Source organism: Streptomyces sp. NPDC048277 (assembly GCF_040652235.1).
GTDB lineage: Bacteria > Actinomycetota > Actinomycetes > Streptomycetales > Streptomycetaceae > Streptomyces.
Map to the genome: position 1 here is coordinate 288358 of NZ_JBEZLQ010000013.1, position 51720 is coordinate 340077.

46 protein-coding genes (1 of these 46 only partly in view) are annotated in these 51720 nt (G+C 70.4%); 11 read left to right on the forward strand and 35 right to left on the reverse strand.

Annotated features, from left to right (window positions below; genetic code table 11):
* The 7 genes from gatA to AB0D85_RS28005 all read right to left on the reverse strand — a co-directional run.
* Window positions 1–1137, reverse strand: partial view of an Asp-tRNA(Asn)/Glu-tRNA(Gln) amidotransferase subunit GatA gene (gatA, locus tag AB0D85_RS27975; RefSeq protein WP_362325727.1) — the 5' portion only. The gene continues 357 nt to the left of window position 1, outside the view; only the first 1137 of its 1494 coding nucleotides appear in the window; it begins with the start codon at window positions 1135–1137; its stop codon lies off the left edge, out of view.
* Between the two features lie 6 nt (window positions 1138–1143).
* A complete protein-coding gene (gene gatC / locus AB0D85_RS27980) occupies window positions 1144–1440 on the reverse strand; it encodes an Asp-tRNA(Asn)/Glu-tRNA(Gln) amidotransferase subunit GatC (protein WP_067164579.1) in 297 nt (98 codons plus the stop codon).
* Between the two features lie 182 nt (window positions 1441–1622).
* Window positions 1623–3854: a bifunctional diguanylate cyclase/phosphodiesterase gene (locus AB0D85_RS27985; protein ID WP_362325731.1), complete on the reverse strand. Its 2232-nt coding sequence runs from the start codon at window positions 3852–3854 to the stop codon at window positions 1623–1625.
* Between the two features lie 213 nt (window positions 3855–4067).
* On the reverse strand, window positions 4068–6263 hold the full coding sequence (gene ligA, locus AB0D85_RS27990; protein WP_362325734.1) for an NAD-dependent DNA ligase LigA: 2196 nt from the start codon (window positions 6261–6263) through the stop codon (window positions 4068–4070).
* Between the two features lie 13 nt (window positions 6264–6276).
* On the reverse strand, window positions 6277–7278 hold the full coding sequence (locus AB0D85_RS27995) for a methionine synthase (protein ID WP_362325737.1): 1002 nt from the start codon (window positions 7276–7278) through the stop codon (window positions 6277–6279).
* A gap of 94 nt (window positions 7279–7372) precedes the next feature.
* Window positions 7373–8074, reverse strand: a complete 702-nt coding sequence (locus AB0D85_RS28000) for an SDR family oxidoreductase (RefSeq protein WP_362325740.1) — start codon at window positions 8072–8074, stop codon at window positions 7373–7375.
* 7 nt (window positions 8075–8081) lie between these two features.
* Window positions 8082–8621, reverse strand: coding sequence for a TIGR00730 family Rossman fold protein (locus AB0D85_RS28005; RefSeq protein ID WP_362325743.1), 540 nt, complete (start codon window positions 8619–8621; stop codon window positions 8082–8084).
* Between the two features lie 128 nt (window positions 8622–8749).
* On the opposite strand from AB0D85_RS28005, the gene AB0D85_RS28010 reads away from it, so the two are divergent.
* Window positions 8750–9073, forward strand: coding sequence for a DUF427 domain-containing protein (locus AB0D85_RS28010; protein WP_362325746.1), 324 nt, complete (start codon window positions 8750–8752; stop codon window positions 9071–9073).
* A gap of 34 nt (window positions 9074–9107) precedes the next feature.
* On the opposite strand, the gene AB0D85_RS28015 is transcribed toward AB0D85_RS28010, so the two are convergent.
* The 3 genes from AB0D85_RS28015 to AB0D85_RS28025 form a co-directional block, all read right to left on the reverse strand.
* Entirely contained in the window at window positions 9108–9854 is a 747-nt protein-coding gene (locus AB0D85_RS28015; RefSeq protein WP_362325749.1) for a SprT family zinc-dependent metalloprotease, read from the reverse strand.
* Window positions 9855–9929: 75 nt separating this feature from the next.
* Window positions 9930–13505, reverse strand: coding sequence for a type I restriction endonuclease (locus AB0D85_RS28020; RefSeq protein WP_362325752.1), 3576 nt, complete (start codon window positions 13503–13505; stop codon window positions 9930–9932).
* 145 nt (window positions 13506–13650) lie between these two features.
* Window positions 13651–14244, reverse strand: coding sequence for an ATP-binding protein (locus AB0D85_RS28025; RefSeq protein WP_362325755.1), 594 nt, complete (start codon window positions 14242–14244; stop codon window positions 13651–13653).
* Between the two features lie 343 nt (window positions 14245–14587).
* Between AB0D85_RS28025 and AB0D85_RS28030 the strand changes: the two genes are divergently transcribed.
* Window positions 14588–15439, forward strand: coding sequence for a helix-turn-helix transcriptional regulator (locus AB0D85_RS28030; protein WP_362325758.1), 852 nt, complete (start codon window positions 14588–14590; stop codon window positions 15437–15439).
* 12 nt (window positions 15440–15451) lie between these two features.
* Window positions 15452–15652 carry a DUF397 domain-containing protein gene (locus AB0D85_RS28035; protein WP_362325761.1) on the forward strand — a complete coding sequence of 67 codons (201 nt, stop codon included), beginning with the start codon at window positions 15452–15454 and terminating at the stop codon, window positions 15650–15652.
* 28 nt (window positions 15653–15680) lie between these two features.
* Here the strand turns inward: AB0D85_RS28035 and AB0D85_RS28040 are convergent, their stop codons facing one another.
* The 5 genes from AB0D85_RS28040 to mnmA form a co-directional block, all read right to left on the reverse strand.
* On the reverse strand, window positions 15681–16895 hold the full coding sequence (locus AB0D85_RS28040; protein WP_362325764.1) for a hypothetical protein: 1215 nt from the start codon (window positions 16893–16895) through the stop codon (window positions 15681–15683).
* Window positions 16885–19527: a class I SAM-dependent DNA methyltransferase gene (locus tag AB0D85_RS28045; RefSeq protein WP_362325767.1), complete on the reverse strand. Its 2643-nt coding sequence runs from the start codon at window positions 19525–19527 to the stop codon at window positions 16885–16887. The genes AB0D85_RS28040 and AB0D85_RS28045 overlap by 11 nt, the downstream gene beginning before the upstream one ends.
* Window positions 19528–19630: 103 nt before the next feature.
* Window positions 19631–20395, reverse strand: a complete 765-nt coding sequence (locus AB0D85_RS28050) for an RloB family protein (RefSeq protein WP_362325770.1) — start codon at window positions 20393–20395, stop codon at window positions 19631–19633.
* Between the two features lie 71 nt (window positions 20396–20466).
* Window positions 20467–21747, reverse strand: coding sequence for an AAA family ATPase (locus AB0D85_RS28055; protein ID WP_362325773.1), 1281 nt, complete (start codon window positions 21745–21747; stop codon window positions 20467–20469).
* A gap of 171 nt (window positions 21748–21918) precedes the next feature.
* A complete protein-coding gene (mnmA, locus tag AB0D85_RS28060; RefSeq protein ID WP_362325776.1) occupies window positions 21919–23055 on the reverse strand; it encodes a tRNA 2-thiouridine(34) synthase MnmA in 1137 nt (378 codons plus the stop codon).
* Between the two features lie 60 nt (window positions 23056–23115).
* Between mnmA and AB0D85_RS28065 the strand changes: the two genes are divergently transcribed.
* Together AB0D85_RS28065 and AB0D85_RS28070 are read left to right on the forward strand one after the other, a co-directional pair.
* Window positions 23116–23778: an N-acetylmuramoyl-L-alanine amidase gene (locus AB0D85_RS28065; RefSeq protein ID WP_362325779.1), complete on the forward strand. Its 663-nt coding sequence runs from the start codon at window positions 23116–23118 to the stop codon at window positions 23776–23778.
* Between the two features lie 233 nt (window positions 23779–24011).
* Window positions 24012–25628: a multicopper oxidase domain-containing protein gene (locus AB0D85_RS28070; RefSeq protein ID WP_362325782.1), complete on the forward strand. Its 1617-nt coding sequence runs from the start codon at window positions 24012–24014 to the stop codon at window positions 25626–25628.
* A 74-nt stretch (window positions 25629–25702) separates the two neighbouring features.
* Here the strand turns inward: AB0D85_RS28070 and AB0D85_RS28075 are convergent, their stop codons facing one another.
* Both AB0D85_RS28075 and AB0D85_RS28080 read right to left on the reverse strand, forming a co-directional pair.
* Window positions 25703–26833 carry a VCBS repeat-containing protein gene (locus AB0D85_RS28075; protein ID WP_362325785.1) on the reverse strand — a complete coding sequence of 377 codons (1131 nt, stop codon included), beginning with the start codon at window positions 26831–26833 and terminating at the stop codon, window positions 25703–25705.
* 53 nt (window positions 26834–26886) lie between these two features.
* Window positions 26887–27921 (reverse strand): formylglycine-generating enzyme family protein, encoded by a 1035-nt coding sequence (locus tag AB0D85_RS28080; protein WP_362325788.1) that lies wholly within the window; start codon window positions 27919–27921, stop codon window positions 26887–26889.
* Between the two features lie 323 nt (window positions 27922–28244).
* Here AB0D85_RS28080 and AB0D85_RS28085 point away from each other — a divergent pair, with 323 nt between their 5' ends.
* Window positions 28245–29033 (forward strand): SDR family oxidoreductase, encoded by a 789-nt coding sequence (locus tag AB0D85_RS28085; RefSeq protein WP_362325791.1) that lies wholly within the window; start codon window positions 28245–28247, stop codon window positions 29031–29033.
* A 30-nt stretch (window positions 29034–29063) separates the two neighbouring features.
* On the opposite strand, the gene AB0D85_RS28090 is transcribed toward AB0D85_RS28085, so the two are convergent.
* A complete protein-coding gene (locus AB0D85_RS28090) occupies window positions 29064–29804 on the reverse strand; it encodes a GntR family transcriptional regulator (RefSeq protein WP_362325794.1) in 741 nt (246 codons plus the stop codon).
* A 185-nt stretch (window positions 29805–29989) separates the two neighbouring features.
* On the opposite strand from AB0D85_RS28090, the gene AB0D85_RS28095 reads away from it, so the two are divergent.
* The gene (locus AB0D85_RS28095; RefSeq protein ID WP_362325797.1) at window positions 29990–30763 is read left to right on the forward strand and encodes an alpha/beta hydrolase; all 774 of its coding nucleotides are present in this window, start codon (window positions 29990–29992) and stop codon (window positions 30761–30763) included.
* Here AB0D85_RS28095 and AB0D85_RS28100 read toward each other — a convergent pair.
* From AB0D85_RS28100 to AB0D85_RS28120, 5 genes are read right to left on the reverse strand one after another with little or no spacing between them, the layout of a single operon-like run.
* Window positions 30760–31257 (reverse strand): carboxymuconolactone decarboxylase family protein, encoded by a 498-nt coding sequence (locus AB0D85_RS28100; RefSeq protein WP_362325800.1) that lies wholly within the window; start codon window positions 31255–31257, stop codon window positions 30760–30762. The two genes, AB0D85_RS28095 and AB0D85_RS28100, sit on opposite strands and share 4 nt — an antisense overlap.
* Window positions 31258–31271: 14 nt before the next feature.
* A complete protein-coding gene (locus AB0D85_RS28105) occupies window positions 31272–32747 on the reverse strand; it encodes a carboxylesterase family protein (RefSeq protein WP_362325803.1) in 1476 nt (491 codons plus the stop codon).
* Window positions 32744–33964 (reverse strand): amidohydrolase family protein, encoded by a 1221-nt coding sequence (locus AB0D85_RS28110; protein WP_362325806.1) that lies wholly within the window; start codon window positions 33962–33964, stop codon window positions 32744–32746. The genes AB0D85_RS28105 and AB0D85_RS28110 overlap by 4 nt, the downstream gene beginning before the upstream one ends.
* Window positions 33961–34782: a fumarylacetoacetate hydrolase family protein gene (locus AB0D85_RS28115; protein WP_362325809.1), complete on the reverse strand. Its 822-nt coding sequence runs from the start codon at window positions 34780–34782 to the stop codon at window positions 33961–33963. The genes AB0D85_RS28110 and AB0D85_RS28115 overlap by 4 nt, the downstream gene beginning before the upstream one ends.
* A gap of 7 nt (window positions 34783–34789) precedes the next feature.
* Complete coding sequence (locus AB0D85_RS28120; RefSeq protein ID WP_362325812.1) at window positions 34790–35674, reverse strand: fumarylacetoacetate hydrolase family protein; 885 nt, start codon at window positions 35672–35674, stop codon at window positions 34790–34792.
* A gap of 107 nt (window positions 35675–35781) precedes the next feature.
* Here AB0D85_RS28120 and AB0D85_RS28125 point away from each other — a divergent pair, with 107 nt between their 5' ends.
* Both AB0D85_RS28125 and AB0D85_RS28130 read left to right on the forward strand, forming a co-directional pair.
* On the forward strand, window positions 35782–36534 hold the full coding sequence (locus AB0D85_RS28125; protein WP_362325815.1) for an SDR family NAD(P)-dependent oxidoreductase: 753 nt from the start codon (window positions 35782–35784) through the stop codon (window positions 36532–36534).
* Window positions 36535–36594: 60 nt separating this feature from the next.
* Window positions 36595–37377, forward strand: a complete 783-nt coding sequence (locus tag AB0D85_RS28130) for an SDR family oxidoreductase (RefSeq protein ID WP_362325818.1) — start codon at window positions 36595–36597, stop codon at window positions 37375–37377.
* A gap of 192 nt (window positions 37378–37569) precedes the next feature.
* Here the strand turns inward: AB0D85_RS28130 and AB0D85_RS28135 are convergent, their stop codons facing one another.
* The 8 genes from AB0D85_RS28135 to AB0D85_RS28170 all read right to left on the reverse strand — a co-directional run bounded on the left by AB0D85_RS28135 (window position 37570) and on the right by AB0D85_RS28170 (window position 46494).
* On the reverse strand, window positions 37570–39603 hold the full coding sequence (locus tag AB0D85_RS28135; RefSeq protein WP_362325821.1) for a hypothetical protein: 2034 nt from the start codon (window positions 39601–39603) through the stop codon (window positions 37570–37572).
* A 133-nt stretch (window positions 39604–39736) separates the two neighbouring features.
* A complete protein-coding gene (locus AB0D85_RS28140; protein ID WP_362325824.1) occupies window positions 39737–40543 on the reverse strand; it encodes an ABC transporter ATP-binding protein in 807 nt (268 codons plus the stop codon).
* Window positions 40540–41376 (reverse strand): ABC transporter permease, encoded by an 837-nt coding sequence (locus AB0D85_RS28145; RefSeq protein ID WP_362325827.1) that lies wholly within the window; start codon window positions 41374–41376, stop codon window positions 40540–40542. The genes AB0D85_RS28140 and AB0D85_RS28145 overlap by 4 nt, the downstream gene beginning before the upstream one ends.
* Window positions 41373–42140: an ABC transporter permease subunit gene (locus AB0D85_RS28150; protein ID WP_362325830.1), complete on the reverse strand. Its 768-nt coding sequence runs from the start codon at window positions 42138–42140 to the stop codon at window positions 41373–41375. The genes AB0D85_RS28145 and AB0D85_RS28150 overlap by 4 nt, the downstream gene beginning before the upstream one ends.
* A complete protein-coding gene (locus tag AB0D85_RS28155; protein ID WP_362325833.1) occupies window positions 42137–43144 on the reverse strand; it encodes an ABC transporter substrate-binding protein in 1008 nt (335 codons plus the stop codon). The genes AB0D85_RS28150 and AB0D85_RS28155 overlap by 4 nt, the downstream gene beginning before the upstream one ends.
* 26 nt (window positions 43145–43170) lie before the next feature.
* Entirely contained in the window at window positions 43171–44541 is a 1371-nt protein-coding gene (locus AB0D85_RS28160; protein WP_362325836.1) for an FAD-binding oxidoreductase, read from the reverse strand.
* 182 nt (window positions 44542–44723) lie between these two features.
* On the reverse strand, window positions 44724–45665 hold the full coding sequence (locus tag AB0D85_RS28165) for an amidohydrolase family protein (RefSeq protein ID WP_362325839.1): 942 nt from the start codon (window positions 45663–45665) through the stop codon (window positions 44724–44726).
* Entirely contained in the window at window positions 45658–46494 is an 837-nt protein-coding gene (locus AB0D85_RS28170) for an SDR family NAD(P)-dependent oxidoreductase (RefSeq protein WP_362325842.1), read from the reverse strand. The genes AB0D85_RS28165 and AB0D85_RS28170 overlap by 8 nt, the downstream gene beginning before the upstream one ends.
* A 174-nt stretch (window positions 46495–46668) precedes the next feature.
* Between AB0D85_RS28170 and AB0D85_RS28175 the strand changes: the two genes are divergently transcribed.
* Window positions 46669–47994, forward strand: coding sequence for a hypothetical protein (locus AB0D85_RS28175; RefSeq protein ID WP_362325845.1), 1326 nt, complete (start codon window positions 46669–46671; stop codon window positions 47992–47994).
* A gap of 74 nt (window positions 47995–48068) precedes the next feature.
* Here AB0D85_RS28175 and AB0D85_RS28180 read toward each other — a convergent pair whose 3' ends face one another.
* The 4 genes from AB0D85_RS28180 to AB0D85_RS28195 all read right to left on the reverse strand — a co-directional run bounded on the left by AB0D85_RS28180 (window position 48069) and on the right by AB0D85_RS28195 (window position 50848).
* On the reverse strand, window positions 48069–48926 hold the full coding sequence (locus tag AB0D85_RS28180) for an intradiol ring-cleavage dioxygenase (protein ID WP_362325848.1): 858 nt from the start codon (window positions 48924–48926) through the stop codon (window positions 48069–48071).
* A 141-nt stretch (window positions 48927–49067) separates the two neighbouring features.
* Window positions 49068–50231: a cysteine desulfurase family protein gene (locus AB0D85_RS28185; protein ID WP_362325851.1), complete on the reverse strand. Its 1164-nt coding sequence runs from the start codon at window positions 50229–50231 to the stop codon at window positions 49068–49070.
* A gap of 141 nt (window positions 50232–50372) precedes the next feature.
* Entirely contained in the window at window positions 50373–50645 is a 273-nt protein-coding gene (locus AB0D85_RS28190) for a DUF4190 domain-containing protein (RefSeq protein WP_362325891.1), read from the reverse strand.
* 35 nt (window positions 50646–50680) lie between these two features.
* On the reverse strand, window positions 50681–50848 hold the full coding sequence (locus tag AB0D85_RS28195; protein ID WP_362325854.1) for a hypothetical protein: 168 nt from the start codon (window positions 50846–50848) through the stop codon (window positions 50681–50683).
* 122 nt (window positions 50849–50970) lie between these two features.
* Between AB0D85_RS28195 and AB0D85_RS28200 the strand changes: the two genes are divergently transcribed.
* The gene (locus AB0D85_RS28200) at window positions 50971–51600 is read left to right on the forward strand and encodes a TetR family transcriptional regulator (RefSeq protein WP_362325857.1); all 630 of its coding nucleotides are present in this window, start codon (window positions 50971–50973) and stop codon (window positions 51598–51600) included.
* Window positions 51601–51720 lie beyond the last annotated feature (120 nt).

A 51720-nucleotide genomic window follows, 5' to 3' on the forward strand; every position in this document is an offset into this window, starting at 1 on the left:
GTAGTACGCGTCGTAGTAGCCCGAGCTCAGCGCGTAGGTGCCGAGCATGATGCGGCGCTTCACCTCGGGACCGAAGCCCGCCGCACGGGTGAGGGAGGTGACCTCCTCGGCCGAGTGGCTGCCGTCGTCGCCGGTCCGCAGGCCGTAGCGCAGGCCGTCGAAGCGGGCGAGGTTGGAGGAGCACTCGCTCGGCGCGATCAGGTAGTACGCCGACAGGGCCAGGTCGAAGGACGGGCAGTCCAGCTCGACGATCTCGGCGCCCAGGTCCTTCAGCAGCGCGACGGACTCGTCGAAGCGCTGGATGACACCGGCCTGGTAGCCCTCGCCGCGGAACTGCTTGACCACGCCGACGCGCATGCCCTCGACGCTGCCGTTGCGGGCGGCCTCGACGACCGGCGGGACGGGCGCGTCGATGGAGGTGGAGTCCAGCGGGTCGTGCCCGGCGATGACCTCGTGCAGCAGCGCCGCGTCCAGCACCGTACGGGCGCAGGGCCCGCCCTGGTCCAGGGAGCTGGAGAACGCGACCATGCCGTACCGGGACACTGCCCCGTACGTCGGCTTCACGCCGACCGTGCCGGTGACGGCGGCCGGCTGGCGGATGGAGCCGCCGGTGTCGGTGCCGATGGCGAGCGGCGCCTGGAAGGAGGCGAGCGCGGCGGAGGAGCCGCCACCGGAACCGCCGGGGATCTTGGTGAGGTCCCAGGGGTTGCCGGTCGGCCCGTACGCGCTGTTCTCGGTGCTGGACCCCATGGCGAACTCGTCCATGTTGGTCTTGCCGAGGATGACGACGTCGGCGGCCTTGAGGCGCTTGGTGAGGGTGGCGTCGTACGGCGGGATCCAGCCCTCGAGGATCTTCGAACCGACGGTGGTCGGCACGCCCTCGGTGGTGAAGATGTCCTTGAGCGCGAGCGGGACGCCGGCCAGCGGGCCGAGCTTCTCCCCCCGCTCCCGCTTCTCGTCGACGGCACGGGCCTGCGCCAGGGCGCCCTCGCGGTCGACGTGCAGGAAGGCGTGCACCTTCTCGTCGACGGCCTCGATCCGGGCGAGGTGGGCCTCGGCGACCTGCACGGCGGTGAGCTCACCGGAGGCGATCTTCGCCGCGGTCTCGGCGGCCGTGAGCTTGATGATGTCCGTCATGGCTGTCTAGTCCTCCCCCAGGATCTGCGGCACCTTGAAACGCTGCTGCTCCTGGGCCGGGGCGCCGGAGAGCGCCTGCGCGGGGGTGAGCGAGGGACGGACCTCGTCCGCGCGCATGACGTTCGTCAGCGGCAGCGGGTGCGAGGTCGGCGGTACGTCTTGGTCGGCGACCTCGCTGACGCGGGCGACCGCGCCGATGATGTCGTCGAGCTGGCCCGCGAAGTGTTCGAGTTCTTCGGGCTTCAGCTCCAGACGCGCCAGCCGGGCGAGGTGGGCGACCTCCTCGCGCGTGATGCCAGGCATGCAGCGTTCCTCTGGGGTGAGTGTGTGTGGTTTGGGGCCAATCCTATGGGGCGGGGGCGGGTAGCCGTTAAACGGTTTCGGCGACGGGTGTCCCACGCCTCGCTCCGCGGGGAGTGGCCGAGCAATCACAACGCACCCGCGGCCGCCGACGCGCCCGGGCCGGCACCCCCCACAACGGTCGGCTACTCGGCCGCCGGCAGAGCCGCCCGCGGGCGCTGCCACCCCCGGGACCCCCGCGCCAGCAACCACGCCGTCGTCTCCTCCGGCGGCATCGCGGCCGCGACCAGCCACCCCTGCACCGCGTCACACCCCAGGTCCCGCAACCGCTCCCACGTCTCGTCGTCCTCCACGCCCTCCGCGACGACCAACAGCCCCAGCGAATGCGCCAGATCGACCGTGCAGCGCACGATCTCCGCGTCCTCGTTGTCCACGGCCAGCCGCGCCACGAACGACCGGTCGATCTTCAGCTCGCTCACCGGCAGCCGCCGCAGGTGAACCAGCGACGAATACCCCGTGCCGAAGTCGTCCAGCGACATCTTCACGCCGTGCCCGTGCAGCCCCGCGAGGGTGTCGGCGGCCCGCTGCGGGTCCTCCAGCAGCACATGCTCGGTTATCTCCAGCTGCAGCGCCCCCGCCGGCACCCCGTGCCGGGCCAGCCGCGCCGCCACCAGGCCCGCGAACCCCGGCGTGTGGACGTCCCGCGGCGACACGTTCACCGCCACCGGCACCCGCAGCCCCTGCGCCCGCCACTCGGCGACCTGGGCGAGCGCGGTCTCCAGCACGTACTCCGTCAGGTGGGGCATCAGCCCGGAGGACTCGGCGATCGCTATGAACTCGTCCGGCGGCACCTTCCCGCGCTCGGGATGCACCCACCGCACCAGCGCCTCGAGACCGGCGACCTGCCCGTCGAAGCGCACCTTCGGCTGGTAGTGCAGCTGCACCTCGTGCGCGTCCAGGGCCCGGCGCAGATCCCCCAGCAGTCCCAGCCGGTCCGGGGTGTTGGAGTCCCGCTTGGACTCGTACACCTCGACGCCCGTACGGTCCCGCTTCGCCTGGTACATCGCCACGTCCGCCCGCCGCAGCAGCCCCTCCGCGTCGAGCGCGTGGTCGGGGAAGACGGCGACACCGGCGCTGGCCTCCAGGACGAGCGTGAGTCCGTCAAGGTCGAGCGGGGAGGAGAGGGCCGTGACCAGATTGCGGGCGACCCGGGTCGCGGACGTCGTGGAGTCGGCGACCGGCAGTAAGACCGCGAACTCGTCGCCGCCGAGCCGGGCGGCCTCCGCACCGCGGGGCAGCGCGGCCCGCAGCCGGTCGGCTATCTGGAGCAGCAGCCGGTCACCGGCGAGATGACCGAGCGTGTCATTGACCGAACGGAACCGGTCGAGGTCGATCAGCATCAGGGCGGAGCGCGCGCCGATGCGTTCGGCGTCGTCGAGGGCGGTCCAGATCCGCTCCAGGAGCCACTGCCGGTTGGGCAGTCCGGTCAGCGGGTCGCGCAGCTGCTCCTCCGCCCGGGCCCGGGCTATCCACAGGGTGGAGTCGAGGGCGACCAGCGGGATGGAGAACAGCGGGAGCAGCAGCGGCTGGGCCACGGCGACCACACAGATCAGCGGGGCGATGCCGAGCAGGGCGATGGCGACCAGGCCCTGTCGCATCAGGGCGGTGCGGGCGACGGTGGGCACACCGCTGCCGGACGGTACGTGCAGGTACCAGAGCAGGGCGCGGGTGACGGCGAGGTAGGCCACCGCGACGAGTACGACCTCGGGGGCGGTGGTGACGCTCCAGCCACCGGGGTTCCAGGGCGACTCGACGGTCGGTACGCGGCCGAACGCGCCGAGCACCAGCGCTCCGGCGCCGATGCCGAGGATGTCCACCGCGCCGTGCAGGACGCCCTGCCGCCAGCGGTGGCGCCTGGCTATGCCGACCAGGACGACGACGGTGAGGCTGACCATGCCGGCGGGCACCCAGCCGTAGAGCAGGAGGACGGCGAGGGTGAGGGCGGCGCCGGAGCCGGTGCCGCCCCACCAGCGGGCGCGGCCGAGCAGCACCAGGTGGCCGACGATGATGCCGGTGAGCACGGCCAGCGACCAGCCGACCGTGCCGGACGGGAACAGGGCGTGGTCGTCGGTGAAGGCACGGTAGAAACCGGCGCCGAGGACGAACGCGGCGGTCGCGACGACCCCGGCGGGCAACGCGGGCCACGACAGGTGCCGTTCGTGATCGGTGCCGGTCAGACCGGGCGGCGGTTCGACGGCGGCCAGCGGCAGCGGGTCGCGCGCGTCCTCCGCGACGCTCGCCATCGGCAGGCCCGGACGCCGATCACCCCGCACCGTCCACCGGCTCTCCCGCCACGCGCCCGCCCGGCGGCGCAGCGGCGGCCGCGCGCCCGGGGCGGCGCTCTCGGTCGGTTCCATTCCCGTCCCTCTCACAGCCGGCGGTGCCCACGCCATGCGGTCCGTGCCCTTCGAGAGCACGGGAATGCCCCGACCGCAGCTGGGCACGGCAGGTGCATATCTCAACAGTAGGCCGCAGAAGGCTTTTACGGGCAGCGGTCGTGGACGGTTGCCCGATTGCGCCCCGGCCACCCGTATGCATCTGGTATGCGCCGAACGGGTGGCCTTCAACCCCTACTCCTCGGTCGGAAGGGCGACTTCCGCCGCTGCGTCCGGTCCTTGCTCCAAAAGAACGACAAATCCGTCCTCGTTCAGAACCGGAACCTTCAACTGCATCGCCTTGTCGTACTTCGATCCGGGGTTGTCACCCACGACCACGAACGAGGTCTTCTTCGACACCGAGCCGGTCACCTTGGCCCCTCGGCTCTGCAGCGCGTCCTTGGCGCCGTCCCGGGTGAACTGCTCCAGGGTTCCGGTCACGACGACGGTGAGCCCCTCCAGCGGACGCGGCCCCTCGTCCTCGCCGGTGGACTCGTCCTCCAGCGGGACTCCAGCGGACTTCCACTTTCGGATGATCTCGCGGTGCCAGTCCTCGGCGAACCACTCCTTGAGCGCCGCCGCGATGATCCCGCCGACGCCGTCGATGTTCGACAGCTCCTCCTCGGTGGCCTGCTCGATACGGTCGATGGAGCGGAACTCACGGGCCAGCGCCTGGGCGGCGACCGGTCCGACGTGCCGGATGGACAGGCCGTTGAGGAAGCGGGCGAGCGGGCGGGTCTTCGCCTCCTCGATGGTCCCCAGCAGCGCGAGGGTGTTCTTCTTGGGCTCGCCCTTCTGGTTGGCGAAGACCGTGACGACCTTCTCCTCGCCGGTCTTGGGGTCGCGCTTGGGCAGCCCGCTGTCCGGGTCCAGGACGTACGCCTTGATGGGCAGCAGCTTCTCCACCGTGAGGTCGAAGAGGTCGCCCTCGTCGACCAGCGGCGGGTCGGCGGGCTCCAGCGGCCGGGTGAGGGCGGCCGCGGCCACCGCGCCGAAGTGCTCGATGTCCAGGCACTCCCGGCCCGCGAGATACGACACCCGCTCTCTCAACTGGGCCGGGCAGGTACGTGCGTTGGGGCAGCGGAGGTCGATGTCGCCCTCCTTCATGGCCCGCAGCGCGGTCCCGCACTCGGGGCACTCGGCCGGCATCACGAACTCCCGCTCGGTGCCGTCCCTCAGGTCGACGACCGGGCCGAGGATCTCCGGGATGACGTCACCGGCCTTGCGCAGCACCACGGTGTCGCCGATCAGCACGCCCTTGGCCTTGACGACCTCCTGGTTGTGCAGGGTGGCGAACTCCACCTCGCTGCCCGCCACGGTGACCGGCTCGACCTGGGCGTACGGCGTGACCCGGCCGGTGCGGCCGACGCCCACCTTGATGTCGATCAGCTTGGTGTTGACCTCTTCCGGCGCGTACTTGTACGCGATCGCCCAGCGCGGCGCCCGCGCGGTGGAGCCGAGCCGCCCCTGGAGACGGATCTCGTCGAGCTTCACGACGACACCGTCGATCTCGTGCTCGACGGAGTGCCGGTTCTCGCCGTAGTACGCGATGAACTCCCGTACGCCGTCGAGGTCGTCGACCACCCGGTTGTGCGGGGAGGTGGGCAGCCCCCAGGTCTTCAGCAGTTCGTACGCCTCGGAGAGCCGGTTCAGCCCCTCGAAGCCCTCCAGGGCGCCGATGCCGTGGACGACCATGTGCAGCGGGCGGGAGGCGGTGACCCGCGGGTCCTTCTGGCGCAGCGAACCGGCCGCCGCGTTGCGCGGGTTGGCGAACGGCTTGTCGCCGGCCGCGACCAGCCGCTCGTTGAGCTCGGCGAACTTCTCCATCGGGAAGTAGACCTCGCCGCGGATCTCCACGAGGTCGGGGACGTGCTCGCCGTTCAGCCGGTCCGGGATCTCCGCGATCGTACGGACGTTGGGGGTGATCTCCTCGCCGGTACGGCCGTCGCCGCGGGTGGCCGCGCGGGTGAGACGGCCGTGCTCGTAGGTGAGGTTGACGGCGAGGCCGTCGACCTTCAGCTCGCACAGGTAGTGGTAGTCGGAGGTGCCGACGTCCTTGTGGACGCGCTCGCCCCAGGCCGCCAGTTCCAGGTCGTCGAAGGCGTTGTCGAGCGAGAGCATGCGCTCGCGGTGCTCGACCGAGGTGAACTCCGTCTGGTACGCCCCCGCGACCTTCTGGGTCGGCGAGTCGGGCGTGCGCAGCTCGGAGTACAGCTCCTCCAGCGCCTCCAGGGCGCGCAGGAGCTTGTCGAAGTCCGCGTCGCTGACGACCGGAGCGTCCTTCACGTAGTACCGGAAGCGGTGCTCCTCGATCTGCTCAGCGAGCTGCGCGTGCTTCTCCCGTGCCTCGGCGGGCACCGTCGTCCCCGCCTGCTGCTTGTCGCCGGCCACCGTGTTCCTCCCGTTACTCTGGGTTGTCCGCGAGTGATCTCGCCGCCCGGACGCAGTGGGCGAGCGCCTGGCGGGCGTACGCGGGGGAAGCGCCCGCGAGCCCGCACGACGGGGTGACCGTGACGGCCTCCGCGAGAAGCCCCGGAGACAGCCCCAGCCTGCGCCACAGCGTCCTGACACCCATGACGCTACCGGCAGGGTCTGACAACGCCGTGTCCGTGCCCGGCACGACACCGGCGAACAGCCGGGTGCCGCCCTCCACGGCCTCGCCGATCGCGTCGTCGTCACGTTCGGTGAGGAGCGAGAAGTCGAAGGAGACGGCGGCGGCGCCGGTCCGGCGCAGGAGGGCGAAGGGGACGTCCGGGGCGCAGGAGTGGACGACGACTCCGCCGTCGGTGTGGACGCCGATCACGTCGCGCAGGGTCGCCTCGACGATCTGGCGGTCCACGGCGCGGTGGGTGCGGTAGCCGCTGGCGGTCTTCACCTGGCCGCGCAGTACGGCGGTGAGGGACGGCTCGTCGAGCTGGAGCACGATGCCGGCACCGGGGACACGGCGTCGCACCTCGGCCAGGTGGAGCCGCAGGCCCTCGCCGAGGGAGGCGGCCAGGTCACGGCAGGCGCCGGGGTCGGAGAGGGCCGACTCGCCGTTCCTCAGCTCCAGCGCGGCGGCGAGGGTCCAGGGGCCGACCGCCTGGACCTTCACCTGTCCCTCGTGGCCCTGGGTGAACTCCTCGAACGCGTCCAGGTCCTCCCCCAGCCAGGACCGGGCCCGCCGGGTGTCCCGGCCCGGCCGGTCGCCGATCCGCCAGCCGCTGGGCTCCACGCGCGCGTACAGCTCGACGAGCAGGCCCGCGGTGCGGCCGATCATGTCGGCACCGGGGCCGCGGGCGGGCAGTTCGGGAAGGAACGGGAAGTCCTCGAAGCTGCCGGTCGCGGTCTTGGCGGCCTCGCGGGCGTCGGTGCCGGGGAGCGAGCCGATGGCTGTCGCGGGGCCGAAGTGGGGAGTGTCGTTCACGTCAGGAGCCTAGGTGAGGTGAGTTGCGGGAGGGGTGGGTCGGTGCGTTGCCGGGTGCGGGTGATTCGTGGTTGACCGCGCCCCTGACGGGGCGCTATTGCCGACCCGGTCGGACAGTCACGTCGTTGATCTCCGCGTCTCTCGGGAGGTCCAGGGCCGTGAGGATCGTGGTCGCCACCGATTCCGGGGCGATCCAGCGGGACGGATCGTAGTCCTTGCCCTCCTGCTGGTGGACCTTTGCCTGCATGGGGCTGGCGGTGCGGCCCGGGTAGACCGAGGTGACCCGGACGCCGGCCGCGTGTTCCTCCTGGCGGAGGGAGTCGGCCAGGGCCTTCAGGCCGTGCTTGGACGCCGCGTACGCCGACCAGGACGCGTGGGCGTTGAGGCCCGCGCCCGAGTTCACGAACACCACGTGGCCGCGGGCCGCGCGGAGTTGGGGCAGGAAGTGGCGGGTCAGCTCGGCCGGCGCGATCAGGTTCACGTTGAGCTGGTGCCGCCAGGACTTCGGGGTCAGCTCGCCGACCTCGCCCAGGTCGACCACGCCCGCGATGTGCAGCAGCGAGTCGACCCGGTCCGGGAGCGACTGGTGCGAGAAGGCCCAGGAGAGCTTGTCCGGGTCCGCCAGGTCGCCCACCAGGGTGCGGGCGCCGGGGAACTCCGCCGCCAGTTCCTTCGCGCGGCCCGCGTCGCGCGCGTGCAGGACGATGTCCTCCCCGCGCGCGTGCAGCCGACGGGCCACGGCGGCGCCGATGCCGGAACCGGCGCCGGTGATCACATGAGTTGCCATGAGGGCCATGCTCGCATCAGCCTGCGGGCCGGTTCGCCTCCAGGTACGCGAGCGCGTCGGCGGGTTCGGCGGCGAAGCGCATCAGCTCCGCCAGGGGCCGGGGCAGGAAGCCCTCCGCCTCCATGCGGCGGAACTGTTCCTCCAGGCCGTCGTAGAAGCCGGCGGTGTTCAGCAGGACGACGGGCTTGTCCGTGCGGCCGTGCTTCTTCAGCTCCAGGATCTCGGTGGCCTCGTCGAGCGTGCCGGTGCCGCCGACCATGATCACCACGGCGTCGGCCTTCTCCAGGAGGAGCCGTTTGCGTTCCGCGAGGTCGGCCGCGATGACCATCTCGTCGGCGCCGGGGCGGGCCTTGTTCGCGAGGAAGTCGACGGAGACGCCGATCAGACGGCCGCCGGCTTCCTGGACGCCGTCCGCGACGACCTTCATGAGGCCGACGTTGGAGCCGCCCCAGACGAGGGTGTGGCCGGCCTGGCCGAGCAGTTTCGCGAAGTCCCGGGCCGGGCGGGTGTAGCGGTCGTCGAGATCTGCCGCGGAGAGGAAGACACAGATTCGCATGGGGTCAGGGTAGGACCCGTGGTTCGGCGGGTGCGGGTCGGTGGGGGCTGAGCGCGCAGTTCCCCGCGCCCCTGAGCAAAGGAACTGGGCGTAGGGAACAAGTGGGCGCCCGTCTGTGTCACCTCTACATGACCTCAGGACACACGATCACCATCGACAAGAGTGACCAGCACGTCCGTGTCACGCACGGAGACGTGCTCCTCGCCGAGAGCGACCGGGCCCTCGTGCTGCACGAGACCGGTTGTCCGCCGCGCTACTACATCCCCGCCGACGACGTGCGCCTCGATCTGCTCACGCCCTCCGAGACGCACACCGTCTGTCCCTTCAAGGGCACCGCCTCGTACTGGTCCCTGCCGGACGCGCCGGACCTGGTCTGGGCGTACCCCGAGCCCAAGGCCGACGTCGCCCGGATCAAGGACCACCTCTGCTTCTACGAGGTGGAAGTGGGGTGAGCTATCGGTCCGGTGCCGTGCCTGACGGCCGGGCTCATCTCACCCGGCCCCGCCACAGCTCCGGCTCCTCCTCGGCGAAGCGTCGTTCGCGCTCGTCGGCGTCCGGTAGCGCCCGTCGAAGGCACCCGCGGAACTCGGCCCCGTGACCGGACACCCGCAGGTGGCACAGTTCGTGCACGAGGACGAGGTCCACCAACGAGGCCGGCAGTTGCAGAACGGCCCAGTGGACGGTGATCGTCCCGTCGGGACCGCAAGCACCCCACCGAAGGCCCAGATCACGAATCTCCAGTCCCCTTGGGGAGACTCCGACGACTCCGGCGAGCGACGGCATGCGGGCGGACAGCCAGTGTCTGCCGCGTTCGGTGTACCAGTCGGCGATGCGCCGCCCGCCCTCGCTCCGGTCGGTGGGGCGGGGCAGTTCGAGCCACCCCCGGTGCAGCCGTACCTGACGTGGTTCCTCGTCCGCCGGAACGACGCGCAGCCGATGGCGACGCCCAAGGTAGGCGAAGCCTGTTCCGTCCACCAGTTCCTTGACCGGCGTGGCGGGACGGTTGCGGCGGCGCCGGACCTCGTCCGCGAGCCGGGGCAGCCGAGACCGTACGGCGTCGGCCACCTCCCGGGGGTCGGCGCCCGGCGGTACGGCGAAGCTCACTCGTCCGTCCGGCGCGACATCGATGCCCAAGGTCCGGCGACGGGGCCGGACCTCGAACTCCCACTCCCACTCTTCGGGCAGCGGCAGGGAGGCGATCGCCTGCTGGACTGGGTGGACCGTGCCGTTCACCCGCCCTTCCTACCACCCGCGCGCGTGGGTTCGAACGCCGGTGGGCACGGCACCAGCGGATTCTGGCCCGTTCGATCAGTCCGGCCGGCTCCGATATCGCAGAAAGTCCGCGTGCCGGTTGAGTGCGAGCTCCACCAGATCACCGGCGAGCGGGCTGACCTGTGCCCAGTCCATGTGCAGCTCGGTCTCCAGGTAGACGCGCAGTTCCCTGCGGACCCTGATCTGGGTGTCGGGCAGCGTGACGAAGTCCTGGGAGCCGATGAGTCCGGCGATCTTCGCGGTGAGGCCGACGGCGCCTTGGACGAGATCCGCGCCCTCCGGCATCCCGGTCTCCTCGAACGCCTCCTTGAGCAGCCCGTACACCGGCTGCTCGGTCCACCGGTCGAGCGCGCGTATCCGGTCGTCCCCGCCGTCCGGGCCGTGTTCGGCGTCGCTCTCGGCAACGACCACGTCGGCCACCAGCACAGCGAGTGCGGCGGCGGCCTGTTCGAAGTCGTCGCTCATCGCGCGGACGGTCTCCTCCAACCGCTCGCTGAACCGCTGGTAGCGGGTCGGGTCGGAGCCGAGGCGGGCGTCGATGTGCACCCGGAGCCTGCTGCGCATGTAGTCGGTGCGGGTCCGTGGGTCCGGGTTCGCGCCGACTTTCTCCATGAAGTCCACCGCGGTCAGTTCCACCGACGGCACGCGCTCCTCGATCGCCGAGACCCTCAGGTGGCGGGAGATGAGCCTGCGCACCTTGGCACCGTAGCGGCGTGGGCTGAAGTCGTCGCGGCCGTCGAGGTAGCGCTGCCGGGCCAGATACTGGACCTCGCCGAGTAGCCGAGCGTCGGTCTCGTACTTGAGCGCGGCGGGCCTCGGCAGTACGGCGTTGAGCGCGGTGAGGAAGTCTCGTACGAGTTCGTCGAACTCGCCCATCAGCGTGGGGTCGGCGAGTGCGGCGAGCAGCTCCTCGCGCTGTCGCTCGGCGCCGAGCGAGGTGATGCCTTGGCTCGCGAGCAGACTGGTGATCTGAGTACGCAGGTCATCGAGCCGGTTGTCGGCGGCGGCCTCGGTCTCCAACCACATGCGGTCGCGGACCGGCTGTGTCCCCTGATAGTCCGGTGCCAGGTGGTCGAGGGAGAGGTCCTGGTAGCCGTACACGGCCCGCAGGTGGGCGTCGTCGTACTCGTCGAGCGACCGGGCGAGTTCGGGCCCCACGCCGATGTAGTCGACGATCTGGCCCCATTCCTTGTGCGGGTAGAGACGGTTGGTACGGGCGACCGCCTGGAGCAGTCCGACGCCGGAGAGCGGGCAGTCGAGGTAGAGCACCTGCTCGACGGGGGCGTCGAATCCGGTGAGGAGCATGGACTGGACGACGAGGAAGGCCATCGGGTCGTCCTCGGCCTTTGCGGTGTCGTGGCGGCTGTCGTCCGGCGTCCCGCTGTCCCATGGGTCGCCTGACGCGCCATGTCCGCCGGTCGGTGCAAGGTCCGCGGGTCTGCCGTGGGTCGATGCCTCCCACGAGGGGTCGTACGCGGCGGCATGCGGGTCACCGAGGCCCTGCTGGAAGCGGGCGATGTGCGCGTCCTGCCGGGATTTGGCGGTCCAGGTCTTCCAGTCCTCCGGGTCTTTCGGCTGCCCCGAGGACGCCTTGGAGATGACCACGGCGGCGTGGATGGAACGCAGCAGCGGCAGGTGCGGCAGGAGATCCAGCAGTTCGCGCTCCTCCGGGGAGGCGGAGTCATAGCCGTTCGGGTCGTGCACCAGATCGGGGTCGAGCCGATCCGCCCGTGCCACGAGGCGGTCGCGGGCGGCCAGCAGCGCACTGCGGTACCGGACGGCCGCCTTCCGGGAGACGGTGACAACCTGTGCCCCGAACCGGTCGGGCAGCGCGGTACGCATCCAGTGCGACAGCATGTGTTCGGCCTTGTCCGCGATGACGGACGGGGATTCGAGCACTTCCTTCTTACGGGCGAACTTCCGCAGCACCTTCTCTCGCTGCTCCGGGTCCTCGGGCACCTCCACGTCGAAGGAGGCGTCCAGGACGGCCTTCTCGATGACCTCCAGGCGGGTGCTGTGCGCCTCGTAGCGCACCGGGACGACGGCACGGTCGGCCTCGGCGTCGCGCAGTGTGTAGGTGTCGGTGAAGCCACCGAAGATGTCCTCGGTGGTCTTGCGCGCCCTGCTGAGGATGGGGGTGCCGGTGAAACCGACCAGCACGGCGTTCGGCAGCATGGCGCGCAACCGGGCGTGCTGCCAGGCGAGGTGCCCACGGTGGGCCTCGTCCACGAGGACGACGATGTCGTGCCCGGGGTTGGCGACGTGGTTGTGGACCTGGTCCTGTTCGTCCGGCGTCTCGGCGAGTTTCTCCTCGCGGCCGTCCCAGGCGGTGTCGTCACGCCGGGCCTTCTGGAGCATGACCAGGACGACGTCGGGCACGTCCACCGCGAGGTACCGGCGGGCCTGGTCGACCGACCGGGAGCGGTAGATGCGCTCGTCGGCGGCGGCGAGGCTGCGGCGGATCTGCTTCTCCAGGTCGATGCGGTCGGTGACCACGACGACCTTGTGTCCGCGCAGGTCCCGGGTGCTGCGCAGATGACGGACCAGGAAGGCCATGGTGAGGCTCTTGCCGGAGCCCTGTGTGTGCCAGACGACCCCTCCGCGCTGGTCCACGTCCTCCTTGGCCTCCAGCGCCGTACGTCGCGCCCGTAGCGTCTCGGCGATGGCGTGCACGGCCCGGAACTGCTGGAAGCGGCCGACGGCCTTCGCCGTACGGCCGCCGTGCCGGGTCTCGGTGGTGAAGTCCCGGACGAGAGTGAGGAGATGAGCGGGGCGCAGCACGCCCGCGACGAGAATCTGCTGTGCGGTGAGTTCACGGCCCTCGGGGGTACGGGTCTCGTTTCTGACCTGTTCCTCCGTCGCCGGTGCCACGGTCCGCCAGGGGGCGAAGTGCTTGGCCTCGGCGGTGACGGTGCCGAGTTCGGCGTGGGTGCGGTCGGTGGCGACGAGGAGTTGAGCGAACCGTGTGAACTCGGCGACGGGGGCCGGGGCCTCCGCCCCCGCGTACTCGACGACCTCGATGACCGCCGCGTCGAGGGCGAACCGGGGGTCCTTGCGCCGGGTGGTCACCGGCGCCTTGCACTCGATGACGACCCACGGCAGCCCGTTCACGAAGAGCACCAGGTCCGGGGTGACGGCTGCGGCGCCGGGCCGCTCCACCCGGAACTGGGACACGGCGAGGAAATCGTTGCCGTTCTCGAACCGCCCGTCCCAGTCGACGAGTCGGACGTGTTCGGGATCGCCCTTGCTCCAGCCGGGAAGTGTCCGGGCGTTGATGCCATCGCGCAGCAGCCGCGTGACTTCCAGGTTCCCGGCAACGCCCCGCCCAGCCGGGCCCTGGCCTGGGGCAGTACCGAGTACACAGGCGAGGATGTGGTCGAGCTGCTGCGCGGTGAGCCAGGAACTGCCGTCCTCCACACGGACGTTGATCCGGGCCACGGCGTTACGGAACCGGTCCGCGTAGACGACGTCGGTGAACGAGGCGCGTTCCGTGTCCTTGGGGCGCGTCGCGGGCTCGCCGGGCGGCGCGCCCCGCAAGTGCTCCCACCTCATGGCCGTCAACTGCTCGAACAGCGGCCGTTCGACCTTCACGTACTCCGGCTGTTCCGCCACCGGCTCCCCTTGCCCGCCCGTTGCCGTACGCACCGTTCACGTCGTTGTGAACAGAGGTACGGATCACCCTACCGGTGGGGCATATGCAACCAGGGGGCGTTCGGCCAAGGGCGCGGCTGAGTTCCGGACGACGCCTGTACTGCGGTCAGGCCGCGAGCGCGGGCGGATCGGCGGGTGAGCCGGGTGGCATCGGCTCGGCGCCGCCACCGATACCTCCACCCGGCGGCCGGTCACCCCCGCCCAGCACCAACTCGAACCAGACGCTCTTACCGCCGACCCCGAACACGGACTCCCCGAGACGGCACCCGCCCCAGTCGTCGGCCAACAGATCGAGAATCAGCAGCCCTCGCCCCCGCTCCGCCTCCAGCCCAGCCGCCGCAAACGGCACGGGGACCAGCGGGCAGGTGTCCGTGACGCTGACCCGCAGCACGGGGTTCGTCCAGCACAGCCGCACGGTGGCAGGGCCGAGGGAGTACCGGACGGCGTTGGTGGTCAGTTCGGAGGTCAACAGCTCGGCCCGGTCCGTGAACTCCCCCAGCCCGTGGGCGCCGAGCACGGCCTTGAGCGTCGTACGGGCGATGGCCGGCCCGCGCGGATCACGGGGGAAGTGCAGTTCGTACTGCCACGGTTCGGCGAACGGGATGGGGGCGGGCCCGAGATCCGGGTGATCGGCGATCAGCCCGAACTGCTCGGGACGCGGTCCGGGAATCGGCTCATGTTCCGGTTCCGCATTCTTCACGCGGCACCTCCTTGTGCGTGTGCGACGACTTACGGGGTCGGTTCGTTGAGACGTAAGTAGTTGGCGGGGGTGAGTAGGTGGCAGTCCTTGCGTCGGACGGCGCCGACCTGCTCCCACTGCTGGAGGTGGCCTGCCGTCTGCCTTGCCTCCCGCCGGGCCCGGGGCGGGGGTTGAGGTGGGCGGTGCGCTTCCTCCAAGCGAGCAGGTAAGTGGCGTGAGTCACACGCTAGACCATCGACTAAAACGCGTGCTACCTATCTCACTAAAACGGGTTTTATTTCAGGATTCGGTGGACGGTCCACCGACCGATGGGCAAACTGTGCGCGCGAGCGAGGAGTTGTTCATGGCACCACGGCAGCAACCGAGTATCCGTCAGCGACGGTTCGGAGCTGAGCTGCGGCGACTACGGGACGCCGCTGGCATGGCCGCGCCTGTGGCTGCGGCACGACTAGGCGTGGACCGCACGATGATCTCGAACATCGAGTCGGGGCGGTTCGGCATCAGCGAGGAGCGCCTACGCCGTCTCGCGAGCGTCTACGAGTGCAACGACCCGGATCTGGTCGACGCCTTGGCCGCAATGACGGGCGGACGACCGAAGGGCTGGTGGGACGAATACCAAGGGAGGATCCCCCCGGACTTCCTCGACGTCGCCGAGCTTGAGCACCACGCCACCAGCCTCAGAACCCTTCAGACCGCCCACATCCCGGGGATCTTCCAGACAGAGGATCACGCCAGGGCCCTCTTCGACCTCTTCGTCCCGGCGCTGCCGCGCCTGGAGCTGGAACTGCGCGTGGCCCAGCGACTCGGCAGGCATCGTGTGGTCGCAGCCAGTCCAGGGATGGAATACACGGGGTACATCCATGAATCGGCCCTGCGGATGCGAATCGGAGGCAGGCACGTCGCCAAGGCACAGCTAAACCGCCTGCTCGAAGAGAGCGAACGCAGCAACGTCCGACTGCTCGTGATCCCGTTCAGCGCAGAAGGCTTCCCGATGGCCGGGGACACCGTGATGTACGCGTCGGCGCCGAATCCGCACCTGGACACCGTCCAGGTGGACTCTCCCATCGGAGCAGTCTTCTTCGACTCCCCCACCCATCTGGCCAACTTCCGCACTCGGCTGGACTTGGTCGAACGGATGACGTTGAATCCGAGGGCATCGAGGGACTACATCCTCGAAATCATCGGAAGCCTGTGAGAGGTACCAGCCTTGTCCGATCTTAAGTGGTTCAAGTCCTCGTTCTCCGAGGCATCCGGCAACGCGTGCGTCGAAGTGGCGATTCATAAAGACGGACAGACGTCGATACGCCACAGCATCTATCCGACCCGCGCATTCACCGTCAGCCCAACGTCCTTCTCCTCTTTCGTCAACGCAGCGAAAGCCGATTGCCTCATAGGCTGCGCGCGTTAAACCCCTCCACAGGCGACCATCGGGCTGGTTACGCGAAAGCTCTTCCCGTAACCAGGTCCTCCACTAGCCCCTGGCGGACCACGCGTAGCTTTGCGATCTGGCGCCCCAGACTACTGAACCGTGCATCCTGTGCCGCATGAGCGTCAATAATCTTACACTGATCCTTCAGCGGAACATCCGGGACCAGCAGCTTCCGAATGTCCCCCTGCGAGATATTATTCTGACCGCTACTCCCGTTAAGAAGTGCCTCAATCTGAGACCGGACCAGCGGCGACGAGAACAAAAGACTGAGAAATTTCGAGTTCACGACAGACTCGTCCGGGACAAGCCTCAGGATTTTATCCGAAAGCATGAGCTTTGAGCGTGTCTCTTTTACGTGACACGCCACCCCCACAAGGGAACGAGCCCCATTAGCGCGTGCTACCAGGACATCTCCAGATGAGATTTCCAGCTCGGGCCGCGGGGAAAGCGTATGAGGAAGACGCTTCGCTTCGTTCGGGTTGAACTCACCTGACGTCACAGCACTTACCCGAACAACGCCCCATTGGTCGGCCCCAGGCGGACTGGCATCGCAGGCCGGGCTCCATCCTGCCTGGATTCCCTCAAGTAGGTACCCGAGAGAAATCCGCTGACTCACATCAAAGGAATTCAATGCGCTGCTGAACAGGGCATGACCTGCCTCACGTAGCTTCGCCCGCACCCGCTCCAGCGCCGCGATCCGCCGCTCCACCACCGCGTGGGCTGCGACGATCCTGCGCTGCTCATCGAGATTCGGCAACGGCACCTGCAAGGACTGCACAAGGGAGGAACTGATCTTGACCATGCTCTCACTCGTGCCACGTGCCCCCGCCTGCAACTCCTTTCGAATGGCAGGCGTTTTCAGGATCAACTCAAGATAACTCGGCACACACAGACTCTCATCGGGGACGAGTCGCATCATCAAATCTGGATAAATGCACGGCGTACCCACATCTTGGTACACACCGACCAGCCCGACCAGCTCACGCGTGTTCGCTCGACTGATAAGCAAGTCTCCGTCACCAAGCAGAAATTGCTGCCCACGAGAACTATTCGGAACGATCTTTAGCTGACGCGGCGAGAATCCAGCCACCGTTAGGCAACCCAAGCCAAGGGAAAGCAGCCCCGTCCATTCCGAAACCTCTTTCGGAGAGTACCCATTGCGAGGTTTGAAGTTCAAGATTTCACCAAGGCGAGCCGAAGGATAGATACGGTCACCGCCCATAACCCAACTCCTCAACCCACGCCCCGAACTCCTCAGCCGCCCCGCCGCTCTCAGCCTCCAACTCCGCAAGCGACACCGCATACTTCTCCGTCCACCGGCGGAACGCCGCGACCAGTTCTCGGCGGCCGGCCGCGGCCATCGCGTCGAGGCGGGTGGTGAGGCCCTCGCCGAGGACCTTCAGGACTACACCCTGGCCGTCGTCGTCCGCCTTGGTCATCTCGGCGGCAGCCTTCAGCTCGGGCAGGAACTTCGCATCCAGCGCCGACCGGTGTTTCGAGGCCGCCGTGCGTTCCTTGCGGCGCTGGGCCACCGCCTTTTCCAGGGCGGCGAGTTGCTCCGGGTCGACCGGCTCGGGCGTGGCCGTGTCGTCGTCCTCGGGCTCGGGAGCCTCGTCGTCCTCCTCCGTGACCTCCGTCGAGCCCTGCGCCTCCGCGAGCTGGGCCACGGCCGTCTTGTACGCGGTGTCCGCCTTCGCGAGTGCCTCGTCCGCGCGGGCCACCTGTGCCAGGAAGTCGGGGATGAGGGCGCGTACCACCGGTTCGCCCAGGGCGCGGCGCCTGTCCGCCGTCGAGACGGTGGACTTGGTGCGGCCCCGGCGGGCGGCGCGGCCGTCCCCGTCGTTGTCGTCGTCCGTCGTCGGGGCGACCGGGTTGACCGCGGTCTCCACCGTCTCCACCCAGCCGTCCAGGACCCGCTCGTAGCCACCGGCCGCGAGCGCCTTCACGTCGTAGCGTGCCGAGGCCCACCAGTCGGCGATGATCCCGGCCGTTTCGTAGCGGTCCAGGATGCCTACCGGTTCGATCGCCTTGCGGAAGCCGGTGAGCAGGCGTTCACGCAGGCGCATCGGCTTCCGGTCCACGGTGAGGTGGGTGAAGTGTTCGGCCTGTTCGGCCCACCACTTCTCGTACCGCTCACCCAGTTCGGCCTCCTTCGCCGCCGCCAGCGCCGGGATACGGTCCGCCGTGGCTTCCGGGCCCTCGGGCAGGAAGTCGACGTACGCGTCGTCGTCCGGGCGTACCGCGAAGAGTGACGGCAGGTCCACGCCGTAGGACGCGAACCGCTCCGTCCGCGTGTCGATCTCCGAACGCGGTACTCCCCCGTACAGGTGCGCCCGTACGTCCTGGGGTTCGGCGGGCGGGGAGTTGTCGACCCACCGGCGGATGTTGAGGTTGCAGTCGGCGGCAAGCAGGTCGTCTCTGCTGACGATGCGCGAGTAGCCGTCGATCGGGGTCCAGTTCTGGTAGACGGTGACGATCTTCTCGACGTGTTCGGGGCCGAGGACGTTCTGGTTGCGGCCGGGGCGGTACTCGCGGTCGGCGTTGATGAAGAGGACGTTGCCCTGCCGGTCGCCGCGCTTGCGGTGCGGTCGGCGCAGGATCAGGATGCAGCCCGGGATGCCGGTGCCGTAGAACAGGTTGGGGCCCAGGCCGATGACTGCCTCGACGCAGTCGTCCTTCAGCAGTTCCCTGCGGATGTCGCGTTCCTTGCCGCCCCGGAAGAGCACGCCGTGCGGCATGACGGTGGCGGCGACGCCGTCCCGCTCCAGTACGGCGATCATGTGCTGGACGAACATCAGGTCGGCCTTTTTGCCGGTCTCCGGTGCCCAGCCCCACTTCATCCGGGTGCCGTGCGCCGCTTCGGCCTTCTCGACCTCGTGCTTGTCGTAGGGGAGGGAGAAGGGCGGGTTCGACAGCACCTTGGTGAAGGTCCGCAGCTGCTTGCTGCCGTCGCGGCGCCAGTGCAGCGGCTCGGTCAGGGTGTCGCCCAGCATCAGGTCGAACTCCCGGATGCCGTGCAGGACCATGTTCATGCTCGCCATGGACCAGGAGGGGCCGTTCTTGTCCTGACCGTTGACGGACAGGTCGCGCGGATCGCCGCCGTCCTCCTCGACGTGCTCGCGGGCGGCGATCAGCATGCCTCCGGAGCCGGCGCACGGGTCGTAGACGGATTCCTGCGCCTGCGGGTCGACCAGCCGGACCATCATCCGTACGACCTCGCGCGGGGTGTAGAACTCACCGCCCCGCTGCCCGGCTGTGTCGGCGAATCGGGCCAGCAGGTACTCGTACGCCGCGCCGAGCATGTCCGGGAACTCGAAGTCCTCGTTGCGCAGCCGGTAGAGGCTGAAGTGCCGGATCAGTGAACGGAGTTCGGCGGTCGTGAAGCGGGACTTGGTGCCGACCGTGTCGTTGAACGAGATGTGGGAGGTGACGCCCGCCAGGCGTGGGTTGGAGCCGGTGAGTGCGGACAGCGCCTGGTCGAGGGCCTCGCCGACCTGTTCCGTAAGGCCTGAGATGCCGGGTTCCGGTTCCGGGACCGGGCCGTCTTCCTCCAGGGGCTCGTGGTATTTGTGGGGACCCTTCCACCAGCGTGCCTTCTGGGGGACGTAGAAGACCCGGGGGTAGCTCTCGGGGTCGTTGGCGCGGGCGAGGGCGTCCTTCTCGTCCTTGCCGGGCCGGTCGAGTTCCGCCTGGTAGATCCGCTCCCACTCCGGCTGGAACTCGTCCGAGGAACGCTTCAGGAAGAGCATCCCGAAGATGTAGTCCCGGTATTCCGAGGCGTCCATCCGTCCGCGCAGGATGTCGGCGGCCGAGTACAGATGCCGTTCGAGCTGGGGCAGGGTCAGTCGGGCCACAGACCGGTCCTTCGTACACCGTCGGGAATGAGGAGAACCCCGGCAGCCTAGTCCGGTCGGCGGCCCTGTCTGAAATCGACGGACGAGCGGCCGGGGAACGGGCTCAGCTGCCCGGCGTTTCGTCCTTGACGATTCCCAGCTGGACGAGCAGGCGCCATATGTCGGAGGACGGATCGCGCTTGAGCGGGTCGCAGTTCTCGGCGTGGCCACTGCGGCGGGTCCACTGCTCGTAAGTCTCCGCGCCCGGACCGGGGATCGCGGAATGGTCGAGGTTCCGGGCCGAACATCCTCCGTGCGGGCACAGGCTCACCAGCTTGCGGGCATTGCGTACGGCGGTCTTCTCCCGCTGCTTCTCCGGGTCCGTGAGCGTGCGGCTCTGTGCCTCGGTGATGCCCTTGCCCTGGTCGCCCGAACCCGTGTCGTAGTTCTCGAAGCCCTTCGCTTCGCGGTGCGCGCGCAGCCGCTGCACCACGGTGTCGGAGATGCCGCTCTCCTGGCTGGTGAACTGCTGGAAGTGCAGCAGCAGCCACAGCTCGAACGAAGGGTGGGACAGTGCCACCTGCACCCCGTTCGTGGCGGCCTTGCGCATGGCCTCGGGGATGTCCTGGTCCCGGTTGTCGAGGGTGTCGCGGTCGAAGAGGGCCCATTTCTCGTCCTCGGGAGCCGAGGACGAGGCGAGGACGAGATCCACGACCTCCTTCGGGCGCAGGCCCTTCCTCGTGTGGGAGAACCTGAGGAGGAACTTCTCGCGATCACCGTATGCCGTGTTCAGCAGGGTGATGTAGTCGCGCTCGGTTCTCTTTCCCTCGGCGGCCACGTAGACCACCCTGCGGGACTCGTCCGCGTAGAACTCGGCCGGCCTGCGCACCGGAGGGGCCGCCTCCCAGTCCCGGCGGCGACGGCGGCCTCCTGACGGGTTTCGGTTCTGCTGTCCCCTGCTCACGCTGTTGCCCGCAGCCCCTCTTCGATGAGTGCGATCTGCCGTGCGATCTCGCCACTGGTCAGTCGTGGGATGCCACCGTAGTGGCCGTGCAGGTAGCGGCGCTCCAGATTGTCGTCACGACGGGCCTTGCGTGCCGCCGTGACGGGGTAGAGCTGGGACTCGCCGGTGGCCTTCTTCAGTGCGATCCACACCTGGTCCCGGTCCAGCGGCCGCTCCGCCACGGACGGTCCCAGCAGGGTCGCGTCATGCGTGGTGAAGATCAGCTGGGCGGTACGCGGGTTGGCCTCACGGTTCTGGAAGAGACGGAGGGCCTCGGCGGCGAGGACGGGGTGAAGGCTGGAGTCGAGTTCGTCGGCGAGGAGGACCCCGCCCTGATCCAGCACCTGGAAGAGTGGGCCCAGGAACGCGAACCAGGCGTGGGTGCCCAGGGATTCCTGGTCCCAGAAGTCCAGGGGGCGAGGGGTGCCGTCGGGGCTGCGGTGCAGGAGCTGCACCTCACCGCTCTCAGGGTCCAAGGTCAGCCCGGTGATCCCCAGGTCCGCGGCGGCCAGCATGGCTGAGAGGCGTTCACGCAGGGCGGCGCCCGCCTTGCGGTCGGTGAGCCGTTTACGGGTCCACTCGGTGCGATGCGGCACGTCGTCGCCGGATGTGACCAGCCACAGGTTGTCGACGAACCAGCGGTGGACGGCGGCGAGTGCCGGGTTGTTGAGCGTGGCGCCGACCGTGAGGAACAGTGCGTCGGGCCGGGTGGAGGTGACGATGAGGTCTTTCGGGCCTTTGAGACCGGTGCCGGGGAAGCGGAATTCCCCGCCCTCCTTCTCCGGGCGGTCGGCCTCGCGGTCGAACCAGATCTGCCTCCGCCCGGACGGGTAGGCGTGCAGCCATTCCGCCTCGACCCGCTCGTCGGACAGTTCGAAGCCGTAGGTGTACCTGACGCGCTCCCTGCCGAGCAGGAGGTCCACCTCGAAGAAGCTGGTCTCGTCCTGCGCCGACGGATCGAGCGCAAACGGCCGACGTGGGATCTCGGGCCGCTTGCTCCAGTCCGCGAAGGACTCCAGTACCGCCGACCGCATGAACCGCAGGGCGTCCAGGACGTTGCTCTTGCCGGAGGCGTTGGCCCCGAAGATCCCGACCGCCGGCAGCACGGAGACCGGTCTGCCCTCCGAACGGACGCCGGTCTCACGTCCGGTGCCCTCATTGAGCTCGGTCGCCACCAAGGAGAGTTCCGTCTCCTCGCGGATGGATCTGTGGTTGGCCACCCGGAAACTGAGCAGCACGGCCGACCTCCTGACGAGGCGGGTATGCATTCACCGCCTTGGGCTGGTACGCGCGGGTAATCCGCACTGCTGAGCCTAAGACGACGCACCAAGATGCGCCAGAGCCAGTCACCTGACGTTGACTGCGCCGACCCGCCCTTGCCTGTCCGTCGCCCCGTCGGCGGTCGTGAGTCAGACCGCCGGTGCCGCGGACGCAGCGCGCCTGGTCGTCGCGATCGTCGCCGAGCCGACGACGCGGGTGTCGTCGTACAGGACGATCGCCTGGCCGGGTGCGACGCCGCGGACCGGTTCCGTGAACGTGACGTGCAGTGCGCCGTCGGTCAGTTCCGCGCTCACCTCGGTCTCGCCGCCGTGGGCGCGGAGCTGGGCGGTGTAGACGCCGGGGCCGGTGGGGGCGGCGCCGCACCAGCGGGGCTTGATCGCGGTGAGGCCGGTGACGTCCAGGGCGGCGGCGGGGCCGACGGTCACCGTGTTGTTCACGGGGGAGATGTCGAGGACGTAGCGCGGCTTGCCGTCCGGGGCGGGCGTGCCGATGCGCAGGCCCTTGCGCTGGCCGATGGTGAAGCCGTACGCGCCCTCGTGGGTGCCGAGCCTCGCGCCGGACTCGTCGACGATGTCGCCCTCGGCCCTGCCGAGCCGCTGGGCGAGGAAGCCCTGGGTGTCGCCGTCGGCGATGAAGCAGATGTCGTGCGAGTCGGGCTTCTTGGCGACGGCGAGGCCGCGGCGCTCGGCCTCGGCGCGGATCTCGTCCTTGGTCGTGACCGTGTCGCCGAGCGGGAAGAGGGCGTGCGCGAGCTGCTTCTCGTCGAGGACGCCGAGGACGTACGACTGGTCCTTGGCCATGTCGGAGGCGCGGTGCAGTTCGCGGGTGCCGTCGTCCCCGACCACCACCTTCGCGTAGTGGCCGGTGCAGACGGCGTCGAAGCCCAGGGCCAGCGCCTTGTCCAGCAGGGCCGCGAACTTGATCTTCTCGTTGCAGCGCAGGCAGGGGTTGGGGGTGCGGCCGGCCTCGTACTCGGCGACGAAGTCCTCGACGACGTCCTCGCGGAAGCGGTCGGCGAGGTCCCAGACGTAGAACGGGATGCCGATGACGTCGGCGGCGCGGCGGGCGTCGCGGGAGTCCTCGATGGTGCAGCAGCCCCGCGCGCCGGTGCGGAAGGACTGGGGGTTCGCGGAGAGCGCGAGGTGGACGCCGGTGACGTCGTGGCCCGCTTCGGCCGCGCGGGCGGCGGCGACGGCGGAGTCCACGCCGCCCGACATGGCGGCGAGGACGCGGAGGGGGCGGGTGCGCTGCGGGGTGTCAGTCATAGCCCCTCCAGGGTACGGGGGCGCGGGAACCGGGGCCCGCGAGTATCCGTTGGAGATCACATGGGGGTGGATCAGACGGTGGCGGGTGATCAGGACCGGCGGATCGGGCGGCGGGCGCTGCTGGTCGGCGGGGCGGCGGCGGCCGTGGGCACGGCGGTGCTGACCAGGGACGAGCTGGCGCGGCTGTACTGGCGGCTGCCGGGGGTGCGCAAGGCCCGGGTGGCGGGCGCGGTGGACTTCAGGGGCGCGCGCTGGGTGGCCGCGTCGCCGGGGAACTACCGGACGGCGAACCGGCCGGACGACTATGCGATCGACCGGGTGGTCATCCATGTCACCCAGGGCGGTTACGCGAGCGCGGTGAAGGTCTTCCAGGATCCGGCGCACGGGGCGGCGGCGCACTACATCGTGCGCAAGGACGGGCGGATCACCCAGCTGGTCCGCGAGCTGGACGTGGCGTTCCACGCGGGGAACCGGTCGTACAACGAGCGCAGTGTCGGGATCGAGCACGAGGGGTTCGTGGACCGGCCGGAGGACTTCACGGCCGCGATGTACGCGGCCTCGGCCCGGCTGACGGCCGCGATATGCCGGCGGTACGGCATGGCCGTGGACCGCGAGCGGGTGATCGGGCATGTGGAGGTGCCGGGGACGGATCACACCGACCCGGGGAAGCACTGGGACTGGGATCGCTACATGGGACTTGTGCGGCGGGCCGGACAGACCTGACCAGACCTCATCCCCAGTTCCACCTGTGACTTAATCGTTATCCTGTGCACGGGCTGCGCACTGCTTGTGTCCGTTGCGTCCCGCACCCGGGGCGCTAGCTGCGTCTGATCAACTGGGCCTGTTTTCAAGGGAGTTAAGCATTATCAGCGTCCACGGCCGCTTCACAGCCACGCGGGTTCTCTCCTAAGTTCGCCTCAGATTTCACACAGTCCCCAGGTCAAACATCCGGGGCCATGACCCACACCACAGATCCCGCCTTCGAGGCGGAAGGCAACGAAGACCAGGAAACCCGCGGCAGGCGACGGCGTGCCAAGGGCGCGGAGCACTCCAAGGCGGAGCGCGTCACCGACGCCGAGCACTCCAAGGACGCGACGGCCAAGCGCGGCAAGGGCGTTCACCGGCGGAAGTTCCTCGGCGGCATGGCCGGGGTCGGTCTGGGCGCCGTCGCCGCGGGCGGTGCGACCTTCGCCCTGCTGACCGACGCGAGCGGCAACAAGGCCGGGGCGGCGACCAACACCGCCACCCTGACCGTCCCGGACCTCCTGGAGGGCACCACCTCCGACAGCACCACCACCTTCACCCTGGAGGCCAAGACCGGCACCGCCGAGGTGCTCAGCGGCGTCAGCAGCACCACCGCCGGCTACAACCAGTCGTTCCTCGGCCCCACCATGAAGTGGATCAAGGGCAACACCAACGTTCTCAACATCACCAACAGCCTGGGCGAGGACACCACGGTCCACTTCCACGGCGCGCACGTCCCGGCCAAGATGGACGGCGGTCCCCAGGTCGCCTTCTCCGACGGAGACACCTGGTCGCCGACCTTCACGGTCAAGGACGAGCCCATGACGCTCTGGTACCACCCGCACGCGCTGGGCACCACGGCGAAGCAGGCGGTGCACGGCCTGGCCGGCATGATCATCGTCGACGACAGCGACAACACCACGAGTGCCGATCTGCCCACCACCTACGGCACCGACGACATCCCGCTGATCTTCCAGTGCCTGGCGGTGGACTCCGCCGGCGACATCAAGTACGACCTGAGCGGTTACCTCACCAGCGGCCTGGAGTTCCCGCTGCTGGTCAACGGCACCAACGTCGACGACACCACCCTCACCTTCACCGCGACCAAGACCCGGACCCGGTTCCGGCTGCTCAACGCCTCGCCGTCGGACATCATCACGATCCAGCGCAGCGACGGCGGCACGATGACCCAGATCGCCACCGACCAGGGCTACCTGGCCGCGTCGGCGGACGTGACCGAGATCCGGCTGGTGGCCGGAGCGCGCGCCGAGATGGTCATGGACCTGTCGGACGACGTCACCCTGCAGGCGGTCGTGACCACCGGCTGGGTCCGCGGCGGCAGCGGCACGTACGACTTCCTGACCCTCACCGCGAGTGGCACCGACACCCCGGCCGACCTGCCCAGCTCGCTGCGGACGATCGACCGGTACGACACCAGCGACTTCACCGCGCGGACCATCACCCTCGGCCAGTCCGGCACGAAGATGATGATCAACGGCTCGGTCGGCACCAGCATGAGCTCGATGGCCATGATCAGTACGACCCTCGGGGCCAAGGAGATCTGGACGATCACCAACGCCACGCAGCTGGAACACTCCTTCCATCTGCACGACGTGCCGTATCAGCTGATCTCGATCAACGGCGACGATCCCACCGGCGTCCAACTCGGCTGGTACGACACCTACGAGGTGGTCGGCGGCGGCTCGATCAAGATCGCCATGGAGTTCACCGACTTCACCGACGACACGTACATGTACATGCTCCACTGCCATCTGCTGCAGCACGAGGACGAGGGAATGATGGCGTCCCTCATGGTCACGGACAGCTAGTCGTCCTGTGGGCCTCTTGAGCAGGCTGCCGCCGGCAGTGGAAGTGCCGGCGGCAGCCGTTCGTGAGGTTCCGGTCACTGGCAGGTCCCCCGGAACACATCGACCTGGCCGCCCGTGCTGTCCGCCACCACGAGGTCGCGGACACCGTCGCCGTCCAGGTCGGCCGCCGTCGCGTCGTAGGCGCCGGTGGCCGGTACGTCGGTCAGCTGGGTGAGGGTGCCCGTGGTGGCGCCCTCGTACGGCGTCACCGAGTTGCCCTTCAGGGAGGAGACCAGCAGGTCCGTGGTGCCGTCCCCGTCCAGGTCGGCGGCGCCCACGGCGACCGGCAGCGCGGGTGTGCTGTAGGTGGTGGCCGCACCGAAGGTGCCGTCGCCGTTGCCGAGCAGCACGTCCAGGGTGTCGGCGCCGTTGCTCACCGTGGCCAGGTCCAGGCTGCCGTCCCCGTTGAAGTCGCCCTCGGCGAGGGAGTAGAGGCGGGAGGTGGTGGCGTAGTCGGTGGCGGCGCCCAGGGCTCCGGTGCCGTCGCCGAGCAGCACGCTCACCCCGTCGCTGCCGACGCTCGCCGTGGCCACGTCGGCATGACCGTCGCCGTCGAAGTCGCCGACGACGACACCGTGCGGCTGGCTTCCGGTGGCGGTCTGGCCGGCGTCGGTGAAGGTGCCGTCCCCGTTGCCGAGCAGCACCCGCACGGTACTGGTCTGCTGCTCGGCGACCACCAGATCGGCCAGGCCGTCACCGTTGAGGTCGCCCGTGGCGAGCGCCCGCGGCGACCCGGACACGTCGATGGCCGTGGCCGTACCGAAGGTTCCGTCACCGGAGTTCAGCAACACGCTCACCTGGGCCCCGCCGAAGTCGGCGGTCGCGAGGTCCGGGTGTCCGTCGCCGTCGAAGTCGGCGACCACGGTCTGGTACGGCCGCGTCCCCACCGCGTAGGTGCTGCCCGCCGCGAACGTCCCGTCCCCGTCGCCCCGCAGCACGGTCACCGAGTCGGCGTCGAGGTTGGCCGCCACCACGTCCGTCACGCCGTCGCCGTCGAGGTCGGCGGTGACGACATGGCGGGTGTTGGTGCCGGCGGCGGCCGAGCCGGTCAGGGTGTACGACGGGGTGCAGGCGGCGTCGGCGGCCACGGCGGGAACCGCGGGCAGCGCGCCGGCGACGATCAGCCCGCCGGCCACGGCGATCCGCAGGGAGATGTGCCGGGTCATGCGGTACTGCCTCTCATCTCAAGGGACTTGACCGATGTCAGGGACCGCATCGCTCAGCTCTGGTCGGCGGCGACACGGAAACCCACCGTCGGGTAGCCGCCGCTGCCGTCCCGTCCCTCGCCGCGGTAGTGGGTGGTGCAGCTGCGCAGGGTCGCGTACCAGGAGCCGCCGCGTACGGCGTTGACGTCCAGGCCGGCCTCCTGGCCGTTGGTGGCCGTGACGATGCTGGAGGTCCACTCGAAGCAGTTGCCGGCCATGTCGTAGGCGCCGTACACGCTGACACCGTCCGCGTAGGCGCCCACGGCCGAGGTGAGTCCGCCGGTCGCCATCAGCGCGTCGAACACGTCGGTGTAGACGAACCCGGTCCAGGTGTCGTGGTCGATCCAGCCGGTCACCGCGCCGGTCGCGCTGACGGTGAGGATGTCGGAGATCGGCTCGCTCTCGCCGTACCGGGTGGAGTCCGGCTCGTCGTACGTGGCTTCGGTGGACCCGTAGTTGACGAGGTAGTAAGCGGCGCAGACCGCGTTGTAGTTGTAGTTGCTGGTGAGCACGGAGTCCGTGTAGGTCGTCCCGGCCGTGTCGCCCCAGGGGTAGGCGTAGGAGTCGGGGCCGCGTGCCGCGCTCTCCCACTCCGCCTCGGTCGGCAGCCGGAAGGTCCAGCCGTCGGCCTGCCCGGTGAGCCAGTCGCAGAAGGCCTCGGCGTCCGCCAACGCGACCTGGAGCACCGGGTGCTGCTCCTTGCCGCTGGGGACCGTGCCGCCGTCCCAGTACGAGGGGACCGTGTGTCCGGCGTCCGGGTTGTCGTCGAGGAAGGCCGCGTACTGGGCGTTGGTGACCTGGTAGGCCCCCAGCCAGTAGGCCGAGTCGATCGGCGAGGCCTCGCCCGCGCCCGTGGTGTTGGACAGGTCGGCCGTGAACACGAAGTCCGGGTCCGCGGGGGCGGACACCAGGGTCTGTCCGGCGGCGGAGGCCGAGTCCGCCGCGGCGGCCGGAGCCGCGCCGAGCAGCGACACGGCGGCTCCCGCGCCGGCGATCCGGAACAACTTCCTTCTGCCGAACGGCTGTTTGTGCGGTGGTACGACGGTCATGGGGCGGCCCTCCGTCGACTCGATGGCTGGGGAGGCCGGTCACGCGGTGTTCCAGGGGGGCAGCGCACCGCGTGACCGGCCGTTCAACGGAACGTAAAGTGCGCGCCTTTGCCGTGGCCCTTGTCGGCCTGTGACTTCCCTGGACGCGCGTTCACAGGTGCCGCGCCGGATGGGCGGGCTTTCCCGTTGAGCCCGCAGTCTGCCCGAAGATGGGCACAGTGTCGACACCTTGCGCTGTGAATGGCCCGATACCCCTTGACCGCGCCTTACTGTCGACACTAGACACTTAACGGAAGAGCTTCCCATGCGACGAGGAGAACGCCATGACCGATCCCCGGACCGGACAACGCCTGACCGGCAAGGTCGCCCTCGTCACCGGCGCGGGCGCGGGGATCGGCCAGGGCTGCGCGCTGCTCTTCGCCGAGCAGGGCGCCACCGTGGTCGGCTGCGACATCGACGCGGACGCGGCCGGACGCACCCGTGAACTCGCCGCCGAACGCGGGGTGAAGGTCGACGTGATGGCCCCGCTGGACATGACGGTCCCGGCGGACGCCCGGAGTTACGCGGACTCGGTGTACGAACGGTACGGCCGGATCGACGTACTGGTGACAGCGGGTGCGATCGCGCCGCGCATGGCGAGCGCGGCGGAGATGGACTTCGACGCGCAGTGGACACCGACCCTGCGCGGCGAGGTCGACGTGGTCTTCCTGCCGGTGCAGGCGGCCTGGCCGCACCTGCTGGCGTCCGGCGGCGGCTCGATCGTCAACTTCGCCTCGGTGAACGCGTTCCGGGGCAGCGGCACCTTCGGCATGGTCGCGCACTGCGCGGGCAAGTCGGCGGTGCTCGGCCTGACCCGCCAGCTCGCCGTGGAGGGCGGCCCGTCGGGGATCCGCGCCAACACCATCTCCCCCGGCATGGTGCGCACCCCGGCCACCGAGTCGGCCGGCGCGCACGAGGGCGCCGCCCAGGAGGCCCTGCTCGCCCGCATCCCGCTGGGCCGGGTCGGCAGGCCCGAGGACATCGCCTGGTGCGCCGTCTATCTGGCCTCCGACGAGTCGGCATGGGTCACCGGCGGCAACTTCCCGGTGGACGGCGGGGTCCTGGCGAAGTGAGGCGAACGGGGGCCGCGGACTCGCGGGCCGTCACGTCGGCGGGGTGCGCCGTCGGCGTGACGGCGTGCGGCCGGCCTCCTGCTCCTGGATCTGCTCCTCCACCGAGCGCAGCGCCCGGACCGTCGCCCCCGCGATCAGCGCGGAGGCCAGTTCGCCGTCGCGCTCCTCGCAGGCCTGCATCAGCCGTTCCTGGTCGTCGACGCTGTAGGCGAGGCGGCCGGGGCGGGTCAGGCTGAGGTGGCGGAGCATGAGGGTGCGCAGCGCCAGGGAGTCGAGGATCTGCTTGAGGGTGGCGTTGCCGACGATCTCGGTCATCCGCTCCTGGAGCTGCACATGGCCCCAGAAGTACGCGTCCACATCGCCCTCGTCGGCGAGCCCGCGCATCTTCTCGACCCGGCCGCGCAGTTCGGCGATCTCGTCGTCGGTCGCCCGCTCGACCAGCAGGGCGGCGAGCATCGACAGGAGCTGGCGCCGGACCTGGTAGATGTCCCGGATGTCCTGGAGGGAGGGCGCGGCGACCCGGGGCCGGCGGCGCGCCTTCATCTCGACCAGGCCCTCCTGTTCGAGGACCATCAGGGCCTCGCGCACGGGGGTGCGGCTGGTGTCGAACCGCCGTGACAGGTCGACGCTGTTGAGGTCCTGGCCGGCCGCCAGCCGGCCCTCGATGATCCCGGCGCCCACCCACTCGGCGATCTGCGCGACCAACGGCTCCCGCCGGTCGCGCAGCCGCAGCAGGCGGGCGAGCACGACATGCGTGTCCTGATCGGTCATCCGGTGCCCTCCCTGGTCCGTGTCCGGGCCCGGTTCCGGGTTCACAGCGGACACAACGGTGTCGACACTATCGCACTTTCGTACCGCCCAGTACCCCGGTTACCCATAGTCTGTCGACAGCAACTCGGCGTTCGGGAGGCCTCGTGCACGGCAGCGCCCCAGGGGCATCCTGGCACCCCGTACCGGTGCCCGCGCAGGTTCCGGTGACGGAGCACCGGGTGCCCGTGGCGGGCCGCGGCAGCCTGTGGTGCTGGGACACCGGCGGCGGGGGCAGTGCCGTGATTCTGCTGCATCCGCACTCCGGCAGCGGCGAGAGCTGGCCGTACCAGCAGCCGGTGCTGGCCGCCGCGGGCCACCGGGTCATCGGCTACTCACGGCGCGGCACCCGCGGCTCGGCCCCCGGCACCCGCACCCGCACCGGCACCGGCACCGGCACCGGCACCGGCACCAGTGACGTGGCCGACCTGAACGCCCTCGCCGACCATCTCGGTCTGACGGCCTTCCATCTCGTCGGCGCCGCGGCCGGCGGCCGGATCGCGCTGGCCTACGCCCTCGCGCACGGCACCCGGCTGCTCGGCCTCACCCTCTCGGGCAGCGCCCTGGACCTCCCGGTCCCGGCCCGCGTCGAGGCCCTGCCGGTCGAGTTCCGGGAGCTGGGACCGGCGTACCGGGCCCGGAACCCGGACGGCGTCGCCGCCTGGCTGGCGGTCCACGAACGCGCCGGCACCGCCACCGGTCCCCCGCCGCCCCTGCCACCGGCGGCCCCGGAGGCCCTCGCCCGCCCCGTCCAGCTGATCACCGGCGACGCCGACCCCTACTGTCCGCCGTCGCGACTGCGCCACCTCGCCCGGCGCTTCGGGGACGCGGAGGCGCACATCGTCGCCGGGGCCGGGCACAACCCGCACTGGGAACGGCCGGACACCTGGAACCGGCTGCTGATCCGCTTCCTGAACCGCTAGGGCCTGACGTCCAGGGCGACCAGGAACCGGGACACCATGTTGTACACCGCCACGGTCGCCGTCAGTTCGACGAGTTCGGTGTCGTCGAAGTCGGCCCGCAGGGCGTCGAACAGCTCGTCGGGAACGCGTACGTCGCGGGTCATCGCATCGGCGTAGGCGATGACCCGCGCGGTCCGCCCGGCGAACTCCGGCTTCTCCTCCCGGACTTCGGCCAGCTCCTTGTCGCCGAGCCCGGCCCGCCGGGCGTCGGGCTCGTGCGCCTGCCATTCGTACGGCGCCCGGTTGAGGACCGCGATCCGCAGGATGACCAGTTCGCGGAGGCCGGCGGGCAGCGACATCCGCTCCCGTACGGCACCGAGCAGGCTGTTCCAGCCGTCGGCCACCGGCGGGCTGTGCAGCAGCATCCGGTCGAGCGGCTGCAAGGTGCCGCCGCGCCGGGCGCGGACGCGGTCGGCGATCTCGCCGCCGCCTTCGGTGCCGGGGAGTCGTGCCATGGGATTCCTTCCGTTCAGTCGGGCAGGGGGCGGGGCACACGGTCCAACAGGCGCAGGGCGTCGAGGCGCTGGATCGGACCGACCGCTGCCGTGCCATCTCCGAACACCATCACGCTCTCCCCCGTGAACCGCGGCCAGGCGGGCAGCGCGCCCCCGCCCGGGTCGTGGTCGGTGACGAAGCGGGCCCAGGTGTCGGCCATGGTGCGGGCGAGTTGACGGTCGGCGTCGGTCCAGGGCCAGGCCCGGGCGGCCAAGTTGTCCAGGACGTAGGGCAGTTCGGCGGTGTGGTGGACGCCGTAGCCGGGGAGGCCGTCCCGGGGCGGGGCGAGGGGGATGCCGGCGGGGAGCGGCGGTCTCCGGGTGAAGCGGTACATCCAGGTGGGTGCGGCCTCCGTATGGGTCCGCGCCCAGTGCCACACCGGGTAGGTGAACCGGCTCTCGCCGGTGAACCGCCGTGCCGTACGGCGGACTTCGTCGGCGTCCCGCAGCGGGTACACCGCGTCCGTGCCGGGCTCGACGGGCAGCCGGCGCAGGACATCCAGCGAGGCGTAGACCGAGCCCTCGTCGTCGTTGGTCCCGACGAGCAGGGGGACGGCGTGCTGGCGGGCGGTGCCGAAGACGTCGTCGCTCGGTTCGGTGAGGACACGGCCGTCGACGACCGGTCCGAAGTGGCCCTTGAGGACGAGTTCGACGCCGTCCAGGCGGCGCAGCACGCCGAGGTCGCGGTCCTCCGCCCAGCGCAGCCCCTGCTTCTGCGCGGCGGCCTGGTCCGGCAGCGGGCCCTCGGCCCGGCCGATACCGGAGGCGCTCTGGCCGATCGCCGCGTGGAAGAGGTGCCGGGCGGCCGGCGAGGCCATCAGATGGCAGATGTGGGCGGCGCCCGCGGAGTTGCCGGCGAGGGTGACCCGGCCGGGGTCGCCGCCGAAGGCGGTGATGTTCTCCCGTACCCAGGTGAGGGCGGCGACGATGTCCAGCACCCCGTAGTTGCCGGACGCGCCCAGGTCATCCTCGGCGGCGAGTTCGGGGTGGGCGAGGAAACCGAGGGCGCCGAGCCGGTGGTTGAGGGTGACGGCGACCAGGCCGCGCCGGGCCAGCGCACGGCCGTGGTGGATCTCCTGGCCGCCGTGGCCGTAGCGGTTGCCGCCGCCGTGGATCCAGACCAGCACGGGGAGTCCGGCGGCGGGGGCCGGGTCCGGGGTCCACACGTTCAGGTAGAGACAGTCCTCGCTCATCACCAGCGCCCGCCGGTCGGCGAAGTTGGTGTGGTACATGATCGAGTCCCGGGGCGGCTGGGGCTGCAGCGGAGCCGGGCCGAAGGTGTCGGCCCGGCGTTCGCCGTCCCAGGGCGCGGCGGCCCGCGGGGGCCGCCAGCGCAGGTCGCCGACGGGGGGTTCGGCGAACGGGATGCCGCGGAAGACGGCCACCTCGCCGTCGTACTCCCCGGCCAGCCGCCCGGCGGCGGCCGTGGTCCTGACCGTGGTGCCGATCACCCGGCCGCCTTGTGCAGCACGCCGTCCTTCATGATCACCCGCAGCCGGTCGCGGTCCTGGAGGATCCGGATGTCGGCCAGCGGGTCGCCGTCGACCAGCACCAGGTCCGCGAGATACCCCTCCCGGACCAGTCCCAGCTCGTCCCCCATCCCCATCACCTGGCCGCCGTACTCGGTCGCCGCGCGCAGCGCCTCTGCCGGGGTGAACCCGAACCAGTCCACGAACAGCTCCAGGTCCCGCAGATTGCGGCCGACCGGGTTCCAGGCGAAACCGTAGTCGCCGCCGGGGACCACCCTGATCCCCCGTGCCACGAGTTCGGGTACGACCGCGCGGACGGCGTCCCTGGTCGCCTCGACCTCCATCCCGGGCTCGGGTTCGCCGTCGGCCTCGTGGAGGTTGGCGTGGATGATGCCCGGGGTCGGCGCGACGAAGATCCGGTCACGGGCGGCCCGGAGCAGGTCGAGGGCCTCCTCGTCGGCGAACGTGCAGTGGTAGACGGCGCGGATGCCGTGCCGTACCGCCATCTTGACCGACTCGGCCGCGTGGGCGTGCGCGGTGAGCCAGACGCCGTGCTTCTCTGCGGTGTACGCGGCGGCGGCCACCTCCTCGTCGGTGAACTGCACGATCCGCGAGGTGCCCTGTACGACGGCGCTCTCCCCGGAGAGGGACAACTTGACGATGTCGACGCCGAGTTCGGCCATGTCGGCGACGAACCGGGAGACCGACTCCGGGTCGGAGGCGCGGTCGTCGACGCCGGGGAAGTCGTAGACGCCGGGTTCGACCATGCCGGCGCTGCCCTCCCAGGAGGCGGCCTTCAGACGCGGGCCCGGCATCCAGCCCTCGGCGAAGGCCTTGCGGGCGGCGACCTCGGTGCCGGGCAGCCGGTTGCCGCCGGAGTAGGCACTGGTGATGCCGTGGTCGAGGAGGACCCGGCCGGCGTGCGCGACCAGCAGGGCCTTCTCCTCGGCGGGTTCGTCGCGGCGCCGGGAGAGGTGCTCGACGGTGGAACCGAAGCCGAGGTGGGTGTGGGCGTCCACGAGTCCGGGGAGCAGGGTGCCGCCGCCTCCATCGATGACCCGGGCGTCGGCGGCCAGGTCGCGCGGGACGCGGTCGGCGACGGCGGTGACGCGGTCGCCCTGGACCAGGACCTGCGCGGGGAAGGGGTCGTGCCCGGTGCCGTCGAAGACGTGGACGTCGGTGAAGAGCGTGCTGGTCATGGGGTCCTCGGCCTCCAGAAGCGGTGGCGCATCTCGCCGACTCCCCCGATCCGGCTGACCAGTTCGTCCTCGGGGGTCAGGAAGCGCCGCGGGACCCGGCGGTTGCCGACGCCCGCCGGGGTGCCGGTGAAGATCAGGTCGCCGGGGAGGAGGGTGCAGAACTGGCTGAGGTGGGAGACCAGTCGGGGAATCGGGAAGATCATGTTGGCGGTGCGGTCGTGCTGGACGGTCTCGCCGTTCAGCTCGCAGGTCAGCTCCAGGTCGTCGGGGTCGTCGAGTTCGTCGAGGCTGACCAGTGCGGGGCCTACGGGGCCGAAGCCGGGGTAGGACTTGCCGAGCGAGAACTGGGCGGGCTTTCCCGCGAGTTGGCTGATCCGCTCGGAGAGGTCCTGGCCGACGGTGAGGGCGGCGACCGGGTCCCAGCCCTTCTCCACGGGCACCTGGTGGGCCTCCCGGCCGATGACCGCGACCAGTTCCAGCTCCCAGTCGACATGGCCGGGCGGGAGCGTGATCGTGGTGTTCGGGCCGGTGAGGCAGGTGGCGAACTTGGTGAAGACCAGCGGGACCTCGGGTTCCTCGTAGCCGGCCTCGGCGGTGTGCGGGCGGTAGTTGAGGGCGACGGCGAAGATCTGGCGGGGGGCCGGTACCGGGGGCTCCAGCTCGGACTCGTCGTACGGGCGGGCGCCGGTCGCCGCGGCCGACCAGCGGCGCAGGTCGTCCCAGCGGGCGAAGGGGTCGGCGCCGAGGGAGGACGGGACGTCGATGGCGCCCTCGGGGGTCAGCAGGACGGTACGGCCGGCGAGTCGTGCGATGCGCATGCCGCGATCACACCCACTGTTCCGCGGGGGGTTCTTTCTCCCCGTACGCCTCGTGCCAGGAGACCACCGGGTTGCGCAGCACGCCCAGGCCCTCGATCTCGGCCTCGACGACGTCTCCGGGCTTGAGGTAGTTGGCGAACGGGTCCTCGGTGCTCGCGGCGACTCCGGCGATGGTGCCGGTGGTGACGAGGTCGCCGGGGCTGTAGGTCTGCGGGGAGTGGTAGGCGACCAGCTGCGGGATGGAGACCGACATCCGGGCGGTGTTGGACTTCTGGCGTATGTCGCCGTTGACCCGCAGTTCCATGTCGAGGGCGTGCGGGTCGTCGATCTCGTCGGCGGTGACGATGTACGGGCCGATCGGGCAGAAGGTCTCGATCGCCTTGGAGAAGGAGAAGACCCCGGACTCCATCTCCTTGCGCTGGATGTCCCGCGCGGTGATGTCGTTGAAGACGACATAGCCCGCGATGTGGTCCACGGCCTGCTCGGCGGAGAAGAAGCGGCCCGCCTTGCCGATGACGATGGCGAGTTCGAGTTCGTAGTCGAGTTCCCGGGTGAGGTTCGCCGGGTACACGATCGGCTCGTCCGGGCCGATGATCGCGTCGACGTTCTGGAAGAACACGATCCCCTTGTTGACCGGGTGGGACCAGTCCACGCGGACCAGGTCCTCGTGGTGTTCCCGGAAGTTGCCGGCCGTGTGGAAGAACTTCTTCGGCACGATCGGCGCGCGCAGCCGGACGTCGGCGAGCGCGAACGTCCGCCCCGTCTCGCCCACTTGGCCCTCGCGCTCGAAGTACGCACGGGTGGAGGGCACTTCCAGTTCCACGACGGTGTCTCCGTCGAGACGGCCCACCAGTCCGTAGTCGGGGCCGCCGTCGAACGTCACCAGCTTCATCAGACCTCCCTAAACTGTCGACAGACAGCCTCTCTTGAGCCCGTCCGGTCGTCAATAGGCGCGCAAAGTGTGGACACAAATCGGTGCGGTGACCTACTGTCCGAAGCATGCGGACGACATGGGACTTCACAGGGACACGGGCGCTGGTCGCCGGGGCCGGCGGAATCGGCGCGGCGGTCGCGGGCGAGTTCGCGCACGCGGGCGCCGCGGTGGTCGTGCTGGACGTCGACGAGGACAAGGCGACCGCGGTGGCCGCGTCGGCGGGGCCCGGTTCCGTCAAGGGACTGTGCGCCGACCTGACGTCGGCGGATGCCTGCCGGGCCGCTGTCGACAGTGCGGTGGATCTGCTCGGCGGTGTCGACGTGTTCGTGCACGCGGTGGGGGTCAACGACCGCCGGCCGGTGCTCGACACCCCGGACGAGGTGTGGGAGCGGATCACCGCGGTCAACCTCGACAGCGCGTTCTGGCTGGGGCGGGCCGTGGGTGGGGTGATGGTGCCGGCCGGGTACGGACGGATCGTCTATCTCTCCTCCGTGTCAGGCCTGTTGGCACACGCCGACCATGCGCCGTACGCCGCGACCAAAGGGGGTGTCGACCAGTTGATGCGGGTCATGGCCCGGGAGTGGGCGGCGAGCGGGGTCAGCGTCAACGCGGTCGCGCCCGGGTACACCGAGACCGACCTCACGCGTGCGTACCTGGCGGGGCCGGGGGTCCGCGCGTCCCTGGAGTCCCTCGTCCCGGCCGGGCGCCTCGGCCGCCCCGCGGACCTGACCGGGCCCGTTCTCTTCCTCGCGTCCGATGCCGCCGCGTTCGTCACCGGGCAGGTGCTGTACGTCGACGGCGGGCGGACGCTCGTCTGAAGTCCCATCAAGTCCCGTCCACTCCCATCGACTCCCATCCACGATGACCTTGGAGGCCGTATGACCGCCGTGTTCGAACGTTTCGCCGGGAAGACCGTGCTGGTGACCGGCGCCGGTACCGGATTCGGTGCGGAGATCGCCGTGCGGGCGGCGCGGGAGGGTGCCGATGTCGCCGTCCACTACCGCGGTTCCCGTGCGGGGGCCGAGGCGACGGCGGAGCGGGTGACCGCGCTGGGCCGCAAGGCGCTCGTCGTGCAGGCCGACATCACCGAGCACGCGCAGATCACGCGGCTCGCGGAGGAGGTGTGGGCGCACTTCGGGCGGCTGGACGTGGCGGTCAACAACGTGGGGGACGTCGCCCGCGAGCAGATGTCCTGGCGGGACATCACGGAGGAGTCGATCGACCATGTGCTGGCCGTCGACATCAAGGGGACACTGCTCTGCACGCACGAGTTCGGCGGGCGGATGCTGGAGCAGGAGGGGGGCGGGGCGATCGTGAACATCGGGTCGACGGTGGTGGTGCGGGGCAGTGCGCGGGCTCCGCAGTACGCCGCCGCGAAGTACGGGATCATCGGGCTGACCAAGTCGTATGCGCATGCGTTCGCGCCGAAGGTGCGGGTGAACGTCTTCGCGCCCGGGTTCATCGAGACCGCGGCGACGCTGGGGCGCGAGGACTGGAAGAGCGGGCGGGGGGATGTGCTGCGGGCGAATACGCCCATGGGGCGGATTCCCGGGCCCGAGGAGCTCGCCGGGGCTGCGCTGTTCCTTGCGACTGAGGATGCCGGCCACATCACAGGTTCTTTCTTGGTGGCTGATGGGGGATTCAACATGATTGGGGCGTAGAGGTAGTGCGTCGGGCGCGGGTTGAGTGTGGCTGGTCGCGCCCACGCGGCGGAGCCGCAAATTGATACGGCCCCGCGCCCCTAAAAGCAGGTAGGGACGCCCCTCCCCCTTTGAAAAGCTCTGAAAAGCTCCGGCCCCCGGGATGTCGGTTCGCATCCAATCCCGGGGGCCGGCTTTCTTCTGTTCGTCTTCTTACGACACCGTCAGGGTCAGGGCGCCCGTGTAGCTCTGGCCGGGGGTGATGGTCGTCGCCGTGCCGTTGACCGTCAGGGTGACCGTCTTGCCCGACGGCGCCTCGACCGACGCCGTCGACGCCAGGGTCAGGGCGCTCAGGTACGACGTTCCCGTCACGGTCCAGGTCGACGACGCGCCCAGGCTCACCAGGACGCCGTTGTTCACCACCGCGCTCGGGGTGTTGGTGACCTCGCTGATCTGGCGGTACTCCGTCTTCGTGATCGTCGAGACGCTGTGCTTGGCCGTGCTCGCGGAGATCACGCCCTCGACCGTGGTGCGGGTGAAGGAGAGGCTGAGGTTCTGGCCCTGGAGGCTCGCGTTGCCGCCGCCCCAGACGGAGTTGTAGAAGTCGCCGGTCAGGGCGATGTCGGTGAAGGTTCCCTTCGCGTCGGTGGACTGGGAGGACGTGGTCACCCAGCTGGAGGACTTGGTGGGCGAACCGGTGGGCTCGGTGTAGGTGCCGGTGGTCTCGCTCGACCAGGGGTAACCGGACACCGTGACGCTGCTCGGGCGGTCGGTGTCCATCAGCTGGAAGAGGACGCCGGTGCCGGAGGTGATCGTCGCGCCGTCGGAGCCGTCGACCGTGACCGTGCCCGCCACCGCCTTGCACATGAACGTGGTCTCGCCGGTGGTGACCTGGGTGCCGCCGTCGATGGCGACCGAGCCCGCCGCGTACCACATGACCATGAAGCGGCCGGCGTCGATGGTGGTGGACTGCTCCGGGAGCGCGCTCAGCTCGGCACTGGTGAGGCCGATGTCGAGGGAGTCGTTGAGCGCGGAGACCGCGTCGGCGGTGCTGTCGCCGTAGTGCGCCGAGGCGCCCCAGTGGATCAGGGCGTAGTCGCCGACGTCGAAGGTGCAGCCGAGGAAGTGCTCGGTGACGTTGCCGATGGCGTAGCTGCCGTAGCCCTCGCCGCCGGTGTTGGCGATGGTGCTGTTGATGGCGGTGAGGGTGCAGTAGCTGCCGCCGTCGACCGACAGGGCGCCCCACTTCTCCGAGGAGATCTTGGAGTTGATGTACGACGCCTTGGTGCTGGCGCCGAGCAGGTTGGTGGCGCGGACGTTGCCGGAGATGCCGAGCATCCAGGGGACGGTGATCATGTAGCGGGTGTCGCCGGTGCCTGCGGACGGGTACTCGGCGGGCACGGTGCCGTCGGCGCAGTGGATGGTGGAGTTCTTGACGACGACGTTGGCGGTGGCGTCGGCGATGACCGCGGTGCGGACGACCCCCTCGTTGCCGATGGTGGCGCCGTCCACCACGAGGGTGGTGCCGGAGCCGGTGCCGACGATCGCGGCGCCGTAGCCGACGAAGTCGCAGCGGCCGTTGCCGTCGAAGGCGATCGTGGGGTCGGTGAGGGTGTAGGTGGCGCCGTCGGCGACGTACACGCCGTTGAACGCCTCGCCGTTGGAGGTGAGGGTGACGCCGGTCGCGGCGCTGTCGGTGACGGTGCCGCCGATGACGGCGGAGGGCACCGACTTGGACTCGTCCACGCCGTCGGAGTCGACGTAGATGGCCTGGCGGAAGGGGAAGGTGAGGGTGGAGTAGGTGACGTCGGTGGCCTCGGCGACGTTCAGGACGATGGTCCCGCTGTAGGTGCCGGCCGCGATGGCGGTGGCGACGCCGCCGTTGCCGTCGGTGAGCGCGGCGAGTTCGCTGCCGGTCTCGACCCCGTTGACGGTGAGGGAGAGGCTGTAGCCGTCGGGGACGGCGATGGTGCCGCCCTCCTCGATGGTCAGGCAGGTCGCGGTGGTGGTCTCGGTGAGGGTCAGGGTCTCGTCCGAGGCGACGGTGATGCAGGTGTCGGCCTTGGCGCCCTTGCCCTTCTTCCGGCCGGCGGCCTGCGCGGTGGCCGGGGCGAGCAGGGTGGGGGCGAGGGCGGCGGCCACCGCGATGATGAGGGCGCGGGGGCGGGCCCGGTTGGCGACGGGCCGGTCGAGAAGGTCGGTGACGGGCGAAGCGGTCTCGTTGTCCGGCCTGTTGGTGGGCAGCACTGTGAACTCCTTTGTCTTCCAGTGTTTTCGGGCAGGGGGTATCGCCGATCGGCGATACGGGGATCCGCGGGCAGGGGTGAGCCACGCGTGGCGCCCGGTGGGCGCACGCCCCCTGGTCGGTGGTGCGGCGGGTCTAGTTGTGGGCCGGCTCGGCGTCCTGGTCGAGGCGCTCGCCCCGGATCCGGGCCAGTACCCGGGTGCGCAGTTCCGCGAAGCGCGGGTCGGCGCGGGTGGTGAGCTGGTCGCGGTCGGTGCCGAAGGGCACGGTCAGGGTGTCGAGTACGGCCGTGGGGCGGCCGCCGAGGACGATCACGCGGTCGCCGAGGTAGACGGACTCGTCGATGTCGTGGGTGACCACGACGACGGTGATGCCGAGGCGGCGGCGGAGCTGGAGGGTGAGGTCCTCCAGGTCGAAGCGGGACTGGGCGTCCACCGAGCCGAACGGCTCGTCCATGAGCAGCACCGGGGCGTCGTAGGCGAGGCCGCGGGCGATGGCGACGCGCTGCTGCATACCGCCGGAGAGCTGCCAGGGGTACTTGTCGCCGACGTCCGCGAGGCCGACGGCGTCCAGGCACTCCAGCGCGGTCGCCCTGCGGGCGGCCTTCTTCACGCCCCTTCCCTGGAGCGGGAAGGCCACGTTGTCCCACACCCGCATCCAGGGCAGCAGCGAGCCGCGGTAGTCCTGGGAGACCACGGCGATGTCGGCGTGCGGCCCGGTGAGGCGCTGGTCGCCGTAGCGGACCGCGCCGGAGGTGGGCGGGGTGAGTCCGGCCAGGCAGCGCAGCAGGGTGGTCTTGCCGGCGCCGGAGGGGCCGACGATGCACACGGATTCCCCGGGGTCCACCCGCAGGCTGAGCCCGGCGAGCACCCTGTGCTGCTGGGGGCCCTGGCCGAAGGTCATGCAGAGGTCCTCGACGTGGAGGGCGGATCCGCGGGTCATACGACCACTCCGTTGCTCTTCTTCTCGATGGACTCGGTGGACTCGGTGGACGTGGTGGGCAGGGGGCGGCGGCGTGCCCGGGGCGCACGCTGGTGGTACCAGCCCAGCAGGGCGTGCTCGCAGAGCAGGAGCAGCACGCTCAGGCCGTAGCCGAGGACGCCGATGAGGAGGGTGCCGGCCCAGGTGTCGGCGACGTGGAAGCTGGAGCCGCTCTGCAGGATGAAGTTGCCGAGGCCGATGGGCGAGCCGTAGATCTCGCTGACGACCATGAGGACGACGGCGATGGACAGGGCGACCCGGATGCCCGCGAAGATCTGCGGCAGGGCTCCCGGCAGTACCACCCGGCGCAGTTGCAGATGCCAGGGGACGCGGTAGCCGCGGGAGGTCTCGTGCACGGCGGGGTTGATCTGGCCCACCCCGGCGATGGTGTTGAGCAGGATCGGCCAGAGCGAGCCGAGGAAGATCAGGAAGACCTTCGGGCCCGAGCCGATGCCCAGGGTGAGGATGATGACCGGCACGAAGCCGACGGTCGGGGTGGCGCGGGCGAAGTCCAGCAGCGGGCCGAGCGCCAGGCGCAGGGTGCGGACCTCACCGATCACCAGGCCCGCGCCGACGCCGACGACGGTGGCCAGGAGCAGTCCGAGGACGATGTTGCGGAGGCTGAACCAGAGGTCGTCGAGCAGTCCGCCGCCCGCGAGTTCGGTCCACAGGGTGTGCAGGACCGTGGTCAGGGGCGGGAAGTAGAAGCTGGTGCTGCCCGCGGTCGAGATCAGCAGGATCACGAACACCAGGGCGGGGAGCCAGAGTTGGCGGATCGCCGCACGGACGGTCATGCCGCCTCACCCGCCCTGGCCGGCGGCCGCCAGCGCAGCAGCCGGTGTTCGGCGTACTGGGCGAGCAGGGTGATCGAGTAGCCGATCGTGCCCGCCGTGAGGATGTAGGCGTACGCCCGGTCCGAGGCGCCGGCCTGCTGCGACTCCATGATCATGTGGCCGATGCCGGGCAGGGTGGTGAGCACCTCGACGCCGATGGCGACCAGGACGGAGGTGGTGGCGGCGAGGCGCAGTCCGGTCATCACGGAGGGGACGGCGCCGGGCAGGATCACCCGGCGGAAGCGCAGCAGCCGGGGGATGCGGTAGCTGTGCACGGTCTCGTGCACGGCCGGGGTCACGCTGCGGGCGCCGTACTGGGACTGGAGCAGGATCGGGAAGACGCAGGCGATGAAGACGACCGTGGCCTTCATGCCCGGGGTCGAGCCGAGGACCAGCAGGAACACCGGGAGCAGGGCGATCACCGGGAAGGAGCGCAGGATCTCCACCAGCAGCCGGGAGGACTCCTCGGCCGCCGCGTACACCCCGGTGACCAGGCCGACCGGGATGCCGACGGCGACGGCCACCGCGAGCCCGACGACCGCGCCGTCCAGGGTGTCGCCGATGGCCTGCCAGTAGGTCCCGCTGCCGAGCAGGCCGCCGAGCGCGCCGGCGACGGCGGCGGGGCCGGGCAGCGCGGTCGCGCTCACCAGGTCCGCCGCCGCGACCAGCGCCCACAGCGCCAGCACGCCGATGACGGCGCCCAGTTGGAGGAGACGGACCTTCACGAGGTCACCACGGGGGCCTGGTCCCAGTACACGTCGGCGTCCTTGGGCTCCGTGTCGAGCAGGCCGAACTCGTGCATCTTCGTGATCACCGTGCGCATCATCGTCGTGTTGAGGTTCTTGTCGTAGTAGCTGATGTCGTGCGCGTCGATGAAGGAGGCGTCGACCTGCGTGTACTTCTTGTCGATCGCCTTGACGGCCGCGGGGTGGGCGTCGGCGTAGGTGATGGCCTTGGCGACGGCGTCGGTGAACTTCTTCGCGGTGCCGCTGTTGGCGGACAGGTACTTCTGGCTGGCGAAGAGCAGGCCCTGGACCATGCCGGGCAGGTCGTTCATGCCGTTGCCGATGGAGCGCAGTCCGCTGTCCTTGGCGGCGAAGTAGAACGGGCCGAAGGAGAACACCGCGTCGGTCTTGCCGGACTTGGCGGCGTCGGTGAGCGAAGTGGTCGGCAGGGCCACGAACTTGATCTTCGAGGGATCGCCGCCCGCCTTCTGGGTCAGGTACTCGCAGATGAACTGGATGGTGCCGCCGAGCGCGGAGATGCCGACGGTCTTGCCCTCCAGGTCCTTGAAGGACGTGATCTTGCTGTCCTTCTTCACCAGCAGGCCGTCGGTGGGGTCGGTCTTCGTCGTCGCGGACTGCAGGCCGGTGACGATCCGGATGCCCATGCCCGAGGCCGCGCCCTTGAGGAAGCCCGAGCTGTCCGTCATCGCGAACTGGGCCTCGCCGTTGAGGACGGACGGCGCGTTCTGCGAGGTGTCCTGGGCGCCGGCCTTGATGGTGACGTCGAGGCCCGCGTCCTTGAAGTAGCCCTGCTGCTCGGCTATGTAGAGCGGCTCGAAGATGGCTCCGTTGGAGCGCAGGACGGTGATCTTCGCCTTGCCGTCGGCGGTCTGGGTGCCGGCGGCCGAGTCGCCGCCGCAGGCGGTGGCGGTCAGCGACACGGTGGCGGCCAGGGCGGTCAGGAGGACGAGGGTACGGCGCCGCGGGATTCTCGAGGTCTGCATGGAACGGCTCTCCTTCAGGGCAAGGATCAGTGCATCCGCGCGGGGCCCGCGGCGGCGTAGGCGGTGGTGGATTCGTCGGCGGTCATGTAGGTGCGGAACAGGCCGTCGGGGTCGTACACGGCCCGGATCTCGTCCAGGCGGGCCGCGCTGGCCGGACTGAGCCCGTGGTCGAAGCGGTCCGCGACGTTGTTGTCGGAGAACTGCAGACCTTTGGACAGGTGCTGGATCGCGGCGAGTTCGCCGTGCGCCCACCGCTCGTGGAGGAGGTCCTCGGCCGGGTCCGTCCAGCCGGCGTTGGGCGAGAGATAGAGCTTGGCCTGACTGGACCAGCAGGCGTCGGGGCGCTCCGGGAAGCCGCCCCAGAGCATCCACAGGACGTGGCTGGTGGTGTCCGGCGCGGAGTCGAACAGCGGCCGGGCCGCGTCCAGGACCTTGTCGACCGGCTCGTCCGTCCAGATCCCGTCGAGGGCCCAGCGCATCCCGGCCGGGGTCATCCGGTCGGCGTGCGTGTACAGCTCGGCCATCGTGGTCCCGGCGCTCACGACCTCCCGCAGCGCCTTGTCCCGGAAGGGCGCGGTCTCCAGCAGCGCGAGCGGATCGGAGTCCTCGTCCTGGGCGAACGCGGTCGCGGTGACCGACACGGTGTGCCGGTCGAGGCCCTCCACGAAGCCGACCTTGGCCGAGAACTCGACCTCCCTCGGCAGCAGTTCGAGCGTGTCGTACATCCAGGCCAGCACCTCGTCCCGGAGTTCGAGGGGGTAGCTGTGCAGGGTGCGCAGCAGCCGCTTCGGCGCCGGGTGCAGGTCGAGGTGGAAGCGGGTGACGACGCCGAAGAAGCCGGGTCCGCTGCCCCGCGCCGCCCACAGCAGGGCCGGGTGGTTGGCGTCGGTGGCGTGCACCAGGGTGCCGTCGGCGAGGACGACGTCCACGGCGCGGATGCCGAGGCAGGCCGGGCCGAGGTGGCGGGAGTCCCAGCCGTAGCCGCCGCCGAGGAGGAAGCCGCCGAGGCCGACGGTGGGGGCGTGACCGGTGGGGAAGAACAGACCGTGCGGGGCGGCGGCTTCGAGCAGGGCGGGTCCGGTGGCCGCCGGCTGTGCGGTCGCCGTCCGGGTGGCCGGGTCGACGGTGACCTCCGTCAGGTGCGAGAGGTCGAGCAGCATCCCGCCGTCGCGGACGCCGTTGCCGACCCAGCTGTGTCCGCCGGAGCGGATGCCGATCCGCCGTCCCTCGGCGCGGGCCAGCCGGACGGCCGCGACGACGTCCAGCTCGTTTCGGGCGAGCACGATGACGTCGGGGTGGCGGTCGGGTTTGCGTTCGTTCCAGACGGCGTCGAGACGGGCCTGTTCGTAGGCCTCGTCGCCGCGCCGGATGAGGGTGCCCTGGGGCAGCTGGTGCATGGCCGTCTCCTCACGCGTTTCAACCGGGACCATACTGTCGACACTTTCGGGGTTTCAAGAGATGCGTCAGCGAAATATCAGGCATCTCTGGCGACACTAGACGCTTCACTTGGGGGTGCCGTGGGGGGTGTGTTGGTCGGGTGCGGCACGGTGGGGGCTGGTCGCGCAGTTCCCCGCGCCCCTTACGGGGCGGTCAGCGCATCGAAGTCGAAGAGTTCCGCTGGGTTGTCCACCAGCAGTTGCCGCAGGTGGACCGGGTCGGGGGCGATGTGTTCGAGGAGGTCGACCAGGAGGCCGTCGTCCGGGGGTGCGCCGGTGATGTTGACGTGCGGGTAGTCGGTGCCCCATACCACCCGCTCCGGCGCGTACGCCACCAGGGACGCGGCGAGGCCGACTGCGTCGGTGTACGGCGGGCCCTCCAGGGAGACCCGGTCGACGCCGCTGACCTTGACCCACACGTCCCCCGTGTCGAGCAGCGCGCGCAGGCCGCGGACGGCCGGGCCGTCCCGGCCCGCGGCCAGGTCGACCCGGCCCATGTGGTCGATCACCACCCGGCCGGGCAGGGTGCGTACGACGTCTGCCAGGCCCGGCAGGTCCTCGCCCCGCACATGGAGCTGGGCGGCCCAGCCGAGGCCGTCGACGCGTTCCAGTACGGCGTCGATCTCGGCGCCGGTCGGCCGGCTCCGCAGATGCGGAAGGAAGTTGAGCCGGAAGGCCCGTACGCCCGCCCGGTGCAGCTCCTCCACCTCGGCCCGGCTCGTCGCCTCGCCGACCAGCGCCACCCCCCGCACCGCGCCCCGTCCGGCCGCGAGGGCGTCGAGCAGCACCCGGTGGTCGTGGCCGTAGCAGGACGACTGCACGACCACCGTCCGCTCCAGCCCCAGGTGGGCGTGCAGGGCCCCGAGTTGTTCCTTGGGGGCGTCGAGCGGGGTGAAGGTGCGGTCCGGCGCGTACGGGAAGACGCCGGCGGGTCCGAAGATGTGGCAGTGGGCGTCGCAACTGCCCGGCGGCAGCCGGAGTTTCGGCACCCGGGGCGAGGGGTGCGGGGGCGGGCACCCCGGCGAGGGCTCGGGGAGCGGTACCTGGGGCAGGACGGCCGGTGCGGTCGCGGCGGGCTCAGTCACAGCGCGCCGTCATTCCGCCGTCGACGACGATCTCGGTGCCGGTGACGAACCGCGCCTCGTCCGAGGCCAGGAACAGCGCCGCGTACGCCGTGTCGCGCCCGTCGCCCATGAAGCCGAGCGGGATCCGGGCCTGCCGCTGGGAGAGCAGCTTGTCCACGTCCCCGCCCGCCCGCTGCCCGGCCAGCCGGGCCTCGACCATCGGGGTGTGCAGCTGCCCGGGGACGACGGTGTTGACCCGGATCCCGTCCGGCGCGTACTGGACGGCCGTGACCCGGGACAGCTGGATGACCGCGGCCTTGGCCGCCGCGTAGCCCACCTGGGCGGCGCCGGTCCAGCGCAGCCCGGAGCAGGAGGCGGTGTTGACGATCGCCCCTCCCCCGCCCCGCCGCATGACCGGGATGACGTGCTTGCAGGCGAGGAAGGCGCTGGTGAGGTTGGTCCGCAGCTGGCTGTCCCAGTCCTCCGGACTCAGCTCCGCCACGCCGCCCGGCCGGGAGCCGCCCACGTTGTTGACGAGGATGTCGATCCGGCCGGCCCGTGCGGCCGTCTCGGTGAAGTAGGCCTGGACGGCGTCGGGTTCGGTGACGTCCAGGAGATCGGTGCGGACCGTGCCGCCTTCGCTGCGGATCTGGGCCGCGGTGACCTCCAGCGCGTCCTTGTCCCGGTCGGTGAGAAAGACCGTGGCGCCCTCGCGGGCGAAGAGCACGGCGGCGGCGCGGCCGTTGCCCCAGCCGGGGCCGACACTTCCGGCGCCGCCGATGACGGCGACCTTGCCGGCGAGCCGCCCTGAACGAGGACCGAGTGGGTGTTCTGGCGCGTCCTGAAGCACAGGAGCCTCCCTCCATGGGGGATCGGAGCCTGCCGACAGTCATAGCCAAGTGTCGACACAAAGTAAACATGAGAGCTTCGTTAACCGGATCTCGGGCGCCTTCTTGCCAAGTGTGTCGACAGAGGGCTTGTATGGGCAGCGGTACCGAGGACGCCGCCGACCCGGAGGACAACCGTGCAGAAACCCCCCGTCTTCACCCCGGAGGAGATCGCCCGCTTCCGCGCCGAGCTCGGCGCCCGGCGGGCGCCCGGTGCCCATGAGCCCGGCCGCTGGTCGGTGAGCCCGCTCAACCGCCGTACGGACGTGGTGGGTTCGCTGCCGGAGACGGTCCGGCTGCGGGACGCGACGCTGCGCTCCCTGGAGACCCTGCCGGGCGTCACGGCCCCGGCCGGGGCGAAGCGCGCCTTTCTGCGGCGGGTGGTGGCGACCGGGGTGCCGGAGGTCGTCACCGCCGGGCCCGGCGGGCGTGCAGAGGGCGTGCTGAAGGCCGAGGTGGATCTGGTCAAGGGCGAGAACCCCGAGTGCCGGGTGATCTGCCCGCTGATGCGCTCTACGGAGGACATCGACCGTGCCGCGCGGGCCGGTTACGACGCCGTCCAGGTGTGGGTGCAGGGCTTCGGCGAGACGGCACTGCTCTACCGGCCCGACGTGTACGCCGCCGCCTGGCGGGGCGAGGAGTGGCGGACCCCGGAGACCTCGCGCGACCGGGCCGCCGTACTGGGGCGGGCGGCTCGGCTCATCGGGTACGCCCGCTCGTCGGGCCTCGATGTGATCGCGCCGATGCTGATGGTGTCGTACCTGACGGAGGAGGACCACGCGGCGACCGTCGCGGCGCTCACCGAGGCCGGGGCCGGCGAGCTGACCCTCTTCGACGGGCCGGGCGCGATGAGCCCGGAGGCGTACGGCTATCTGGTGCACCGGACACGGGAGTTGGCGCCCGAGGTGGCGGTGGGACTGCACCCGCACAACACGTTCGGGCTGGCCGTCGGCTGCGCGGTCGCCGCCGTCCGGGCCGGCGCCACCGCCGTGGAACTGTCGGTCAACGGCTACTGCGGCGGCCCCGGCAACGCCGATCTCGCCGCCACCGCACTGGCCTTCGAGGCCGTCTACGGCGTCCGTACCGGCATCCGCACCGAGGAGCTCACCGAACTCGCGCGGCTGGGCGCGGAGGTGACGGGCTATCAGACCGCCTGGAACCACCCGATCACGGGTCCGGACGCGTTCTGCTGGGGCGGACTGGACTTCATCACCCAGGAGACGGCGGTCGATCCGCTGCTCCACAACTGCGTGGAGCCGTCCCTGGTCGGCAACGAGCGCCGGATCCCCTTCACTCCCGACAGCGGCCCGTACACCCTGGCCGACCGGACGGCAGCGCTCGGAATCGACCTGCCCCCGGCCGGCCTGGACCAACTGCTCGATCAGGTGAAGCAGTTGATGACCCGGGAGAACCGCCTCGCGAGCGACGACGACCTGCGGGCGCTCGCCCGGGAGCTGGGGTGACCAGCCGGCCCGGCGACCATGACGGGTGAGGTCGGCCGGGCCGGCGGTGCCAGCGAACTCCGGGCCCGTCGGCCTCAGGAGGTGCTGACACCCACGGTGAGCGTCGCCTGGTACCCGTCGGAGACGCTGTCACCCAGTGCGGTCAGGGTCAGCAGGCCGGAGGAGGCGCCGCCGTCGTCGTAGATGGTGTCGTCGGAGAGCTGGGTCTCCGTGGTGGTGTTGTCGGAGTACGGCGAGGTCGCCTGGACCTCGGTGTTGATGTCCGCGTCGAAGAAGAGCTGACCGGTGTGGATGACCGAGCCGCCGGTGTACGAGTCGTCGGTCAGCGTCACATCGGTGTGCACCCGCATGTGGACGTGCACGGCACGCGAGACGTAGTGGCCCGGCCAGATCGAGATGAGGCTCACCTGGCCGTCGGAGTCGGTCATCTGGCCGCCGCGCAGGAAGGTGCCGTCGTCGTCCTCGGTGTGGCCGTTCTTGCCCACGAAGCCGGAGTACTCGCCGAGCGCGTCGCAGTGCCAGATCTCGACCAGCGCGTCCGCCAGCGGAGCACAGTCGTTGGCCTCGTCGACGACGGTGAAGGTGTACTGGACCTCGACACCGTCCTTGCCCTCGCGGACGTCCTCGCGCACCAGCGCGCCGGTGAGCGAGTAGGGGCCCTCGGTGACCTCGGAGGTGAGGGAGCAGACGCCGGAGGAGGCGTCGCTGGTGACGGAGGTGGAGGCGTCGGAGTCGCTCTCCGAGGTGACGGTGTCGGCGGAGGCGAGGCCCGCGGCCATCAGCCCGCCGGCCGCGGCGATGGTGGCGCCGCCGATCAGCACGCGCCGCCGCTTCATGGTGTTGTCCACGCGGTGACGACCCGGCTGGGCGGAGAGGGTGTCGGCGGAAACGGGCTCGGGGGTCTGCTCGGAGGCAGAGGCGTTGTCTGTCATGTCAGGAGAACTTAAGGAACGACCTGAGGTGAGCCATGGCCACGCACTGTGAGAACGCTGGGGAAGAACCCCGCAACTCCCCCTCTTTGGAACACAGTTGGGGCAGATTCCGCATGTTGCTCTCAGCTCCCGCGTGTACTTTCAGCTCAGTCCGGCGGCCCGGGCCCGCTCCACCGCCGGGCCGATCGCCTTCGCGACCGCGTCGACGTCGGCCTGGGTGGAGGTGTGGCCGAGCGAGAAGCGCAGGGTGCCGCGGGCCAGGTCCGGGTCGGTGCCGGTGGCCAGCAGGACATGGCTCGGCTGGGCGACCCCGGCGGTGCACGCGGAGCCGGTCGAGCACTCGATGCCCTGGGCGTCCAGCAGCAGGAGCAGCGAGTCGCCCTCGCAGCCCGGGAAGGTGAAGTGCGCGTTGGCCGGGAGCCGGTCCACCGGGTCGCCGCCGAGGATCGCGTCCGGTACGGCCGTGAGCACGGCGCCGGTCAACCGGTCGCGCAGGGCGCCGATCTCCCGGGCGAACCACTCGCGGCGCTCGGCCGCCAGGCGGGCGGCGACCGCGAAGGAGGCGATCGCCGGGACGTCGAGGGTGCCGGAGCGGACGTGCCGCTCCTGGCCGCCGCCGTGCAGGACCGGTACGGGGGTGTACTCACGGCCGAGGAGCAACGCGCCGATGCCGTACGGGCCGCCGACCTTGTGGCCGGAGACGGTCATCGCGGCGAGGCCGGAGGCGCCGAAGTCCACGGGGACCTGGCCGAAGGCCTGGACCGCGTCGGCGTGCAGGGGGATGCCGAACTCGACGGCCACGTCGGCGAGTTCACGGACCGGCAGGACCGTGCCGATCTCGTTGTTGGCCCACATGACGGTGGCGAGGGCCACGTCGTCGGGGTTGCGGGCGATCGCCTCGCGCAGCGCGTCGGGGTGGACCCGGCCATAGCCGTCGACGGGGAGGTACTCCACCGTCGCGCCCTCGTGTTCGCCGAGCCAGTGGACCGCGTCGAGGACGGCGTGGTGTTCCACGGGGCTGGACAGGATCCGGGTACGGGCGGGGTCGGCGTCGCGGCGGGACCAGTAGAGGCCCTTGACCGCGAGGTTGTCGGCCTCGGTGCCGCCGGAGGTGAAGACGACCTCGCTGGGGCGGGCGCCGAGCGCTTCCGCGAGGGTCTCCCTGGATTCCTCGACCGTGCGGCGGGCCTTGCGGCCGGAGGCGTGCAGGGAAGACGCGTTGCCGCTCACGCGGAGGGCGGCGGTGAGTGCTTCTGCCGCTTCCGGGAGCATCGGGGTCGTGGCGGCGTGGTCGAGGTAGGCCATGGTGACGTCGATTCTACGGGGGGCTCCGCCGCAGAACCGAGGGGCGCCGTGGTCGGCTCGGGCCGGTGGGTCACCGCGGGCCGTGCGGGGCTGGTCGCGCAGTTCCCCGCGCCCCTGAAGGGGCGCCTTCCTGAGGCCTGCTTACAGGCTCCAGGACACCGTGTTCGAGATCTCCATCGCGATCGCCAGGACCGCCAGGTCGGCCACGCCCAGGGCCAGGCCCAGGTATGCGCGGCCCTTGCGGGTCGTGCCGCGCCACAGGGAGACCAGGGCCAGGATGATCGCGATCGGGCCCAGGAGCAGGTTCAGCACCAGGAGGCCGAGGAGGCCCAGGATGAAGGACGCCACGGCCATGCCGTCGGCGTCGCGGGTGCGGGTCTGGGGGCGGGGGGTGGCCGGGGCGGTGAGTTGCATCATGCTCAGCTCCTCAAGTGAGCGGGGGCGGAAGGTCAGTTGGCCGAGGTGTGGCGGCGGCGGGCGATGCGCTCGCGGAGTGCGAAGACGGCCAGCCAGACGACGATCACGGTGGCTAGTCCTGCGGTGACGTCGAGCGGCGCGTGGGCCACGGTGCCCAGCACCACGCCGAGCAGCATGAGTGCGGCGACGAGGAACAGCATGGGATTCGATCCCCCCTCCGTTAAGTTTGGGTGAACGGTTGTAGTAACAGTTGTTCACTGACTTTGAGTCTAGCAACTCGCACGGCTTTCCAATTCCAGAGAACAGTTGTTAACTGGATGACATGAGTCACACCCTCGGTATCCGGCAGGCCCAGAAGCAGAAGACCCGCCAGGCTTTCCTGGACGCGGCGCTCGGGCTGCTGGAGGAGCAGAGCCTGAGCAGCCTGGGGCTGCGCGAGGTCACCCGGGCCGTGGGCGTCGCACCGACCGCCTTCTACCGGCACTTCCGCTCCACCGCCGACCTCGGGGTCGCCCTCGTCGACGAGGCCCTCGGCAGCCTGCACCCCATGGTCCGTACGACGGTCTCCATGCCCGGCCAGGAGCGCATCACCCACGCGGTGCGGTTGATCGCCGACCATGTGGCCGCCCATCCGTCGCACGTCCGGTTCATCGCCCGGGAGCGGCACGGCGGGGTGCAGCCGGTGCGCGAGGCGATCCGGGCCCAACTGGCGCGGTTCGCCGAGGAGGTGCGGGCCGAGCTGGCCAAGGACCCCGAGGCGCAGGGCTGGAACGACGACGACCTGCTGATGCTGGCCCACCTCTACGTGGACCAGATGCTCATCACCGCCTCGCTGTTCCTGGAGACCCTGGAGTCGGAGGAGTCCTCGGAGGCGGAGCGGCAGCGCGTCGCCCAGGTCGCCAACCGCCAGCTGCGCCTGATCAGCCTCGGCCGGCAGCACTGGCTGGACTAGGCCCCCCCGGCGGGCAAGGCGGGCAGCACGAAGGGGCGGTGCGTCCGGTTGTCCGGACGCCCCCCCCCGTGCCTACGCGCCTTGGCGTCCGGGCGTGGTTGCCAGCGGGGGAGGGGTGGC

Bases quoted from the DNA above. Each gene is read 5' to 3' on its own strand.
- AB0D85_RS28075 (WP_362325785.1), bottom strand. From the start codon at position 26,833: ATGACCCGGCACATCTCCCTGCGGATCGCCGTGGCCGGCGGGCTGATC.
- AB0D85_RS28125 (WP_362325815.1), top strand. From the start codon at position 35,782: ATGCGGACGACATGGGACTTCACAGGGACACGGGCGCTGGTCGCCGGG.
- AB0D85_RS28030 (WP_362325758.1), top strand. From the start codon at position 14,588: ATGGCACCACGGCAGCAACCGAGTATCCGTCAGCGACGGTTCGGAGCT.
- AB0D85_RS27985 (WP_362325731.1), bottom strand. From the start codon at position 3,854: ATGGAACCGACCGAGAGCGCCGCCCCGGGCGCGCGGCCGCCGCTGCGC.
- AB0D85_RS28195 (WP_362325854.1), bottom strand. From the start codon at position 50,848: ATGCTGTTCCTCGTCGCCGCACTCATGCTGCTCGGCGTGGTGCTGGGC.
- AB0D85_RS28000 (WP_362325740.1), bottom strand. From the start codon at position 8,074: ATGGCCCTCATGGCAACTCATGTGATCACCGGCGCCGGTTCCGGCATC.
- AB0D85_RS28085 (WP_362325791.1), top strand. From the start codon at position 28,245: ATGACCGATCCCCGGACCGGACAACGCCTGACCGGCAAGGTCGCCCTC.
- AB0D85_RS28040 (WP_362325764.1), bottom strand. From the start codon at position 16,895: ATGGGCGGTGACCGTATCTATCCTTCGGCTCGCCTTGGTGAAATCTTG.
- AB0D85_RS28080 (WP_362325788.1), bottom strand. From the start codon at position 27,921: ATGACCGTCGTACCACCGCACAAACAGCCGTTCGGCAGAAGGAAGTTG.
- AB0D85_RS28065 (WP_362325779.1), top strand. From the start codon at position 23,116: ATGGGGGTGGATCAGACGGTGGCGGGTGATCAGGACCGGCGGATCGGG.
- AB0D85_RS28180 (WP_362325848.1), bottom strand. From the start codon at position 48,926: ATGACAGACAACGCCTCTGCCTCCGAGCAGACCCCCGAGCCCGTTTCC.
- AB0D85_RS28140 (WP_362325824.1), bottom strand. From the start codon at position 40,543: ATGACCCGCGGATCCGCCCTCCACGTCGAGGACCTCTGCATGACCTTC.
- AB0D85_RS28115 (WP_362325809.1), bottom strand. From the start codon at position 34,782: ATGCGCATCGCACGACTCGCCGGCCGTACCGTCCTGCTGACCCCCGAG.
- AB0D85_RS28110 (WP_362325806.1), bottom strand. From the start codon at position 33,964: ATGACCAGCACGCTCTTCACCGACGTCCACGTCTTCGACGGCACCGGG.
- AB0D85_RS28100 (WP_362325800.1), bottom strand. From the start codon at position 31,257: ATGGCACGACTCCCCGGCACCGAAGGCGGCGGCGAGATCGCCGACCGC.
- AB0D85_RS28120 (WP_362325812.1), bottom strand. From the start codon at position 35,674: ATGAAGCTGGTGACGTTCGACGGCGGCCCCGACTACGGACTGGTGGGC.
- AB0D85_RS28090 (WP_362325794.1), bottom strand. From the start codon at position 29,804: ATGACCGATCAGGACACGCATGTCGTGCTCGCCCGCCTGCTGCGGCTG.
- mnmA (WP_362325776.1), bottom strand. From the start codon at position 23,055: ATGACTGACACCCCGCAGCGCACCCGCCCCCTCCGCGTCCTCGCCGCC.
- AB0D85_RS28070 (WP_362325782.1), top strand. From the start codon at position 24,012: ATGACCCACACCACAGATCCCGCCTTCGAGGCGGAAGGCAACGAAGAC.
- AB0D85_RS28200 (WP_362325857.1), top strand. From the start codon at position 50,971: ATGAGTCACACCCTCGGTATCCGGCAGGCCCAGAAGCAGAAGACCCGC.
- AB0D85_RS28145 (WP_362325827.1), bottom strand. From the start codon at position 41,376: ATGACCGTCCGTGCGGCGATCCGCCAACTCTGGCTCCCCGCCCTGGTG.
- AB0D85_RS28010 (WP_362325746.1), top strand. From the start codon at position 8,750: ATGACCTCAGGACACACGATCACCATCGACAAGAGTGACCAGCACGTC.
- AB0D85_RS28155 (WP_362325833.1), bottom strand. From the start codon at position 43,144: ATGCAGACCTCGAGAATCCCGCGGCGCCGTACCCTCGTCCTCCTGACC.
- gatC (WP_067164579.1), bottom strand. From the start codon at position 1,440: ATGCCTGGCATCACGCGCGAGGAGGTCGCCCACCTCGCCCGGCTGGCG.
- AB0D85_RS28005 (WP_362325743.1), bottom strand. From the start codon at position 8,621: ATGCGAATCTGTGTCTTCCTCTCCGCGGCAGATCTCGACGACCGCTAC.
- AB0D85_RS28130 (WP_362325818.1), top strand. From the start codon at position 36,595: ATGACCGCCGTGTTCGAACGTTTCGCCGGGAAGACCGTGCTGGTGACC.
- AB0D85_RS28185 (WP_362325851.1), bottom strand. From the start codon at position 50,231: ATGGCCTACCTCGACCACGCCGCCACGACCCCGATGCTCCCGGAAGCG.
- AB0D85_RS28190 (WP_362325891.1), bottom strand. From the start codon at position 50,645: ATGCAACTCACCGCCCCGGCCACCCCCCGCCCCCAGACCCGCACCCGC.
- AB0D85_RS28160 (WP_362325836.1), bottom strand. From the start codon at position 44,541: ATGCACCAGCTGCCCCAGGGCACCCTCATCCGGCGCGGCGACGAGGCC.